Origin of the sequence: Vibrio sp. 10N.222.51.C5 (genome assembly GCF_041474575.1) — a bacterium.
GTDB lineage: Bacteria > Pseudomonadota > Gammaproteobacteria > Enterobacterales > Vibrionaceae > Vibrio > Vibrio crassostreae_C.
In genome coordinates this window covers 1-57,671 of sequence record NZ_JBFRUJ010000045.1, presented here as the reverse complement: position 1 = coordinate 57,671, position 57,671 = coordinate 1, and the positions used below count along the sequence as shown (strand labels likewise).

Genomic DNA, 57,671 nt, shown 5'->3' with positions numbered 1-57,671 from the left:
CTTCCTAGACGAAGGCGTTGATGCGAAGAAATTCGATGCTGCGTATAACGGCTTTGCTGTAGATTCTATGGTTCGTCGCTTCGACAAAGCATTCAAAGACAGCGGCCTTTCAGGTGTACCCGCTGTTGTGGTTAACAACCGCTACCTAGTAGAAGCTCAAGGTATCAACTCTCTTGATGAGTACTTCGAGCTCGTGAACTTCTTATTAAAGAAGTAAGCCATTGATGAAAGGAAGCTTCGGCTTCCTTTTTTTTTGCTAGTTCAAAAATCATTATTGATAAATAATTAACCTGGAAGTTTAAAGCTTTACTGCTATTAATAACCCGTCCTAAGAACCGGTGGGCAAGGAGCCCTTGAATGAAAATAAAAATAACTCTCTTGGTATTGAGCGTTGCGGCTTCTCCCGCTTTTGCCAAGCTTGCAGACCAACAAGGTTTCAGTGGTGAAATCTCTCTCAATACCGGGGTTACCTCTTCCACCTCGAACTTTAATACCGATGCTGATAGCAATCTTTCATCCACAGATCAGAAGGCTTCTTCGGAAAGCTCTTTTCTGGTTGCTCCTTTAGGTAGTGTTGCTTATACCTTTGGTGAAAAGCTAAACCATCAGGTATACACAGGTACCGCGCGAGATGATGTAGCAACAGGTACTGTAGTTCTCGAAGTCGGTTACAAATACCAACTTGAGTCAGGCATGGTGATCGACGCTTCACTGCTGCCAACCATTATGTCTGGTGAAACTTGGGCTGATCCATACAACACCACATCAGCTCGCACCAAGACCGATGAAACTGGCAATGCGTTTCGTTTGAAGCTAAGCAACATTGCGGGCTCAGCTTTCTCGCTAGACATGGCCTATGCGACCAAAGATGTCGACAAGGATGATATTCAAGATCAAGAGCTCAAACGAGATGCCAATACTCTCTACTTGAAAGGTCAATATCGCCTGCCACTTAGTCGTACCATGATGCTTATTCCATCCGTCATCTATCAAACACGTGATGCTGATGGTAAAGCTGAATCTTACGACCAATTCGGTGGTGAGGTAAGCTTGTTTGGTGGCATGGGGCGTCACAAGTACGCACTAACAGCGGGTTACAACCAACGCTCTTACGATGCGAGCAACCCGATCTACGACAAGAAACGCAGCGACGACAATATCAACCTATTCGCCGCCTATGAGTATGATCAATTCATGGATTGGGAAAACTGGTCGTTTATTTCACTGGCAGGCTACGGCACCAGCGACTCGAACATTACCTTCTACGACGAGTCTCAATATATAGTTTCAGTTGGCTTGAACTACAAGTTCTAACCTTAGCGAGTATGAACTGCAATCCAACGAAAGCCTGCATCTAAGCAGGCTTTTTCTGCTTGCTAGACAGCTTGAGCCGTGAGTTGTTTCAGCAAGCGATCCATCGCGCGATAGCCTAGCGCTTCTGATAGATGTTTCTTTTCGATCTGCTCGTTACCGTCAAGGTCGGCAATGGTTCGTGCCACCTTAATAATTCGATGATAAGCACGAATCGATAAACCCAAGCGATGTAGTGCTGTCTCAAGAAACTCTGCATCTTCGCGTCGCAGTGGGCAATACTTCTCAATTTCTCGGCTACCTAACAGTGCATTCGATTTATGGTTGCGAGATAGCATTAACTCTCGCGCCTGCCTAACCCTTTGCTTAACTACTTGAGTGGTTTCACCGCGATCACCGCCTTCGGCCAACATTCCTTTTGGCAACAGAGGTATCTCCAATGACATATCGAACCTATCCAGCAAGGGCCCAGATAAGCGATTGAGGTAACGCAGGATGATCTGTGGGTTGGCGCGCGCCTGGTTACCTTCGTAATAACCCGTTGGACTTGGGTTAAGTGCACCGACCAATTGAAAACGCGCAGGAAAACGAGTCTTGCCCGCAGCACGGGAGATAATGATCTCGCCCGACTCTAGTGGCTCTCGTAATGAATCAAGCACCTTGCGCTCAAACTCCGGCATCTCGTCTAAGAACAATAAGCCGTTATGCGCTAAAGAGATCTCTCCGGGGCGAGGCACCGAACCACCACCCACTAATGCCGCCATTGAACTGGAATGGTGAGGAGAGCGAAAAGGTCGTTGCTTCCAGTTGTATTGATTGATTTCTTGTTGCGTTAACGAGGCCACCGACGCGGTTTCCATCGCTTCGTCATCACTCATTTCAGGTAATAGGTCACGCAGTCGAGAAGCGAGCATAGTTTTTCCGGTTCCGGGTGGGCCAAGAAACAATAAGTTATGATTCCCAGCAGCGGCTATCTCTAGAGCTCGCTTGCCTTGTTGTTGGCCGATAATATCTTGTAGGTCGCGAAGCACTGAAACATCAGCCTGATGATGTTCCGTTCTATATAGCCCAAGCTGAGCCTGTCCACACATGTCAGCACAAACCTCCAACAAGGTTTGTGCAGATTTATGCGCTCCCTTGCCCACCAGCGCAGCCTGATCACCGTTATGATGTGGGACAACTAAGCATCGCTCTACACTGTCGGCGGCTAACGTCGCAGGCAAAACGCCCTTTACCGAGCGAAGTTCTCCTGACAATGCCAACTCACCTATAAATTCATGTTGAGCTATTTTTGATGTCGGAAGCTGATCTGACGCCACCAAAATCCCAAGCGCGATGGGCAGGTCAAAACGGCCACCTTCTTTGGGCAAATCGGCTGGGGCGAGATTAACCGTGATTCTTTTCGATGGAAACTCAAAGCGAGAATTGATGATCGCGCTTCTCACTCGATCTTTAGATTCCTTGACCGTTGTTTCAGGTAGACCCACCAGCGTGAAGCCAGGCATTCCGTTGCTTATATGCACCTCAACGGTCACTTCTGGCGCCTCTACACCCACACTAGCTCGGCTATGAATTATCGCGAGTCCCATAACTTTCCTTTGTCTTTGATTTAAAAGTATTCGCTCTGGATATTCGTTGCTCACCAAAGCGATAAGGTTGTTATATAGCTTGGTGGAATGGTATTTTAATGTGAAAAAAGAATGACATTTCCCTTGTCATGCGGCAGATTTGTGTGATAACACTAGAGATGTAGACATTTACTGAAGACAATAAACGAGAAAACTCGAATATTATGATTTTTAACGCTCGCATTTACGCACTGATTAACCTGATTATCGTAGTCATTATTAAGACTGCGCGGGGGCGAGTGGGAAGAAAGTAACCACGAATTAGAAAAAACCCCCGCACTGACAAGTCCGGGGGTTTTTTCTAATTTAAACATTCGATTTTTATATTTTTGAGCATTTTCGGCTTTGCCGATTTACAGGAAGAATGGGAGCACAAGATGTGCAGAGACAAAGGAAACAGTTACCAAAATAAAGGTAATACGGGAGAATTCCGATGAAAGGCGCAGAACTAGTCGTATCCGCACTCAAGCAACAAGGAATTGAGACCGTATTTGGTTACCCCGGTGGTGCCATCATGCCAATCTACGATGCACTCTATGACGGCGGGGTTGAACATATCCTATGTCGCCATGAGCAAGGCGCCGCTATGGCCGCGATCGGCATGGCTAGAGCAACACAAGATGTCGCTGTTTGTATGGCAACCTCGGGACCAGGTGCAACCAACCTAGTCACTGGCCTTGCTGATGCCTTTATGGATTCAATCCCATTGGTTGCTATCACAGGTCAGGTTGCAAGTTCCCACATTGGTACCGATGCATTCCAAGAAATGGATGTGATTGGTATGTCTCTGTCATGTACTAAACACAGCTACCTAGTAACTGATATTGAAGAGCTAGCTCCAACCCTCGCTGAAGCGTTTGTGGTAGCAAAGTCTGGCCGCCCTGGCCCGGTTATCGTCGATATCGCTAAAGACGTTCAACTAGCAGAAGCACCTGTTAACGCTCTTCCTGAATTTACTCCACCCGCAATTCCTGTTGCGACAACTGATGCCATTGAACAGGCACAGTACTTTTTGTCTCAAGCGACCCGTCCTGTTTTATACGTAGGTGGTGGTGTTCAACTTGCTAAAGCAACCGATGCGGTTCGTGAGTTTTTACGCCTAAACCCAATGCCAGCAGTAAGCACACTGAAAGGCTTGGGCACTATCGAACGTGACGACCCACACTACCTTGGCATGCTGGGTATGCACGGCACTAAAGCCGCTAACCTTGTGGTTCAAGAGAGTGACCTGTTGATTGTTGTCGGTGCTCGTTTTGATGACCGAGTAACTGGCAAACTCGATACCTTTGCGCCGCATGCTAAGGTTATCCATATCGATATCGATGCCGCTGAGTTCAGCAAACTGCGTCTTGCCAATGCGCCAATTCGCGGTGACATCAACAAGATCATGCCTCAACTAGAGCTAAGCCAAGACATCTCCTCTTGGGTTCATCACTCTGAAGGTCTTCGTAGCTCATTCAAATGGCGTTACGACCACCCTGGTGATCTGATTTTTGCTCCACTGCTGTTGAAGCAACTGTCAGACATGATGCCAGCAAGCTCTATCGTATCGACTGATGTGGGCCAACACCAAATGTGGGCAGCTCAGCACATTCAGCCTCGCGATCCACAGAACTTCATTACCTCTGCCGGTTTAGGCACCATGGGCTTTGGCTTGCCAGCTGCAATGGGTGCTTCGGTTGGGCGTCCTGATGACCAATCTATTCTAATCTCTGGTGATGGCTCGTTCATGATGAACGTGCAAGAGCTTGGCACACTGAAACGCCGCCAAATCCCAGTGAAGATGGTGCTTCTAAACAACTCTCGCTTGGGTATGGTTCGCCAATGGCAATCGTTGTTCTTCGATGGCCGCCACAGTGAAACCATCCTAGATGACAACCCAGACTTCGTGATGCTAGCGAAAGCCTTCGATATCCCGGGTAAAACCATCACGCGCAAAGAAGAAGTAGAGCCAGCACTGAAAGAGATGCTAGAAAGCAAAACCGCTTACCTACTTCATGTTCTTATTGATGAAGAAGAGAACGTATGGCCACTAGTACCGCCAGGTGCTTCAAACAGTGAGATGTTGGAGAACACATAACATGAAAAGATACCTATTAGACATCAAAGCCGATGATAAGCCTGTACTACTAGAGCGTGTTCTTCGTGTTATCCGCCACCGTGGCTTTATTGTTAAGCAAGTCGCGGGCACTCAAAACCACGAAAGTAAAGTGGCGAGTGTAGAGATCATTGTAGACAGTGACCGTCCAATCTCTTTTTTGGTCAATCAAATCGAAAAGCTGTGGGATGTGCGTACCGTTGACGTTATCTCGATCAGCCGTAATGAACTGCCAAACAACAACTTACAACAAAAGATAAACGCATAAGGAACCGCAAACATGACAGCTAAAACAGCAGACTATATTTGGTTTAACGGTGAGATGGTTCCTTGGGCAGAGGCGAACGTTCACGTCCTGACTCACGCAATGCACTACGGTACTTCTGTGTTTGAAGGTGTTCGTTGTTACAACACACCAAAAGGGCCGGTTATCTTCCGTCACCCTGAACATGCTAAGCGCCTAAAAGACTCAGCAAAAATCTATCGCTTCCCTATTCCTTACACTGAGGAAGAAATTATGGAAGCGACTCGCGAAACGCTACGCCAAAATAAGCTAGAGTCAGCGTACATCCGCCCTCTAGGTTTCGTAGGTAACGTTGGTTTGGGTGTCTGCCCGCCAGAAAATACTGAGATGGAACTGATCATCGCTGCTTTCCCTTGGGGGTCTTACCTAGGCGAAGAAGCACTAGAAAACGGCGTTGATGCAATGATTTCTAGCTGGAACCGTGCCGCTCCAAACACGATCCCAACCGCAGCAAAAGCCGGTGGTAACTACCTATCTTCACTATTAGTTGGTGGCGAAGCTCGCCGTCATGGTTACGATGAAGGCATCGCACTGAGTGTTGATGGTTACCTTTCTGAAGGTGCAGGTGAGAATATCTTTGTAGTACGCAATGGCGTGCTATCAACGCCACCAGCGACCAGCGCAATTCTGCCGGGTATCACTCGTGATTCGATCATGACACTAGCAAAAGACATGGGGTATGAGATCCGTGAAGAGAACATTGCTCGTGAAGCGCTATACCTTGCCGATGAAGTATTCATGACAGGCACAGCGGCGGAAATCGTTCCGGTTCGCAGCGTAGACAAAATTACAGTAGGTGAAGGCAAACGCGGTCCTATCACTGAAAAAGTTCAAGCGGCTTACTTTGGTCTATTCAATGGAACCACTGAAGATAAGTGGGGCTGGTTAGACTACGTTTACCCAGCAGACCAAACTTCAGAAAACCAAACGCAAACAACTAAGTAAGCAACAGCCAAATATTTTATAAGGATTTAAGCAATGCCAATCTATCGTTCAGCAACGACTACCCACGGACGCAACATGGCTGGTGCGCGCGCTTTATGGCGTGCAACTGGCGTTAAAGATGATGACTTCGGTAAGCCAATCATCGCAGTTGTAAACTCTTTCACTCAATTCGTACCAGGCCACGTTCACCTTAAAGATATGGGTCAATTGGTAGCAGGTGAAATCGAGAAAGCGGGCGGTATCGCTAAAGAATTCAACACCATCGCAGTTGATGATGGTATCGCAATGGGTCACGGTGGCATGCTGTACTCACTGCCATCACGTGAGCTTATCGCGGATTCAGTAGAATACATGGTCAATGCACACTGTGCGGATGCGATGGTGTGTATCTCTAACTGTGACAAAATCACTCCGGGAATGATGATGGCAGCAATGCGCCTTAACATCCCAGTGATCTTTGTATCAGGCGGCCCAATGGAAGCGGGTAAAACTAAGCTTTCAGATCAAATCATCAAGCTAGACCTTGTTGACGCAATGATCCAAGGTGCCGATCCAACCATTTCTGATGAGCAAAGTGAGCAAGTAGAGCGTTCTGCATGTCCGACATGTGGTTCATGTTCAGGTATGTTCACAGCGAACTCAATGAACTGTCTAACAGAAGCGCTTGGTCTATCTCAGCCAGGTAACGGTTCTATGCTAGCAACCCACGCAGACCGTGAAGAGCTATTCATCAATGCTGGTAAGCGCATCGTTGACCTAACCAAGCGTTACTACGAGCAAGATGACGAATCAGCACTGCCTCGTAACATCGCAAACCGCGCAGCATTTGAAAACGCGATGGCACTGGATATCGCAATGGGCGGTTCTAGTAACACCGTTCTTCACCTATTGGCAGCAGCTCAAGAAGGTGAAGTCGACTTTGATATGGGTGATATCGACGAGATGTCTCGCCGCGTTCCACACCTATGTAAGGTTGCGCCTTCAACACCTAAATACCACATGGAAGACGTTCACCGCGCTGGTGGTGTTATGGCTATCCTAGGTGAACTAGACCGCGCAGGCCTACTGAACAACCAAACTCGCACTGTACTTGGCCTAAGCATGCAAGAGCAGCTAGCTCAATACGACATCATGCAGACAGAAGACGAAGCGGTACTTAAGTTCTTCCGCGCGGGCCCAGCAGGTATTCGTACCACCAAAGCCTTCTCACAAGATTGCCGTTGGGATCGTCTTGATGACGACCGTAAAGAAGGTTGTATCCGTACTAAAGAGAATGCATTCAGCCAAGAAGGTGGCCTAGCCGTACTTTCAGGCAACATCGCCGTTGACGGTTGTATCGTTAAGACAGCAGGTGTTGATGAAGAGAACCTGAAATTCCAAGGTCCTGCTATCGTATTTGAAAGCCAAGACACAGCCGTAGACGGCATCTTAGCGGGTAAAGTAAAAGCAGGCGAAGTGGTTGTTATCCGTTACGAAGGTCCTAAAGGTGGTCCGGGCATGCAAGAAATGCTCTACCCAACTACCTACCTAAAATCTATGGGTCTAGGTAAGTCTTGTGCTCTTCTAACTGACGGACGTTTCTCTGGCGGTACATCCGGTTTGTCTATCGGTCACGCTTCTCCAGAAGCAGCAAGTGGCGGTGTGATTGGTCTAGTAAACACTGGCGATATCATCACTATCGACATCCCTAGCCGTTCAATCACACTTGATGTGCCTGAAGCCGAGCTAGAAGCGCGTCGTGTTAAGCAAGACGCACTAGGCTGGAAACCAGAAAACCGTCAGCGTGAAGTGTCTTTCGCACTGAAAGCTTACGCAAGCATGGCAACCAGTGCCGACAAAGGCGCCGTGCGTGATAAGTCTAAGCTAGAGGGCTAGTCTATGAGTGATGACACGGTCAGTCCCCAAAAACAAACTGGCGCAGATTATCTGCGTCAGATCCTGAGAGCGCCGGTTTACGAAGCGGCAATCGTAACACCTCTACAGGATATGCCGCGTCTAAGCGCGCGCATTGGTAATCAGGTTCAGCTTAAACGAGAAGACCGTCAGCCGGTGCACTCGTTCAAGCTACGTGGTGCCTACAACATGGTATCAAGCCTTTCTGAGCAGCAAAAAGCTGCAGGTGTGATTGCTGCATCGGCGGGTAATCATGCTCAAGGTATGGCTCTGTCTGGCTCTAAGCTGGGCATTCAGACTACGATTGTGATGCCAAAAACCACGCCAGACATCAAGGTTGATGCGGTACGTGGCTTTGGCGGTAACGTGGTTCTGCACGGCAGCAACTTTGATGAGGCCAAGGCAGAAGCCGAGCGTCTTTCTGCTGAACATGGCTTTACCTTTGTGCCGCCTTTCGATCACCCACTGGTGATTGCAGGACAAGGCACGATGGGTATGGAGATGCTGCAGCAGAATGGTCATATGGATTACATCTTTGTGCCGGTTGGTGGTGGTGGCTTAGCTGCGGGTGTTGCTGTATTAGTAAAACAGCTGATGCCAGAGATTAAAGTCATTGCAGTAGAACCAGAAGATTCGTCTTGCTTAAAAGCGGCCCTCGATGCCGGTGAACCTGTGGTACTGGATCAGGTCAGTATGTTTGCTGATGGTGTTGCGGTTAAACGCATTGGTGAAGAGACATTCCGTCTTTGCCAACAGTACATTGACGGTCACATTGCAGTCTCTAGCGATGAGATATGCTCTGCGGTGAAAGACATCTTTGAAGACACTCGTGCGATTGCTGAACCTTCAGGAGCGCTTGCTCTGGCTGGTTTGAAAAAGTTTGCTGAACAGAACCAACTGCAAGACAAGCAATTAGCAACGGTATTGTCTGGTGCTAACACCAACTTCCACGGTCTGCGTTATGTCTCTGAACGTTGTGAACTAGGTGAGAAGCGAGAAGGTCTACTTGCGGTTACGATTCCAGAGCGACAAGGAGCATTCCTAGAGTTCTGTAATATTATTGGTGGTCGAGCGGTAACTGAGTTTAACTACCGCCACAACGACGAAAGCCTAGCGAATATCTTCGTTGGTGTACGCCTACAAGGTGGTCAAGAAGAACTCGAACACATCATCAATGACTTACGTGAGGGCGGCTACCCGGTTGTCGATCTCTCTGATGATGAGATGGCAAAACTGCACATTCGCTACATGATTGGCGGTAAACCATCGAAGCCACTGAAAGAACGCCTATACAGCTTTGAGTTCCCAGAGTACCCAGGTGCATTGATTAAATTCCTTGATACCTTAGGGACACACTGGAATATCAGCCTATTCAATTACCGTAACCACGGTGCCGACTACGGCCGTGTATTGTGTGGCTTTGAACTTGATGACGATGATTTGGCTCAGTTCTCAACACATCTACGAGAGCTTGGCTATCAGTGTAAAGATGAAACCGATAACCCTTCCTACAAGTTCTTCTTGTCATAAGAGTTAACGACCGAATCAAAAAGAGCGAGTATTTACTCGCTCTTTTTATTGGTGCTGATTCAACTCAAACTTGAAAAGGATCTTCTCGCTAAGATCATTAGACCGCCTTGCGATGATCCAACCAATCTTGGTGAAGTTGTTCACTCGATCCTAGGTATTTCACCATCCACTCGATCAACTTATGGTTATCGTCTTTTCGCCACACCAAACAACAATGACTCTGCGGACTCGGTTCAGGCAGTATTTTTTCCACCAGCAAGCCTTGTTCGATAATTGGCGCGGCAATGTGCCTCGGCATATAACCCACCCCTACTCCATTTTTAAGGCATTCAATTGCGCTATACCAATTGGGTAACAACAGGCGTCTTTGACTTGAGTAGTGGCCTGTGTGTCGCTTAGGGAGCACACTGGAGGTATCATCCAAGCAGATGGCTGGATATTGGCTCACGAACTCTTCATTGAGGTTCTGTTCGCGCACACACGGGTGACTTGGCGACATTACAAATGCCCAATCTAATTGCCCCATGTCTTTGACTTCAAAATCGCCACCAACTGGCACAGCTGAGGTGGCGCCAATCACGATATCCGCCCTGCCCTGTGCAATCGCTTCCCATGAGCCGTTGAATACCTCCATGTTGATCTGAAGTTCGGCAAACTCAAAGGTTTGATAGAACTCTTCAATCATCGGCTTCATCTTGTCGAGCTTCACCACATTATCGAGCGTCAGACGCAAGGTTTTCTTCCAACCTCGAGCTGCTCGACGAGTCTGGGCACTGACCTCTTCCATTTGCCTCAGTAGTGCACGCGCCTCTTCAATGAACAGTTCACCTGCCGGAGTGAGCTCAACCTTTCTCGGTAAACGCCTGAAAAGCAGCACATCCAGTTCTTGTTCGACCTGTCTGACACCATAACTGATCGCCGAGGGCACTTTGTGCAACTGCTCAGCCGCCGCGGTAAAACTGCCCAAGCGCGCTACCGTATCGAGCATTTCTAAAGAGGATTTAGAGAACATAAGCCTTCAAATTTTTTGATTGATAACCACATATTTTAGCGTTTTATTTTATCAGGTCTGAAAAATAGAATGTCAGCATAAATAAACAGGGGCTTTCACTTCTGTATATCAAACAATTTTTTTGATGATAAAAACATCACTACCTTTAGCTTAATGGCATCTTATGAATATTTCTAAATTTCAATTGGTCTACCTTGCAGTTCTTTCAATGCTTGGCTTTATTGCGACCGATATGTACCTTCCTGCATTTAAGGCAATGGAAGTTGATTTCGCAACCGGCCCAGAGCAGATTGCCCTGTCTTTAACGGTATTCCTTGGCGGTATGGCAATGGGTCAGCTTCTTTGGGGTCTGGCGAGTGACAAGTATGGTCACCGTAATACGCTGGCGGTTGGTCTTGTTATCTTTACTGCAGCTTCATTCGGCTTAGCATTCAGCACCGAGGTATGGCATCTACTGACACTGCGCTTCATTCAAGCGATCGGCGTATGTGCTCCTGCGGTAATCTGGCAAGCAATGGTTATCAAGCGTTACTCACAAAGCAGTAGCCAACAAATTTTTGCAACCATCATGCCTTTGGTTGCGCTATCTCCTGCATTAGCACCTCAGCTAGGTGTGTTACTGGCGGATAGCTTTGGCTGGCACAGCATCTTCATCACATTAACCTTGATGGGTGCACTGCTAGTGGCGACAACAATGGCTCAACCAAAAGAAGCGCCTGAAGTAAAACAGACATCGATTAAGACAGACATCAAGATGTTGCTTAAATCAAAGCCTTACATGGGTAATGTCTTAATGTTTGCTTCAGCATCTGCAGCGTTCTTCGCTTACCTAACGGGTATGCCAGAGATCATGGCTCAACTAGGTTATGAAGCAAAAGACATCGGTTTGAGCTTTATCCCACAAACAATCGCGTTCATGGCGGGTGGTTACTTCGGTAAGCAAGCAGTGAAGAAATATGGCGATGGCGTTGTACTAAGAAACCTTATCGGTTTGTTCAGTGTAGCGGCGATGCTTATCTTTATCGCATCACAGTGGGAACTGACGTCAATCTGGCCTCTACTTGCGCCTTTCTGTTTGATTGCTGTCGCAAACGGCGCACTTTACCCAATCGTAGTAAACCGTGCTCTATCAAGCGCTAAACAAAGCCCAGCAACAGCTGCTGGTCTACAAAACAGCCTGCAAATCAGTATCAGTGGCCTATCAAGTGCATTGGTCGCGGCAATGGCTAGCCAAGCACTAAGCGCGACGGGTATTGCCGTTGTGATCTGTTTGGGTGCGTTGTGGGTTGGCTATATTGTTTCGAACAAAGAGCTTTCTGAACACTTCGCGACACCTGACAACTCTCGAGTAGTCGCTGACGAGAAACAAGACTAGTTTCTAAGTTAACGAAAACAAAAAAGAGCGAGATTACTCGCTCTTTTTTTATATCTAGATAAATAAGAAAAAGCCAGTAGCGGTACTACTGACTTTCATTTAAATCATCTTATTTATTAAGAGACTACTTTTTCTTAGTCGGACGCTGCCAGTCAGCAATCTTACGTTCTTTCGCACGGCTGATAACTAGCTCATTTTCAGAAACATCGCGTGTTACGGTAGAGCCAGCTCCAACGGTAGCACCATTACCAATCGTAACAGGCGCTATTAATTGACTATCTGAACCAACAAACACGTCATCACCAATAATGGTCTTAAACTTATTCGCCCCATCGTAGTTACAAGTAATTGCACCCGCACCCACGTTTACGCGCTGACCAATTTCAGCATCCCCAAGATAAGTCAGGTGGTTGGCTTTAGAGCCTTCGCCAAGGCGAGTGTTCTTCACTTCAACAAAGTTACCGACGTGCGAGTTATTACGCATATCGGCACCCGGACGTAGGCGAGTGAATGGACCAACGGTACAGTCTTCCCCCACCGTTGCCCCTTCAATAACGCTGTATGGACGAACGATGGTGTTGTCGTCAATCTCACAGTCTTTCAGTACACATCCCGTACCAATAACCACATTATCACCAATGCTGACACTGCCTTCAATGATAACGTTAGTATCGATCTCGACATCCATACCGCACTGCAGATCACCGCGTAGATCAAAGCGGCTAGGGTCGCGTAGCATCACGCCTTGCTTCAATAGCTTATCGGCTTGCGTAGCTTGGTAAGCGCGCTCTAGGCGAGCCAGTTGCGAACGATCGTTAACGCCTTCCACTTCAATTGGGCTTACTGGGTGTACCGCTTCAACTGCACGACCTTCGTCGTGAGCCGCAGCGATAACGTCAGTCAGGTAATATTCACCCTGTGCGTTGTCGTTGCTTAGACCTGACAACCAGCGCTTCAGATCGCCACCAGTCGCCACCATAACGCCGGTATTGATCTCTTTGATAAGCTTCTGCTCATCCGTTGCATCTTTCTGTTCAACGATAGCCACAACAGGGCCATTACGACGAATAATACGTCCGTAGCCCATCGGGTTGTCTAACACGACAGTAAGTAGCGCGATGCCACCGTTTGGTTGAGCGTCTAATAGGTTTTCAATGGTTTCAGGTGAGATTAGTGGAACATCACCGTAGAGCACCAATACTTTTTCATCATCAGCGAAATGTGCAGATGCTTGATCCACAGCGTGACCTGTGCCGAGCTGTTCAGCTTGCAGTGCCCAGTTTACAGATTCTTCAGCTAAGGTAGCCTTCATCTGATCACCACCGTGGCCGTAAACCAGGTTGATGTTTTGAGCGCCTAGACCATTACATGTATCGATAACATGCTTCACCATTGGCTTACCCGCAAGTGTGTGCAGAACCTTTGGTGTGTTTGAATACATGCGAGTGCCTTTGCCCGCCGCGAGAATTACCGCGCTAAACTTCATTGTAAACCTATCCAACGTTATTTTTATTAAGCCGATATTGTAACCGTTTTTGGGCAAAAAATTAAATCGCAATAACCATTTAACCAGTAGTGATACGTAAAAGAAGCATTTTTGAGAATCTAAAAATGCAAAAAGGCGACCCTTAGGTCGCCTTTATCTCAGAGTCTGTAATCTTAAAAAGATTAACGACGCTGTTTTGTCAGTTCGATAACTCGTAACTGAGCAATGGCTTTAGCCAGTTCACCGGCCGCTTGTGCGAAGTCTATGTCGCCATGCTGATTTTGGATATTCTCCACAGCCTTGCGTTTAGCTTCTTCCGCCTTTGCTGCGTCTAGCTCTTCACCACGGATAGCTGTATCAGCCAGTACAGTCGCTGTACCAGGCTGAACTTCTACCATACCACCAGAAACATAAATAATTTCTTCGTGGCCGTGCTGCTTAACAATACGCACCATACCAGGCTTGATAGCGGTCAGCAGTGGAGTATGACCATGGAAAATACCAAGCTCACCCTCACTACCGGTCACCTGAAACGTCTCAACAAGGCCTGAGAAAATTTGTTTCTCTGCGCTTACAACGTCTAGGTGAAAGGTTATTGCTGCCATATCGCCTCCTAGTTAGCCTTATAGCTTCTTAGCATTCTCGATAGCTTCGTCAATTGCACCACAGTACATGAACGCTTGCTCTGGAATGTCATCGTATTCACCAGATAGAAGACCTTGGAAGCCACGTAGAGTCTCTTTAAGAGGTACGTAAACGCCTGGGTCACCTGTAAATACTTCCGCTACGTGGTAAGGCTGAGTTAGGAACTTCTCAATCTTACGAGCACGAGATACAACTTGCTTATCTTCTTCAGATAGCTCGTCCATACCTAGGATAGCAATGATATCTTTCAGCTCTTTATAGCGCTGAAGAGTAGACTGAACGCCACGAGCGATGTCGTAGTGCTCTTGTCCAACTACCAATGGATCCAGTTGACGTGAAGTAGAATCTAGCGGGTCGATCGCTGGGTATAGACCCATAGATGCGATGTTACGGTTAAGTACAACCGTTGCATCCAAGTGAGCGAACGTTGTTGCTGGAGACGGGTCAGTCAAGTCATCCGCTGGTACGTATACCGCCTGTACAGACGTGATAGAACCAGATTTAGTTGACGTGATACGCTCTTGTAGAACACCCATTTCTTCAGCTAGTGTAGGTTGGTAACCTACCGCAGAAGGCATACGACCTAGAAGTGCTGATACTTCAGTACCTGCTAGTGTGTAACGGTAGATGTTATCAACGAACAGTAGAACGTCACGACCTTCGTCACGGAAGCGCTCTGCCATTGTTAGACCAGTCAGTGCAACACGTAGACGGTTACCTGGTGGCTCGTTCATCTGACCGTAAACCATCGCTACTTTTGATTCTTCAGGTTTTTCGATGTTTACAACACCTGCTTCCTGCATCTCAAAGTAGAAATCGTTACCTTCACGAGTACGCTCACCTACACCTGCAAATACAGATAGGCCTGAGTGTTGAAGTGCGATGTTGTTGATAAGTTCCATCATGTTAACGGTCTTACCTACACCAGCACCACCGAATAGACCGATTTTACCACCCTTAGCGAATGGACAAATCAAGTCGATTACTTTAACACCAGTTTCTAGAAGAGCTGTCTCGTTAGACTGCTCTTCGTAGCTTGGAGCTTCACGGTGAATTGCGTAATGCTCTTCAGCACCGATTTCACCACACTCATCAATCGCGTCACCTAGGACGTTCATGATACGACCCAATGTCTTAGTACCTACTGGTACTGAGATTGGAGCGCCAGTATTTTCAACTGTCAAACCACGACGTAAACCATCAGAGCTACCCATTACGATTGCGCGAACTACGCCACCGCCAAGTTGTTGCTGAACTTCAAGAACTAGACGTTCTTGTACTTCATTAACATTCAGAGCGTCGTATACACGAGGTACTTCACCCTGTGGGAACTCTACGTCGACTACCGCACCGATGATCTGTACGATCTTACCTGTAGCCATCGTTAATCCTCTAACTATTTAGTTTTACCTAAGCTTAAACCGCAGCTGCGCCTGAAACGATCTCAGAAAGTTCTTGTGTAATCGCCGCTTGACGCGCTTTGTTATACACAAGTTCTAAGTCATCAATAATGTCACCAGCGTTATCTGTTGCTGATTTCATTGCAATCATTCGAGCCGCTTGCTCACAAGCAAGGTTCTCAACCACACCTTGGTACACTTGAGATTCGACATAGCGAACCAATAGTGCATCTAGTAGTGGTTTTGGCTCGGGCTCATAAATGTAGTCCCAAGAATGACTGCGTTTCATTTCTTCGCTGTCTGATTTAGGCAAAGGAAGTAATTGATCGATCGTTGGTTCTTGAACCATAGTGTTTTCAAACTTGTTGAACACTACGAACAGGCGATCTAATTCGCCTTCATCATATTTCTTCAGCATAACGCTTACAGAGCCAATCAAGTCTTCAAGGCTTGGACGATCGCCCAGACCAGAAACTTGAGCTGCTACTTTCGCGCCGCTGTTATTGAAAAATGCTGTCGCTTTAGAACCTACAATTGCAAGTTCAACGTCAGCACCTTTCTCAGACCAATCTTTCATGTCGTTCATGGCTTTCTTGAACAAGTTAATGTTCAAACCACCACAAAGACCACGGTCTGTAGAAACGATGATGTAACCAACACGTTTGGCTTCACGTTCCTCAAGATAAGGATGCTTATACTCGAGGCTACCATTAGCCAAATGACCGATCACTTTACGCATTGTTTCTGCATATGGACGAGTAGCTTCCATTGCGTCTTGAGAACGACGCATTTTTGAAGCTGCTACCATTTCCATTGCTTTCGTAATCTTCTGTGTGCTTTTAACACTACCGATTTTATTACGTATCTCTTTTGCGCCGGCCATCGTTACTCTCCGTTAATGGTATGAGGTGGCCCTAAGACCACCTACCAATTACCAGGTCTGGGTTGCTTTGAAATCGTCAACAAGCTTCTTCAGCTCAGCTTCGATTTCTTTATTGAAAGCACCCGTCGTGTCGATCTGTGTTGCTAGATCGGCATATTGACCACGAGCAAACGACAGTAAAGCAGCTTCAAAGTCTAGAACTTTAGAAAGTTCAACGTCTTGAAGGTATCCACGCTCTGCAGCGAAGATTACTAGAGCTTGGTCAAATACAGACATAGGAGCGTATTGCTTCTGCTTCATCAGTTCTGTAACTTTTTGACCGTGGTCTAGCTGCTTCTTAGTCGCTTCATCAAGATCCGAAGAGAACTGAGCAAATGCTGCAAGTTCACGGTATTGAGCTAGAGCAGTACGGATACCGCCAGATAGCTTCTTGATGATTTTAGTCTGCGCCGAACCACCTACACGAGAAACTGAGATACCTGGGTCAACAGCTGGACGTACGCCCGCGTTGAATAGCTCAGTTTGTAGGAAGATCTGACCATCAGTAATCGAGATTACGTTCGTTGGTACGAATGCAGATACGTCACCAGCTTGCGTTTCGATGATAGGAAGAGCAGTTAAAGAACCCGTCTTGCCTTTCACTTCGCCTTTAGTGAATTCTTCTACGTAGTGTTCGCTTACACGAGCAGCACGCTCTAGTAGACGAGAGTGAAGGTAGAAAACATCACCAGGGAACGCTTCACGACCTGGTGGACGCTTAAGCAGTAGTGAGATCTGACGGTAAGCGACAGCTTGCTTAGATAGATCATCATAAACAATCAGTGCATCTTCACCGCGATCACGGAAGTATTCACCCATCGCACAACCAGCATACGGTGCAAGGTATTGCAGCGCTGCAGATTCAGAAGCCGATGCAACAACAACAACAGTGTTTGCTAGTGCGCCGTGCTCTTCTAGTTTGCGAACTACGTTAGCGATAGTCGACGCTTTTTGGCCGATTGCAACGTAGATAGAGAAAATACCAGAATTTTTTTGGTTAATAATCGCATCGATCGCCATCGCTGTTTTACCAGTCTGACGGTCACCGATAATAAGTTCACGCTGACCACGACCGATAGGGATCATTGAGTCAACTGACTTGTAACCAGTTTGAACAGGTTGATCTACCGATTTACGGTCGATTACACCTGGTGCGATAATTTCTACAGGCGAAGTCAATTTCGCATCAATAGGACCTTTACCATCAATTGGCTCACCTAGCGTGTTTACCACACGACCAAGCATTTCAGGACCTACTGGTACTTCGAGAATACGACCCGTACCTGTAACTTTCATGCCTTCCTGTAGGTCAGCATATGGGCCCATTACAACAGCACCAACCGAATCACGGTTCAAGTTAAGTGCTAGCGCGTAACGGCCACCCGGTAGTTCAATCATTTCACCTTGCATCACGTCCGCTAGGCCGTGAATGCTAAGGATGCCATCGCTTACCGAAACGATAGTACCTTCATTGCGAGCTTCACTAACAACGTCGAAAGATTCAATACGTTGTTTAATTAGATCGCTAATTTCAGTGGAATTAAGTTGCATGCTCCAATCCCCATTAAGACTGCAATGCATCGCTCAGGCGGTCTAAACGACTGCGCGCTGAGTTATCGATGACTAGGTCTCCGGCTCGAATAATAACTCCACTAAGTAGAGTCTCATCTATACTGCAATTCAGCTGAACTTTGCGCGCTAAGCGCTGTTCCAATTTGCTGCTGATCTCTGCGCGTTGTTCTTTAGAAAGTTCAACCGCTGAAGTGACTTCAACGTCGATCTCTTTCTCGTGCTCTTGTTTGAGCAATAAGAACTCTTTGCAAACATCAGGAAAAGCCATTAAGCGGCCATTCTCTGCCATTACTTTTATCAAGTTCTGGCCGAATTCATCAAATTGTTCGCCACAAATTACAATGAATACTTCAGCTAATTTTTCAGCAGTTTGAGAGCTGCTTAAGAAATTGTGAACATCATCATTTTGTGCCACTTCGGCAGCAAAAGTAAGCATCTGACCCCATTGGTCTAGCTCACCTTTCTCTACCGCAAAGTCAAACGCTGCTTTAGCATAGGGGCGTGCGATTGTAGTCAAATCAGACATATACAGCCCCTTGCTTTAAAGTTTTGCAGTAATGTTGTTAAGAAGATCATCGTGTACATCTTTATCGATTGTACGCTCAAGGATTTTCTCAGCACCAGCAATTGCCAGAGTTGCGACTTGTTTGCGCAGGTCATCACGGGCACGTGTGCGCTCAGCTTCAATTTCGGCTTCCGCTTGCGCTAAGATTTTCTGGCGTTCTGCCTGAGCCTCTTCGCGAGCTTCATCAATAATTTGAGCCTTGCGTTTATTTGCCTGTTCAATAACCTCAGTTGCGGTGCGCTTCGCTTCTTTCAATTGGTCAGAAGCGTTGGCTTGTGCTAGATCCAAGTTTTTAGCAGCGCGTTCAGCGGCTACTAGACCGTCAGCAATTTTTTTCTGACGCTCTTCAATTGCTTGCATGATTGGTGGCCATACATATTTCATGCAGAACCAAACAAACATAGAAAAAGCAATTGCTTGACCTAACAGAGTTGCGTTCATATTCACAACAGCTACCCCTCGTTAAGAATCAACTACAAAAATTTAATTAACTAATTAACAGTTAATTAGCCTGCTAGTTGACCAACAAATGGGTTAGCAAACGTGAATAGTAGTGCGATTACGATACCGATCATTGGAACAGCATCCAGTAGACCAGCGATGATGAACATCTTAACTTGTAGCATTGGAGCCATTTCAGGTTGACGCGCAGCGCCTTCTAGGAATTTACCACCAAGAATAGCAAAACCAATTGCAGTACCTACGGCACAAAGACCAACAATAATAGCAACAGCGATTGCTGAAAAACTTAGTACAGTTTCCATTTACGTTCTCCGATTAACATTAATAGTTAGAATAAAACTTAAAAATTTTTAGTGATCGCCATCTTCATGGGCCATTGATAAATAAACAATTGTTAACATCATGAAAACAAATGCTTGAATCAAAATAACCAAGATATGGAAGATAGCCCAAGGTAGAGAGCCTACCCATTGTAAATACCACGGTAGCATTGCCGCACAAAGAATGAATACAACCTCACCTGCGAACATGTTACCGAATAGACGCATACCAAGTGATAGAGGCTTCGCGAGTAGCGATACCACTTCAATCAGTAGGTTAAACGGGATCATGATTGGGTGATTAAATGGATGTAAAGCAAGTTCTTTGGCGAATCCACCTAAGCCTTTTACTTTGATGCTGTAGTAGATCATCAGAGCAAAAACACCTAAGGCCATTGACATGGTTATATTAACATCAGCTGAAGGAACCACTTTCAAATAAGGGATACCTAGCCAATGCTCCGCAGGATATGGTAAGAAATCGATAGGCACTAAGTCCATCAAGTTCATTAAAATAATCCAGCAGAATATAGTCAGTGCTAATGGAGCAATCAGAGGGTTGCGGCCATGGAAAGTGTCTTTAACGTTGCCATCAACGAATTCAACTACCATTTCAACAAAACACTGAAGCTTACCAGGTACACCTACTGTTGCTTTCTTAGCGACTGAGCGAAAAACCCAAAGGAATAACATCCCTGTCAACACCGAAAAAAACAGACTGTCTATATGTACGTTCCAGAAACTTGTCTCCTCTACAAGACCAAACTTAGCTAAAGAAAGGTTTTGTAAGTGGTGCTCAATGTATCCGGATGCTGTTGGCGCAGCCATAACTCATCCTATTTTTTATTGTTAATGAAAAGCACTGGCGCAAAGATATTAATACCTAGAACCAGTAAATAGGTCAGTTTGAGGGGAACTAATTCCACCTGCATATACATGTAGACAATAGAGAATAGTAGAACTGTGATAAGGATTTTTAGCGCTTCGCCTGCATAGAACGACGCCGCAACTAACTTAGTTGCGCGAGCTCCACTAAATAGGAAAGCACACACACAAAAAACTGCATTTGCGATGACAAAAATACCGCCACCGATTAATGCAGCAAAACCCCAATCAGGATTAACAGCTAAACCTAACCCTATCGCCACTAATATAACCGCGCTAAGCTCGATCAATAACATTTGCTTTGCAAGCACTCGTCCTGGTCTTGCTAACGCCGCTACCATGTATTCGTTCCTCTTTTAAGCCTTCTTTACTACTCGCTTAAAAGCGTGCTGAGAAATTGGCGAAAATTATACGTTCAGCCAAATTGATTGCAATAACAATGCAGCAATCATTTACATTTTTGCATACAAACCTACAACTTTTGTACGAAATTACTTGTTTATTACATAATTGACCTAAATCAATTATCTCATTTAGTACTCTAGTTTAGCAATAAGTTGCTCTAATTTGTGAGGCTCATCAAGAGTAATTGTCACTTTTGACTTACCGCTAACAGAACGAGTAACTGAAACGTTTGCTTGCAATTTTTCCGTGAGTCTTCGTGAAAGTTCGATAGCTTCTGTGTCTTCAGGCTTCGATTCACCTTCAACGTCTGGTTTTAAGCACTTTTTGACAAGCTGCTCAGTTTGACGCACGGTCATTTTTTTGGTTGCCGCAGTGTTGGCTGCTTCAATCTGGGTATCACCTTCAAGCGCAAGCAATGCTCGAGCATGACCCATTTCCAGTTGTTTATTGGAAACTAAACCTTTTACTTCATTTTCTAACTGATTTAGACGTAATAAGTTACTAACCGTTGCTCTCGATTTACCGATCACTTCGGCGACTTGTTGATGTGTCAGCTCGAATTCGTTCTGTAAGCGCTCTAGCGCTTGTGCTTCTTCGATAACATTCAAGTCTTCACGCTGAATGTTCTCAATCAATGCCATCGCAATCGCAGCTTTGTCTTCAACCTTCTTGACCAAGCACGGCACCTGTTTTAAGCCAGCTTGACGCGCAGCTCTCCAACGGCGCTCACCAGCAATAATCTCATATTGTCCATACGCTAAAGGACGCACGACGATCGGTTGAATAATACCTTGAGATTGAATAGATGCGGCCAGCTCTTCTAGCGCTTCTGGCGCCATATCCTTACGCGGTTGATATACGCCTGGCTTCAAGCTACCGATAGCAATCTCTGTGAACTCGCCTTCTGCAGACAAAGCCTGACTATGAGAAGCAACTTGTTGTTTTTCACGAGCCAATGAGCTAGTTGCAAGTAATGCATCTAACCCTTTTCCTAAACCACGCTTAGACATTGAGCGAATTCCTTTGGTTAGACCTATACTGGGACTTCTTCACGACGCAACATTTCGCCTGCAAGAGCAAGATATGCCTTCGCTCCTGCGGAATATTTGTCGTAGTACATTGCTGGCTTGCCATGACTAGGCGCTTCTGCCAGACGCACATTTCTAGGGATAACAGTTCGGTAGACTTTGCTACCAAAATGTTTTTTGAGTTGATCAGATACTTCGTTCGATAAGCGGTTACGAGGATCGTACATAGTACGTAGAAGACCTTCGATCTTAAGATTCTCGTTTACTACCGCAGCGAGTTTACTGATGGTATCCATCAACGCAGTCAAACCTTCCAAAGCAAAGTATTCACATTGCATAGGAACCAATACGGAGTCGGCCGCAGCCATCGCGTTGATTGTAAGAAGGTTTAATGAGGGCGGACAATCAATAAAGATGAAATCATAGTTATTGCGAATGGGTTCGAGTGCATTTTTTAAACGAACTTCACGAGCAAACACTTCCATCAGCTTGATTTCTGCCGCAGTAACATCACCGTTCGCGGCGATGAGGTCATAATTGCCAGATGTACTCCGGCAAACCACCTCATCAAATGGGGTGTCTTCAACCAACAAATCGTAAGCTGTTGCTTCAACTTGATACTTGTCGACACCGCTCGCCATAGTGGCATTACCTTGAGGATCGAGGTCAACAACCAATATCTTGCGTTTTGTTGCCGCCATTGATGCTGCTAAATTAATGCAAGTTGTTGTTTTTCCTACGCCACCCTTCTGGTTGGCAATTGCTACGATTCTACCCACTATGGCCTCGCTGATTATCCCTGACGCGATAAAGTAACTAGATGACGCTCTCCATCAAGCTCTGGCACTTGCAAAGCTTTAATGTCTGTCACTGAACACCATTCAGGTAACAGGTCGATTTCGTCTCTAGGATGTTGTCCCTTAAGAGCCAAAAATACACCGGATTGCTCTTTAGGTAAATGGTGACACCACTCTACCATGTCTGTCATTGACGCAAATGCACGACTGAGCACTGCATCAAACTTTTCTTCTGGTTGAAATTCTTCAACGCGACTTTGAACCGGTACCACGTTGTCGATACCCAGCTCATGAATCACCTGTTTGATAAAACGAATACGCTTACCTAGGCTGTCTAGCAAGTAAAACTCGCAGTCTGGATTCATGATTGAGAGCGGAATCCCCGGAAGACCAGGTCCCGTACCCACATCGATAAAGCGCTTACCTTGTAAGTGAGTGCTAACAATGATGCTATCTAAGATATGTTTCACCATCATTTCTTGCGGGTCACGAACTGACGTTAGGTTGTAAGCCTTGTTCCACTTGTTCAGTAACTCAACGTAGCCAACCAATTGGCCACGTTGCTTTTCAGATACTTCAAGTTCAGTCTGGCCAATCAGGTGATCCAGTTTTTCGCGTAATGCGCTCATTATGCTTCCTCACCTTTTTTCAGCAGGCCGTGTTTTTTCAAATAAACCAACAGAATTGAGATTGCTGCAGGCGTAATACCTGAAATTCGAGAAGCAATACCAATTGAGTCAGGCTTAGCAGTCGTTAGTTTAAGAACCACTTCGTTAGAAAGTCCTTTCACCTTGCTGTAATCGATATCAGCAGGCAATTTGGTATTTTCATGACGCAGTGATTTTTCAATTTCGTCTTGTTGACGCTGGATATAACCATCGTACTTCACTTGGATCTCAACTTGCTCAGATGCTTGTTGATCTTCCAATGCAGGGCCAAAACGATCCAATGCCGTTAGTTGTGAATAAGTCATTTCAGGGCGACGAAGAAGATCTTCACCGCTCGCTTCACGAGACATTGGTGTTTTCAGAATTTGGTTCAGTTGATCAATATCTTCAGATTTTGGATTAATCCAAGTCTCTTTCAGACGTTGACGCTCCTTCTCCATGTTTTCCATCTTCTCGTTGAAACGAGCCCAACGAGCGTCATCAACAAGGCCAAGTTCACGCGACTTTTCAGTCAAGCGGATATCGGCGTTGTCTTCACGAAGCAGCAGACGGTATTCCGCGCGAGACGTAAACATGCGGTAAGGTTCTTTGGTACCCATGGTAGATAGGTCGTCGATAAGCACGCCCATGTAAGCTTGGTCACGACGTGGACTCCAGCCTTCTTTGCCTTGAGTAAACAAACTTGCATTCAGACCGGCCATCAAGCCTTGTGCAGCCGCTTCTTCATAGCCAGTGGTACCGTTGATTTGACCCGCAAAGAATAGACCTTTGATAAACTTAGTTTCGTAAGTCAGCTTAAGGTCGCGAGGATCAAAGAAATCGTACTCAATCGCATAGCCAGGGCGAACGATATGAGCATTTTCAAAGCCCTTCATCGAACGAACAATTTGAACCTGTACATCAAACGGCAGACTGGTAGAGATACCATTCGGGTATAGCTCGTGAGTCGTTAGACCTTCTGGCTCAATAAAAATTTGGTGACTGTTCTTGTCAGCAAAACGCATTACTTTGTCTTCAATCGAAGGGCAGTAACGAGGGCCAATGCCTTCAATCACACCCGCGTACATAGGGCTGCGATCAAGGTTGGCACGAATTACGTCATGCGTATTTTCATTGGTATGCGTGATGTAACATGGAATTTGACGAGGTTGTTGAGCTCGGCTGCCCATGAACGAGAAAACAGGCGTCGGGTTATCACCGTGCTGAACCTCAAGCTCAGAAAAATCAACGCTACGCGCATCGATACGAGGAGGAGTACCTGTTTTCAGGCGATCAACTCGGAATGGAAGATCACGAAGACGGTCAGCCAGTGCGATCGATGGTGGATCACCAGCACGGCCACCTGAAGAACTTTCCATACCAATATGGATCTTGCCGCCTAGGAATGTGCCCACAGTCAGAACCACTGCGCTTGCGCGGAACTTAAGGCCCATCTGCGTTACCACACCTACCACTTGATCCTGTTCAACGATCAAGTCATCAACCGACTGTTGGAACAAAGTCAGGTTTGGCGTGTTTTCAAGAACGTTACGAACAAAGGCTTTGTACAGTGCGCGGTCAGCTTGTGCACGAGTAGCACGAACCGCAGGGCCTTTTGATGCGTTCAATGTTCTGAACTGAATACCTGCATGATCAATAGCTTGCGCCATTAATCCACCCATTGCATCGACCTCTTTTACCAAGTGGCCCTTACCGATCCCGCCAATGGCTGGGTTACAAGACATTTGTCCTAGTGTATCGATATTATGAGTAAGTAATAACGTACTTTGACCAGTACGTGCAGATGCGAGTGCGGCTTCCGTTCCTGCATGGCCACCACCAACAACGATGACGTCAAATTTTTCGTGATAAAGCATGAACCGACCTCAGGTATTCAAACGTTTTCTAGATTGATAAAAAGGAGCGATATTCTACCTGTTTTCATAGCCTGAGAAAACGTTTTTGGGATTTTTCGAAAAAGCTGTTTTTAATTAATATAGATAAGATCTTTAAGGAGATCTTTTATTAGATCTATTATTAGGATCGAGGGTATCTGTGGATAAGTCGGAAATGATCAACGAGATCATGGATCTTTTTTGGATCAAATGATGTGATCTAACTTTGATCAGGATGAGGATTAGCTGGGATCAAAATGGCTACTTATTCACAGGAGGAAATTAGCCTAAAACTTGTTATTTGGATAACTATAGGTTAATCACCGTATATGTATGATCTTATCCACAGCAGAAATTGAAAATAGATCGCTAATTTTCGATGTTTTTGAAAAAAGTTATTCACAATCACGATGTTCAGAGACAAAAAAAGCGGCATAAGCCGCTTTTTGAGAGAGGAGAGAGGTTAAAACTGGTCGCTATGATCGTTGAACCAAGCTTCTGCTGCGTCTTCTGGTACCGGAGTTTCCAATACATCGATGGTAAAACAGTCAGAAATAGGCTGAGCACCGAGCTCTTTCATCTGGCTGTGGACTGATTTTCCCGCCAAACAGAAGGTATCGTAACTCGAATCACCAAGCGCCACGACAGCAAAGCGAACCGGGCTTAAATCTGGAGATTGCTGGGTCAATGCGTCGATAAACGGCTTAATATTATCTGGAAATTCACCCGCACCATGAGTTGAAGTCACCAGCAACCAAAAGCCTTGTTGGGGAATATCATCGAATTCAGGCTGATTATGAAGGGTGATCTCGTGGCCTTGCTCTTCAAGAAGATCATTAAGGTGATCGCCAACGTACTCTGCACCACCTAAGGTGCTGCCTGTAATAATGTGGATCATTAAGCTGTCCTTACTAAAGAAAAAGGCCAGCATGAGCCGGCCTTTAAAGGTTATTTACCAATACAGAAAGAGGTGAAGATACGGCCGAGTAGGTCATCGGAACTGAATTCACCAGTAATCTCGTTAAGGTGTTGCTGCGTTATACGCAGTTCTTCTGCCAAGATTTCCCCTGCCATATAGCCTTCGAGCTGTTGCTGGCCAATATCTAGATGCTCAGATGCGCGTTCTAGGGCATCTAAGTGGCGACGACGTGCCATGAAGCCACCTTCATTGCCACCAGCAAAGCCCATGCAATCTTTTAAGTGATTACGTAGTGCATCAACGCCTTGTCCCGTCTTTGCTGATAGTCGAATCAGAGTTGGATCATTAACATGGCAAATCCCGAGATCTTCACCGGTTTGATCGGCTTTGTTACGAATCACGGTCATTCCGATGTTATTCGGCAGACGATCAACGAAATCTGGCCAGATATCTTTCGGGTCGGTTGCATCGGTAGTGGTGCCATCGACCATAAATAAAACGCGATCGGCTTGAGCAATTTCTTCCCAAGCGCGTTCAATACCGATTTTTTCGACTTCATCCGAGGCTTCACGCAGGCCTGCGGTATCAATAATGTGCAGTGGCATACCATCAATATGGATATGTTCACGAAGTACATCACGGGTTGTACCTGCAATATCAGTCACAATCGCGGAGTCTTTACCCGATAATGCATTCAGTAAGCTCGACTTACCGGCATTAGGACGACCTGCAATCACCACCTTCATACCTTCACGCATGATGGCACCTTGATTGGCTTCTTGGCGAACCGCTTCGAGGTTGTCGATGATAGCTTGTAAGTCAGCACTTACTTTACCGTCAGCAAGGAAATCAATCTCTTCTTCTGGGAAGTCGATAGCGGCTTCAACATAGATGCGTAAGTGAATCAGAGAGTCCACCAGCGTATTAATGCGTTTCGAGAACTCACCTTGCAACGATTGCAGAGCTGATTTCGCCGCTTCTTCTGAACTGGCATCAATGAGGTCAGCAATCGCTTCTGCTTGGGTTAAATCCATCTTGTCGTTCAAGAAGGCACGCTCCGAGAACTCACCTGGGCGTGCTGCGCGTAGCCCTGGAATAGCGAGGATGCGCTTGATGAGCATATCCATTACCACAGGACCACCGTGGCCTTGCAGCTCTAAAACGTCTTCACCGGTAAACGAGTGCGGGTTAGGAAAGTAAAGCGCGATGCCTTTGTCTAGCTCTAAACCATCGTGAGATTTAAAAGGGGTGTACTCAGCGTAACGTGGTTTCAGTACTTTGCCGGTAACTTCAAGCGCAACTTGGGCTGCTTGTGGGCCTGAAACGCGAATAATACCGACGCCGCCACGGCCGGGTGCAGTCGCTTGAGCAACAATCGTATCTGTAGTCATAGTTGTGCCTGCTAGCATGTGAAAGCCAAAAAGGGGCGCTCACGATTAATCAATTAGCTGAATTGTAATCAGCTAAAAACAAAAAGGCGACCTTTTGGTCGCCTTTCTTTGTCTCTTTCTATTATCGAACTTACTTAGAATGTAAGCCTTTCTTTTCCAGCGCGCGGTAGATAAGTGTTTGCTGAATCAGAGTTACGATGTTCGATACTAGCCAGTATAGAACCAGACCTGAAGGGAAGAACAGGAAGAAGAATGTGAACATAACCGGCATAAAGGTCATGATCTTCTGCTGCATTGGATCCGTTACAGTTGTCGGGCTCATCTTCTGGATTAGGAACATTGAAGCACCCATCAGAAGTGGCAAGATGTAGTATGGGTCTTGTGCTGAAAGGTCAGTAATCCAACCGAAGAACGGTGAGTGACGCAGTTCAACAGACTCCATTAGTGCCCAGTATAGCGAAATGAAGATAGGCATTTGCAGAAGGATAGGTAAACAGCCACCTAGTGGGTTTACTTTCTCTTTCTTGTAAAGCTCCATCATTTCTTGGCTCATGCGTTGACGGTCGTCGCCGATACGCTCACGCATTGCAGTCAGCTTAGGCTGAAGCATACGCATTTTCGCCATAGACGTGTACTGAGCTTTCGTTAGTGGGTACATAGCACCACGAACGATGAAAGTTAGACAGATGATTGCCAGACCCCAGTTCACAACGATGCCTTGAATGAACGAAAGCAGAGTATGAAGTGGTTTAGCAATGAACCATAACCAACCGTAGTCAACTACTAGGTCTAGGTTAGGTGCAACAGCAGCCATTTGGTCTTGAAGTTTAGGACCAACCCAAAGCGTTGCTTTGAAGTTTGCTTCGTCGCCAGTAGCGATGGTTTTGTTCGGCATGCGAACACCGATGTCGCCAAGGTTACCAATTACACGAGTGTAAAGGTTGCTGCCTACTTCGTCGCGTGGGATCCATGCACTTGCAAAGTAGTGCTGAATCATCGCTGCCCAACCTTGACCGTTTGCTAGGTTAAGAGACAGGTTGCGATCTTGCATGTCGTCGAAGCTGTATTTTTTGTAACGCGTATCTTCCGTAGAGTAAGCACCACCACGGTAAGTTGGCATTGTTAGGCTACCGCCGTCATCCATTACGTTCTGACGCAGGTGAGCGTACATGCCGAATGTCGCGTTGTTACCAGAGTTGTTGACTACATCGTATTCAACATCCATTGCGTAGCTGCCACGCTTAAGGATGAATGTTTTCGTGTAATCAAGGCCGTTCGCTTGGTAAGTCATCGGGATGCGTAGTTCATCCTGACCATCAGCAAGCGTGAAGCTGTCTGCTGAAACTGTGTAGCTTGGGCGGTTTGTGCTGCTTAAATCGATACCTTGAGGACCCACTAGACCGCTTTGTGCGATAAATTGGTGACCTGGTTCGTTTTTAAGAAGAACAAACGTATCTTCAGAATCGAACTCAGCAGAGTAATCGTTTAGGTTTGCTTTAACGACATCACCACCAACCGTATCAATTGACAGAGTCAGTACATCAGTTGTTACTGTGATAGTTTTAGCAGAAGAAGCAACTTGACCAGGAGCCGGGTCTAGATCATCTGCATAAGATGGCGCTGGTAGGGTGCTGCCAGATTGTGCCTGCTCAACCGCTTGTGGTGCTGGATTCTGAGCTACGTTCCATTGTTGGAACAGTAGGAAAGAAACCAAAGCCAATGCGATTAACAGGATATTACGTTGAGAATCCATCGTTATTTATCTCTGTCTTGTTTTTGGACTGGTGGAACGGGGTCAAAGCCCCCTTCGTTCAAAGGATGGCATTTTAATAGACGTTTGCCTGATAACCAACACCCTTTTACAAAACCGTGAGCTTTCAACGCTTCTATCGCATATAAAGAGCAGGTTGGAGTAAATCGGCAGCGTGGGCCGATGAGTGGACTAATAAACCATCTATAAAAATAGATGGGTATTAGCGCTATCCACGCGAAGGGCGAGACAGGCGAAGCCATAATTTGTCGAGTAGCTTGAACATTTCTTCATTGCTTAAATCTTGCGCGCTCTTCTTAGCGATTACAACAAAATCTTTGTTAGGAAGTTTGTGTTGAGTGTTACGAAAGCTTTCACGAGTAAGACGCTTGAATCGGTTACGACCCACGGCGGTTTTAATCTGCTTTTTCGGAACGGCTAATCCAAGACGAGGATTTGAAAGAGAGTTATTTCGGGCAATGATGGTGAAATGAGGGGAGCCAGCTCGATGAGCTTGCTTGAAGACATTTTGATAATGTTCGGGAGTTAACAAGCGTAACTCCCGACCGAAGGCTAGCTTATTCAAAATAATCAAAGATTACTTAGAAAGACGCTTACGGCCTTTTGCACGACGTGCATTGATTGTTGCGCGACCGTTCTTAGTAGCCATGCGAGCACGGAAACCGTGAGTACGCTTACGCTTTAGAACTGTAGGTTGAAAAGTGCGTTTCATTGTAATTACCTTACTGATCAGTAGTTTTAGGTTTTTGTTAAACCCGGCGTGGGCATTTTTTCTCTTCTTTATATAAGAAAGGAAAACCGACGCCTCTCAACAAAGAGGCGGAATTGTAATCACTGTCACAAAAAGTGTCAATGATTGGGTTAACTAAAATTCCGGTCGGGGGATTATACGTAGAATAACTAAAATCACAAGGATCCTTAGTCGATCCCAACCTTATTTAAGAATTTTTTTAATTTAGGATCCTGTGGATTACCAAAAATATCCTGTGGAGATCCCTGCTCGATAATATGACCGTCAGCCATGAAGATCACTCGGTCTGCGACCTCTCTCGCGAACTGCATTTCATGGGTAACCACCAGCATGGTTTGATGCTGATTTGCCAGTTTTTTCATTAGGTTAAGCACTTCGCCAACCCACTCAGGATCGAGCGCTGAAGTCGGCTCATCAAACAGTAAAAGCTCGGGTTGTAGTGCCATTGCACGGCCAATACCCACCCGTTGTTGCTGGCCACCAGAGAGCGCGGCTGGGTAGCTATCACCTTTGTCACCTAAGCCAATATCATCAAGTATTTGTTGTGCTTTTTCATGGGCTTGCTGTTTTTTCCAACCACGAACGGTAATTAAACCTTCAGCAATATTCTGTCTCGCGGTTTGGTGAGCGAACAGTGCATAGTTTTGGAACACAAAACCGGTCTTACGACGCAGTGCAAGCACCTCTGCCTTAGTGTGTTTCTGAGTATCAACCTTGATATCATCAATCGAAATCGTGCCTTGATCGGCTTGCTCTAGAAAATTCACACAACGCAGTAGGGTAGATTTACCCGTACCACTTGAACCTATGATGACAATTATCTCACCTTGTTTGATTTCTAGGTCGATCCCTTTCAAAACTTCGGTGTCACCAAACTGCTTGTGGATACTTTGTAATTTGATCATCGTACATACGCCTTATTCAGTTTCACTTCGGCCCAAATTTGAATACGAGTGAGGATAACCACCACGCCCCAGTAAATCAGTGCGACTGCTAAGAAAGCCTCGAAGAAGCGGAAACTTGAAGAAGCCTCCATCTGAGCTTTAGCCATGATTTCGGCGACACCTAGGGTGAAGGCAAGTGAAGTCGACTTGATCATATCGATGAAGTAGTTCATCAACGACGGCAGTGCCACGCGAGTTGCTTGCGGTAAGATCACTCGGCGCATCGCTTGGCTGGTTGTCATACCGACCGAAAGGCTGGCTTCCATCTGGCTGCGATCAATACCGATAATCGCGGCACGAATACTTTCTGCCATATACGCGGCAAAGTGCAGGGTTAAGCCAATCACAGCGGCGCTGAAGGCATCCAACCCAACCATCCACGGGAAGACTTGTGGTAAGCCGTAATAAAGGAGGAACAGCTGCACCAACAGTGGTGTGCCTCGGAAGAAGCTAATGTACAGCTGGCTCAGTTGGTCGAGCACTGGGATTTTGAATACACGAATATTCGCCAGTATCAGAGACAGGATCAGAGCAAAGAACAAGCCCCAGGTCGCCATCTCCATCGTGGTGCCTAAATACTTCAGTAGTATTGGCAACAGCTCTAGCATGTAATTAAAGTCAAATCCCATAATCTATCTCGTATTTTTATTGGCAGTGTTGTTCTATATGTAAGTACTGTTGTATCAGGTTTTTTAATCAGTGCACAAAAGCAAAAAGCCCACCGCTGTATAAAGCAGTGGGCATTGAATGGAGAAAGTGAGTAATTACTTCTGAGTAATGTCCGCACCAAACCATTTCTGAGAGATACTTTCTAGCGTACCATCTGCGCGCATTGCTGCTAATGCTTCATTTACTTCTGCTTGCAGTTTTTTGCCGTTATCGTTGTCGACGAAAGGCCAAGCGTTTTCAATTGTTTCGAATGGCTGACCTGCTAGTTGTAATGGTAGACCAGTCTTCTTGATAAGCTCTAGTGCTGATAGGCGATCCATTACGAATGCATCGGCACGACCCAGTGCCACGTCATGTTCAATACCTGTATCGTAGGTTTTTACATTGATCTTGCCATCTTTGTCGTAGCTGCGAAGCAGTTGTTCAAAGTTTGAGCCTAGGTTTACCGCAACCGTCTTGCCATCAAGGTCTTCGATGCCTTTAATGCTGTCATTACCTTTACGAACGGTAATTTGTGCGCCGTCTACTACGTATGGGTCTGCGAATAGGTATTTCGCTTTACGTGCATCCGTCATTGTAATTTGGTTTGAAATGGTATCGATGCGACCCGTTTCAAGAAGACCAAACAGACCAGAGAAGTTTGCCGTTACGTATTCAACCTTGTAATCGTTACGCTTACCGATCTCATCCCATAAATCCACTTCAAAACCCTGTAGCTGGTCTTGTTTAACGAACGTAAACGGGAAATAGCGACCAGACATGCCGACTTTAACTTCAGTCGCAGCTTGAACAGTAGCAGCAGAGAGTGCGATAGCCGCAATTGCAGCCTTAATCCAGTTATTCATTTGGTAACTCCTTATATTTATGGGTTTGGATGTTACTGGGAAAATGCTCACTAGAATAAATAACCAGATGTTATTAACCATAACCAGATTGAATTCCCGATTTGGGGATAACTAGCAAGGATCCGGGCATAAGTGGGTCATTGTGTGAGTAAATTAGGGGCAAGATGTGTGGATCCACCGATAAATTACAAATTTATTGTGAATAACTTGGATCTTATTCACTGGATCTGTGATCAATTGCTGGTGATCTGACTTATCAACAGGTAAAATTAGCGGTCATTTCATATTACTTTAAATAGAGTGAGGGCACCGTGTCATCTTCGCTTTGGTTGCAGTGTTTGCAACAGCTTCAAGAAGAGTTACCAGCTACAGAATTCAGTATGTGGGTTCGTCCGTTACAAGCGGAACTCAATGACAATACTCTAACTCTATTTGCACCGAACCGTTTCGTACTCGATTGGGTTCGTGATAAGTATCTAAATAGCATTAACCGTCTGCTGCAAGAATATTGCGGTAACGATATCCCACATCTTCATTTTGAAGTGGGAAGCAAGCGTGTGATTGCACCAAAGCCTGCGACACCGACACCAACTCAGACTCGCACTGCAGCTGATGTGGCCGCTGAGTCATCAGCACCTGCGCAATTACAAGCTCGCAAACCTGTCCATAATATCTGGCGTGATGAAGAGCCTGTCGCGGTTGACTTGAATCACCGCTCAAACGTGAACCCAAAACATAAGTTCAATAACTTTGTTGAAGGTAAGTCGAACCAACTCGGTTTGGCTGCGGCACGTCAGGTTTCTGATAACCCAGGTACAGCCTACAACCCGTTGTTCCTATACGGCGGCACTGGTTTAGGTAAAACGCACTTGTTGCATGCGGTGGGTAACGCCATTGTTGATAATAAGCCGAATGCGAAAGTGGTTTACATGCACTCAGAGCGTTTTGTTCAGGATATGGTAAAGGCTCTGCAAAACAACGCGATCGAAGAATTTAAGCGCTACTACCGTAGTGTTGATGCATTGCTTATCGATGACATCCAATTCTTTGCTAATAAAGAGCGTTCTCAAGAAGAGTTCTTCCATACCTTTAACGCGCTGCTTGAAGGCAATCAACAGATCATCCTAACGTCTGACCGTTATCCAAAAGAGATCAACGGGGTAGAAGATCGTCTTAAATCTCGTTTCGGCTGGGGTTTGACGGTAGCGATTGAGCCACCAGAGCTTGAGACACGTGTTGCGATCTTGATGAAGAAAGCCGAAGACCACCAAATTCACCTTGCGGATGAAGTGGCGTTCTTTATTGCTAAGCGTCTACGCTCTAACGTTCGTGAACTGGAAGGCGCATTGAACCGTGTTATTGCGAATGCAAACTTCACTGGCCGCCCGATCACGATCGACTTCGTGCGTGAAGCACTGCGTGACCTACTTGCACTGCAAGAAAAACTGGTCACTATTGATAACATTCAAAAGACAGTAGCCGAGTACTACAAAATCAAAGTCGCTGATCTATTGTCTAAGCGTCGTTCTCGTTCTGTTGCTCGTCCACGTCAATTGGCGATGGCACTGGCGAAAGAGCTAACAAACCACAGCTTGCCTGAGATTGGCGATGCATTCGGTGGTCGTGACCACACGACGGTACTGCATGCTTGTCGTAAGATTGCTCAGCTGCGTGAAGAGAGCCACGACATTAAAGAAGATTATTCGAACTTGATTCGTACCCTTTCTTCTTAATACACAGTATTCTTAACCTTAATAAGCAGAATCTTGGCCACGTACTATTACGCAGTGCCATTTAGACCGTAAGAGCAAGATATGAAATTTACCATTGAACGTAGTCACCTGATTAAGCCATTACAACAAGTATCTGGCGCACTCGGTGGTAGGCCAACGCTTCCAATTCTAGGAAACCTACTGATTAAAGTAGAAGATAACGTGTTGTCGATGACAGCGACGGATCTAGAAGTTGAACTGATCAGCCGTGTAACGCTTGAAGGTGATTTCGAAGCGGGTAGCATTACCGTACCTTCACGTAAATTCCTAGATATCTGCCGTGGATTGCCAGATAACTCAGTGATCACGGTGGTATTGGATGGTGACCGTATTCAGGTTCGCTCTGGTCGTAGCCGCTTCTCTTTAGCAACATTACCTGCGGCAGATTTTCCAAATATTGAAGACTGGAGCAGTGAAGTTGAAGTGTCAGTGACACAAGCTGAACTTCGCGGTCTTATCGAGAAAACACAATTCTCAATGGCGAACCAAGATGTTCGTTACTACCTCAACGGTATGTTGTTTGAGATTGAAGGCTCTATCCTGCGCAGCGTAGCGACCGATGGTCACCGTATGGCAGTATCTCAAGCACAACTGGGTGCGGATTTTGCTCAGAAGCAGATCATTGTTCCTCGTAAAGGTGTTCAAGAGTTAGTGAAGCTATTGGATGCACCTGAACAGCCAGTAACACTGCAAATTGGTAACTCTAACGTGCGAGCTGAAGTGAACAACTATGTCTTCACTTCTAAGCTGGTTGATGGTCGTTTCCCTGATTATCGCCGCGTAATGCCGCAAAATACCACCAAGACACTTGAAGCTGGCTGTGATGAATTACGTTCAGCATTTTCTCGTGCTGCGATTCTATCGAATGAAAAATTCCGTGGTGTTCGCGTTAACCTTGCGGATAGCGAGATGCGCATTACCGCGAACAACCCAGAGCAAGAAGAAGCAGAAGAAGTACTCGATGTTAACTTCGACGGTGACGCGCTAGAGATTGGCTTCAACGTAAGCTACGTATTGGATGTTCTGAACACACTGCGTTGTGAACAGGTTCGCATCTCAATGTCAGACGCCAATGCGAGTGCTCTTATCGAGAACGCACAAGATGACAGCGCGATGTACGTTGTTATGCCAATTCGCTTATAAGCAGCCCTATGTTGACCTACCGAGTCGTGATTGAAGATTAATATGAAGACGTTATGCCTTTATCGCGCTTAATCGTTAAGCAGTTTAGAAATATTGAAGCCTGTGACATTCAACCGTCATCAGGCTTTAACTTTCTTATAGGGCCTAACGGAAGCGGCAAAACCAGTGTCCTTGAAGCTGTGTATCTGCTCGGACATGGTCGCTCATTCAAGAGTTCACTTACCGGTCGTATCATACAAAACGAGTGTAGTGAGCTGTTTGTACATGGCCGTTTTATGACCTCGGATCAATTTGAGCTGCCAATTGGCATTAATAAGCAGCGCGATGGCACGACAGAGGTTAAAATAAGCGGTCAAACTGGGCAAAAGTTGGCTCAGTTAGCTCAAGTCTTACCTTTGCAGTTGATTCACCCTGAAGGGTTTGATTTACTAACCGATGGACCTAAGCATCGCCGAGCATTCATTGATTGGGGAGTCTTCCACAGTGAGTCGGGCTTTTATGATGCGTGGGGCAGGGTAAAGCGCCTAAATAAGCAGCGAAACGCCTTATTGAAAACGGCAACGCACTATCGAGAGCTGAGCTATTGGGACCAAGAATTGGCCCGTTTAGCAGAAAGCATCAGTCAGTGGCGTGCCACCTACGTTGATCAGCTCAAAGAAGTCGCCGAAGAAATCTGTGCGACCTTCCTTCCTGAGTTTGAGATAAAGATTAACTACTATCGTGGCTGGGACAAAGACACCCCGTACGCCGATATATTAGAAAAGAATTTTGAAAGGGATCAGCAGCTTGGTTACACCTTTAGTGGGCCAAACAAAGCGGATCTGAAGATAAAAGTGAACGGCACTCCAGTGGAAGATGTCTTGTCACGAGGTCAATTGAAGTTGATGGTGTGCGCGCTACGAGTAGCACAAGGGCAACACCTCACTCAAATGACAGGTAAGCAGTGCATCTATTTGATAGATGACTTCGCTTCCGAATTAGATAGCCAACGCCGAGCACGTCTTGCTGAGTGTTTAAAGGCGACCCAGGCTCAAGTTTTTGTAAGCTCTATTACCGCTGATCAGATTGCAGATATGCATGACGAAAATAGCAGGATGTTTCATGTGGAACATGGCAAAATAGAGCAAGGATAATTAGTCAGAGAGTAACTATGTCAGATAATTACGATTCATCGAGTATTAAAGTACTGAAGGGTCTGGATGCGGTACGTAAGCGTCCTGGAATGTACATTGGCGACACGGATGATGGTACCGGTCTGCACCACATGGTTTTTGAGGTGGTAGATAACTCTATTGATGAAGCGCTAGCTGGTCACTGTAATGACATCATTGTAACTATCCATGAAGATAGTTCTGTGTCTGTGAGCGATGACGGCCGTGGTATTCCAACAGAATTGCACCCAGAAGAAAACGTATCTGCAGCCGAAGTAATCATGACGGTTCTTCACGCTGGTGGTAAGTTCGATGATAACTCGTACAAGGTATCTGGTGGTCTGCACGGTGTTGGTGTTTCAGTAGTTAACGCACTTTCTAAGCAAGTTACTCTTACTATCCACCGCGGTGGCAAAATCCACACTCAAACCTACAGCCACGGTGAGCCTCAAGCGCCACTAGCGGTTATCGGTGACACGGATAAAACAGGTACAGAGATTCGTTTCTGGCCGAGTGAAGAAACCTTCACTAACATCGAGTTCCATTACGACATTTTAGCTAAGCGTCTACGTGAGCTATCATTCTTGAACTCAGGTGTATCAATTAAGCTAATTGACGAGCGCGAAGAAGACAAAATGGATCACTTCGAATACGAAGGCGGTATCCAAGCGTTTGTTGAACACCTTAATACTAACAAAACGCCAATCATCCAAAAAATCTTCCACTTTAACTCTGAGCGCGAAGACGGTATTACCGTTGAAGTTGCGATGCAGTGGAATGACGGCTACCAAGAAAACATCTACTGTTTCACCAACAACATCCCTCAACGCGATGGTGGTGCTCACTTAGCTGGTTTCCGTGCGGCGCTAACGCGTACTCTGAACAGCTTCATGGACAAGGAAGGCTTCTCTAAGAAAGCGAAGACTGCGACCTCTGGTGATGATGCTCGTGAAGGTCTGACGGCGATTGTTTCTGTTAAAGTGCCTGATCCTAAGTTCTCAAGCCAAACTAAAGATAAGCTGGTTTCTTCAGAAGTGAAGTCTGCCGTTGAATCTACAATGGGTGAGAAGTTGTCTGAGTTCCTTATTGAGAACCCAGGTGAAGCGAAAACAGTTTGTTCTAAAATTATTGATGCAGCACGTGCTCGTGATGCAGCGCGTAAAGCTCGTGAAATGACACGTCGTAAAGGCGCATTAGATTTAGCGGGTCTTCCTGGTAAGCTTGCTGACTGTCAGGAAAAAGATCCTGCACTGTCTGAACTATATATTGTGGAAGGAGACTCTGCTGGCGGTTCAGCTAAGCAGGGGCGTAACCGTAAGAACCAAGCAATCCTACCGCTGAAAGGTAAAATCCTTAACGTAGAGAAAGCACGTTTCGATAAAATGCTGTCTTCTCAAGAAGTAGCAACGCTAATCACCGCTCTTGGTTGTGGTATTGGTCGTGACGAATACAACCCAGATAAACTGCGTTACCACAACATCATCATCATGACCGATGCCGATGTCGATGGTTCTCACATCCGTACCCTGCTACTGACGTTCTTCTACCGTCAAATGCCAGAGCTGATTGAACGTGGCTACATCTACATTGCTCAACCGCCACTTTACAAAGTGAAGAAAGGTAAGCAAGAGCAGTACATTAAAGATGAAGATGCGATGAACCAGTATCAAGTATCTTTGGCTTTAGACAACGCAGAACTGCACGTAAACCCTGAAGCGCCAGCATTTGCAGGTGAAGGTTTAGAGAAGCTTGTTCAGCAATACAATGCAGGCATCAAGCTTGTTGATCGTATGAGCCGCCGTTACCCACGCGCATTGGTTCACGAACTGATTTACGTTCCTCGTCTAACGGCCGAGCAGTGTCATGATGACGCGGCAGTTGAAGCTTGGGGTAAGCAGCTTGTTGAACAGCTAAACGCGAAAGAAGTAGGTGCAAGCCAATACAGCCTTGAAGTTGAAAAACACGAAGAGCTAGGCTTAAGCGTTCCTAAGATTGTGGTTCGTACTCATGGTGTGACTCATGAACACCTACTAAGCATCGATCTTATTAACTCTAAAGAGTTTGGTAAGCTAGCGGATCTTTCTGAAGCTCTTGATGGCTTGATTGAAGAAGGCGCTTACATTAAGCGTGGTGAGCGTACTCAAGAAGTTTCTAGCTTCGTTGATGCTCTGAACTGGTTAGTGAAAGAGTCTCGTCGTGGTCTAAGCCTACAGCGATACAAAGGTCTAGGTGAGATGAACCCTGATCAACTTTGGGAAACCACGATGGATCCTGAAACTCGCCGTATGATGCAAGTAACAATTGAAGACGCTGTTGGTGCTGATTTGTTGTTTACGACGCTAATGGGTGACCAAGTTGAACCTCGTCGTAACTTCATCGAAGAGAATGCACTGAAAGTAGCAAACCTAGACGTTTAGTCTCTTTGATACTTCGCTCTTTGGCTTAATTTCTGTGTCAGAGGTGCTCACATACATTCGTATGCTCCGCGCCTCTTCCTTGAACTAAAGCCAAATAGCTTCGTCTCAAAAAACTAAAATCATTTTAAAGCACTATCCTTTGGATGGTGCTTTTTTATGTTTGTAAGATATTGAAAAATATTGAGTTGCAAAAATAATTGAAAATAACCCCTTGAAACTATTTTGCTCAATCCATATATCTATTTGTGAAGAGGATGACTGTCTTGCTCTACAAGAGAAGAAACAGAACCTTCATTACCGCTAACGAAGTATCGCTCAATAGAGGATAACTTTGGCAGCACACAACTTAAAAATTGATTCATTGCCATGTCCCAGCGTTGTCGCCAATAGAGGTGAAACCCGAGGAATGCGAATTGAATCTCTTAGCTGTTTACTGGGTCACACACAGGTTAGATCCAAGTAAAATTCGCAGCTAAGACTATTGCTTACTAAAAGGATAGCATTATGAGAACTGTAGATTTCACTCCACTTTACCGCAACGCAATCGGCTTCGATCGTCTATTCAACATGATGGAAGCGAATACATCGAAGAACTCTTCTGGCGGTTACCCTCCATACAACATCGAGCAAAAAGACGAGAACAACTACCGTATTACTATGGCAGTCGCTGGTTTTGCTGATGACCAATTAGATCTGACTCAGAAAGAGAACATGCTAATTGTGAAAGGTGAGCGTAAAGCAGAAGCAGAGAAAACCTTCGTATACCAAGGTATCGCAGAGCGCGATTTCGAGCGTAAATTCCAACTGGCTGACTACGTAAAAGTGGTAGGTGCAAGCATGGAAAATGGTCTTCTTCACATCGACCTCGAACGCGAAATCCCAGAAGCGATGCAACCACGTAAGATTGCTATCAATGGTAATAGCCTACTAGAAGGTTAATTACTGTTAGCTCCTTAGAGCTAAAAAATATCGGGAAGTAAAAGTGAAAGAGCACCTCATGAGGTGCTCTTTTTGTATTTGGCCTACAGTAAGCTAAAAGCTCTTATTACTGCTCTGAGTAAGCCTTTTTCACTTCATCAGCAATGATCGCAATACCCTTCTGCATTGCTTCATCATCTTGTATGTAGTTCATACGTAGGCACTGATGAGCATGATCCCACTCGTCTTCTTGGCCGATAAAGAAGTATTCACCCGGAACAATCAATACGCCGCGAGCTTTAAGGCGGTCGTACAGTTCCATTGTGGTGATTGGTAGCTCATCAAACCATAACCATAAGAAGATAGCGCCTTCAGGTTTATGGATACGGAAGCGTGGGTCATCGATAGCGTCTTGTAACAGTTCAACTGCACGTAGTGACTTATCTTTATAGAAAGGTTTGATTACCTCGCTACTTAAGCGCAGTAAATCGCCTTTTTCAATCATGTGATTGGCAATTGCAGGGCCAACACTGTTTGGCGCTAAGCTAATGATGCCATTCATGTTGGTCAATGCTTGTGTTACTTCTTCACTCGCAATCACGATACCGCAACGCACACCCGGCAAACCAAGCTTAGATAAACTCATGCACAGAATCGTATTTTCATTCCAGAACGGTTCGACATTTTCAAAGATGATGTTTGGAAACGGCAGGCCGTAAGCATTGTCGATCAGTAGCGGGATGTTGTTTTCACGCGCGAGCTTGTCCAGTTTACGTACTTCATCGTCGGTCAGTACGTTGCCTGTTGGATTGGTTGGACGAGATGCACAGATAGCCGCGACTGAGTCATCAACCTTTAGTTGTTCAAAATCGACGTGGTATTTGAACTGGCGGTTTTCTAGCAGCTCGATCTCTGGGTGGTAAGAGATAAAGATATCGTCATCAATACCCGCGTCGCCATAGCCGATGTATTCCGGTGCGATAGGCAGTAGGATTTTCTTATGTGAGCCGTCAGGCTGTTGACCTGCTAAAAGGTTGAACAGGTAAAAGAAGCCACTTTGACTGCCGTTAGTCAGGCTGATGTTCTTTTCGCTGATGTCCCAACCATAGGTCTCTTTCAGCATTGCCGCTAACGACTTGATGAAGCTGTCTTTACCCTGCGGACCATCGTAGTTGGCGAGGGCGGCGATGAGTTCTCCACTGGCGAGCATGTCGGCACTGGCTTGGTTAAAGTAATCGAGCATGGCAGGGATAGCGGCTGGGTTACCACCACCGAGCATGATTGCGCCTGGAGTGCGCAGGCCATCATTTAAATCATCCATTAAACGAGTGATTCCAGAGTATCGATTAAACTTTTCACCAAACTTAGAGAACTGCATTACTTATTTTACCTAATTCATTGTGATTGCTTGTTATGTGTCAGTAAGGCAGACCTTATGCCTGCCATCAGTGTATTCCTTGAACATACCGCAATGTTTTTGCGACGCATAGCGCCAAATGCTCTAACACGAAAAAAACTTCTATAAAGTTTGGCTAATGAGTGACAGCTTGCTTATTGAACGCGCTTTTGGTGATCAAAAAAGGGAAGCCGAAGCTTCCCTTTTAATTTATGTCGTTTGATAACCGTGCGTGTTTACTTCGAACCTGTATACACAACCAACACCTTGTCATCTTGGTATTGGCGTTCGAAGGCGTAATAACCCTTGCTGTTACGGATGATGTGCTTACCTTGCGCGACAGCTGGGTGGCGTTGGCGGAATTGGCCAAGCGCTTGCCAATGTTCTAGCAACTCTGCACGTTCGCCGGAGATTTGATCCCAAGGCATGTCTGAACGGGTGCCTTGCATTGGATCGGAACCTGTTGGGCCAAAGTCACGGGCTATTTCATCACCGTAATAGATCTGTACCGCGCCCGGAGCAAGCATTAATGCATTCGCGGCTTTGGTCTGCTTGGCAAAGTCGCTGCCGTGCTGTGTCCAGAATAGTGAGGTGTCGTGAGACGAGAGATAACTCAACACATTGAACTCGCTGTCACTGTTGATCTTGTCTGCGTAGCGAAGGTAATCAGCATCAAGATCGGATAGACACTTCAGCGCCTTAGGGGCGATGTCGCTCTGGAATTCAAAGTTGATGATCGAATCAAAGCCGTTAGCAAAGTAATCTGATTTGACTACGCTGTGTGCCCACACTTCGCCAGTCATCCAGAAAGGTAAATCATCTAAGGCTTTGTCTGGGTTGCTCTGTTTCCACTCAGCTAGTGCTTGGTTAGTGCTCTCTTTAAGCTCTGCCCAGGCGTCCAGTTCAACGTGCTTGGCAGTATCGACCCTAAATCCATCAACACCATATTCGCGCACCCAGTCAGACAACCAAGTGATCAGATGTTCACGAGGTGTTTTGAGTTCATCAGTCGCGCTGGTGGATTTGTTGCGATAGAAGTTAGGAAGCCCGGTTGTCTCTGTCGATTCTGTTTTGAAATCGGGCAAGTGCGCCAAAGACATGGTGAGGTTGTTGTATCCAGGAGAGTCATAGGCGCCGATATCGCTGCGTAGCCAAGCTTTGCCCCACCACTTTTCCCACGCTTCTTTGTCGCTGTAAGAGATGTAGTTGTTGAAGTAGTGCCAGTTCTGGCCTTTAGCGGGTTGCCAGTCTGTCCAGTTTTCGCCAAGTGTTTGTTTGGCTTCTTCATCAGTTAGGTTGAGCTTACCAAAGTCGAACTCTTGCATGTCGGCAAGCGTCGCGTATCCCGTGTGGTTCATTACCACATCCCAAACAACACGAATGCCTTTGCTATGCGCGGTATCGATGAAGGTTTTTAGCTCGTCTTCGGTGCCCATGTTGTCATCGAGCTTGGTCCAATCTTGATGGTAGTAGCCGTGGTAGCCGTAGTGTTTGAAGTCACCTCGATCACCGCCGCCAACCCAGCCGTGGATTTGCTCTAACGGAGACGTTATCCAGATAGCATTAGCACCGAGTGATTCTATGTAATCGAGTTTTTCGGTTAAGCCTGCCAAGTCACCACCGTGGAAGGTGCCGATTTCGTCTTGTCCATCTTGGCTGCGACCGTAACTGTTGTCGTTATCAGGATTACCATTGTGGAAACGGTCAGTCATTACGAAGTAAACCGTGGCGTTATCCCAACTAAAGTCAGCTTTGGTTTCTGGTTCTACTTTCTCAAGCAGCAGAACACCTTGGCTATTTTCTGCTGGCTGCATGGTGACGCTGCCATTCGTTACTGTGACTTGTTTGCCTGAAAGAGCGTCTCTAACCACGGTGCCATCATCAAAGGTTTGAGCAACGTCGATGATAGTTGGTTCGTCACTAGGAACCGGACAAGCAAAGCTTTGTACTTGTTGTTGCTTCGGCTTTATCTGAACGGTCAGTTCATTGGTTTGTGGGTTGAGCATAAACTGATAGGTGTTAGCGCGAAAGATCTTGATATCTAATTCAGACTTCTCGGCGCAGTCGTCTAGGCGAAGGGGTTTATTGAATTTGATGCGGTTTTCTTCAGCCAGCGCATAGTTGGTGCCACAGGTATTTTGAGTATCGCTGATAGAGAAGGTATAGCTACCTTTCGCGAGTTCCTGTTCTGCAATCACGGTGCCTTTACCGGATGATTCGAATACGACAGTGTCGTTATCAATTGTCAGTAATAGGTTGTTGTCACTAGTTTGGCTGCATGCGCTGAGTGCGAGTATTGAAAGCGCGAGTACTGTTTTTTTCATTGTTCCCTTCCCCTGAATAAACAGGTCAGTTATAGCAAACAATGCCCTCTACAGTCTGAGTGCTGTTTCATTCAGTTAATCAATAAGACCTCTACAAACAAATGCTTGGTTCACAAAAACAAAAAGGGAAGCTTTCGCTTCCCTTTGGGTGTTTACCGTTAATTACTCAGAGTATGACTTAGAGTAATTGTCTCACTTGTGCTTATTTTTGCAGTAGAGAGATGTCAGCAATCTGTAGGAACAGGTTACGTAGGTTGTTCAGTAGCGTTAGACGGTTCTTCTTAAGCGCTTCGTCATCAGCCATAACCATTACGTTATCGAAGAATGCATCAACTGGTTCACGTAGATCAGCAAGCTTGCTTAGGGCTTCTTGGTAGTTACCTGTTGCGAATGCTGGTTCTAGTGCTTCCGTCATTACTTCAACGTTTTCAGCCAGTGCTTTCTCTGCGTCTTCTTGAAGAAGCGTTAGGTCGATTTCAGCTGGTAGCTCGCCATCGAATTTCGCAAGGATATTACCTACACGCTTGTTCGCTGCTGCTAGTGCTTCTGCTGCTTCCAGTTCACGGAAGTGAGAAACCGCTTTAACACGTTGGTCAAAGTCAGCAGGCTTAGTTGGACGACGTGCTAGTACCGCTTGGATGATATCAACGCTGAAACCAGCATCTTGGTACCATGCGCGGAAACGACCTAGCATGAAGTCGATAACGTCAGCTTCTACGTTTTTGTTAGTCAGCTTGTCGCCTAGTAGCTCTTTCGCTTTGCCGATCAGATCGGTTAGGTCTAGGTTGTAGCCGTTTTCAACGATGATACGTAGCACACCTAGAGACGCACGACGAAGTGCAAATGGGTCAGAACCTTTTGGTGCTTGGCCAATACCGAAGATACCTACGATAGTGTCTAGCTTGTCTGCCATTGCTACTGCTGAAGAGATACCCGTGCTTGGTAGATCGTCACCCGCGAAACGAGGCATGTATTGCTCGTAAAGTGCCAGTGCAACTTGCTCGTCTTCACCGTCGTGAGTCGCGTAGTGCATGCCCATCACACCTTGAGTATCCGTAAATTCGAATACCATAGAGGTCATTAGGTCACACTTAGCCAGTAGGCCTGCGCGCTTAGACTTCTCAACGTCAGCATCGATTTGCTCAGCAATGTAGCCTGCAAGCTCTGTGATGCGGTCTGTTTTGTCTTTGATAGTACCCAATTGCTTCTGGAAGATAGCCTGGTCTAGTTCAGCAAGACGGTCGATAAGCGGGCGCTTACGGTCTGTGTTGAAGAAGAATTCAGCATCAGCAAGACGTGGGCGTACCACTTTCTCGTTACCTTCGATAACGTGACGAGGCTCTTTAGACTCGATGTTCGATACGAAGATGAAGTTCGGTAGTAGCTTCTTGTTGTCATCGTAAACAGGGAAGTACTTTTGGTCACCCTTCATGGTGTAAACCAAAGCTTCAGAAGGGACTTTTAGGAACTCTTCTTCAAACTTCGCTGTCAGTACTACTGGCCATTCAACCAGAGACGTTACTTCTTCAACAAGGTCATCTTCTAGGTCAGCTGTACCGCCAACCGCAGCTGCCGCTTTTTGCGAATCAGCAAGGATGATCGCTTTACGCGCTTCGTAATCTGCCATTACTTTACCGCGCTCTTCTAGGATCGCAGGGTATTGGTCAGCAGAGTCGATTGTGAACTCTTGTTCGCCCATGAAACGGTGGCCACGGATAGTACGAGCAGATGCTACGCCTAGGATTTCGCCTTCAACAAGCTCATCACCTAGTAGTACTGTCAGTGTTTTTACTGGACGGATAAATTGAATGTCTGAGTTACCCCAGCGCATTGCTTTAGGGATTGGTAGGCCAGCTAGTGCTTTCGCAGCGATGTCCATCACCAATTCTTGAACAGGTTTGCCAGCCACTTCTTGTTTGAAAAGAAGCCACTCGCCTTTGTCTGTTTTCAGACGGTCAGCTTGCTCAACAGTAATACCGTTACCACGAGCCCAACCTTGTGCCGCTTTAGTCGCGTTGCCTTCAGCATCGAATGCCACAGAAACAGCAGGGCCACGTTTCTCAACCACTTTGTCTGCTTGGCCTTCAGCCAGTGCAGTTACTTTAAGTGCTAGACGACGAGGTGCTGCGTACCACTTGATGCCTTCGTGAGAAAGCTCAGCCGTTTTAAGACCTGCTTCAAAGTTAGAAGCAAACGCTTCTGCTAGAGAACGAAGTGCTGTTGGTGGAAGCTCTTCCGTACCCAGTTCAATTAGAAAATTCTTCGCCATGATTATTTACCTTCCTTCTTACACATTGGGAAGCCAAGCGCTTCACGTGACGCGTAGTACGCTTCAGCAACTGATTTAGTCAGGTTGCGGATACGAAGGATGTAACGTTGACGCTCTGTTACAGAGATAGCTTTGCGCGCATCAAGGATGTTGAATGCGTGACCTGCTTTTAGAATGCGCTCGTAAGCTGGAAGCGGCAGTGGCTTCTCAAGCTCAAGTAGCTCTTTACACTCTTTCTCGCACTGGTCGAAGAAAGTGAATAGGAAATCTACGTCTGCGTGCTCGAAGTTGTACGTCGATTGCTCAACTTCGTTTTGGTGGAAGATGTCACCGTAAGTCACGTTAGAACCGTCTGGTGCTACGTTCCATACTAGGTCGTAAACAGAATCTACTTCCTGGATGTACATTGCTAGACGCTCGATACCGTAAGTGATCTCGCCAGTTACTGGCTTACACTCAAGGCCGCCAACCTGTTGGAAGTAAGTAAACTGAGTTACTTCCATGCCGTTTAGCCATACTTCCCAACCAAGGCCCCATGCGCCTAGTGTTGGGTTTTCCCAGTTATCCTCAACGAAGCGAATGTCGTGAACAAGTGGGTCAACACCAAGAACCTCTAGGGAGCCTAGGTACAACTCTTGGATATTGTCTGGCGATGGTTTTAGCGCTACTTGGAATTGGTAGTAGTGCTGCAGACGGTTCGGGTTTTCACCGTAACGGCCATCGGTCGGACGACGAGAAGGTTGAACGTAAGCTGTAGACATTGGCTCTGGGCCAAGTGCTCGTAGACATGTCATTGGGTGAGAGGTGCCTGCACCTACTTCCATATCTAGAGGTTGAACAATGGTACAACCGTTTTGAGCCCAGTAATCCTGCAGCGCGAGGATCATTCCCTGGAAGGTTTTGATATCGTATTTTTGCATAGTCAGGTTCGCGCGATTCTTTTAAATGAATGAGAAAAATAACCTCTGAGTATACCGAGATATTCGTAAAGCGAGTAGGGGTAATCTTGTTTAATTAGTGGTCTAAAATGTCGTTTAGTGGATTTTTGTGCCTTTAATGTTTGTTTTTCGGCACAAGTGGATATTTTGATAACTTTGACACTTGTGTTTGAAAGCATGGGCTATTAAAATCTCGCGGTCTTTGGGGAGTAGCTTACTTATTCATATCCTATTGAATGAGTTCGTTCGTCAACATAATTGATGCAAAATCATCATGGCGTTCGAGGCAACCACCACCTTGGTGGTGCTTAGCAAGACCATAGACAAGCATCGTGAACCGGGATGGGGCGCGAGGTTTGTCTTTGGTTAAATATAATAATCCCCATCCCAAATGAGCATGTCGTGAGCGTTTTAGCAATTTCAATTACAACTGTCGCCTTAGCCGAGATCGGTGATAAGACTCAGTTGCTATCTCTTTTATTAGCCAGTCGATATCGCAAGCCGATACCTATCATCGCAGCTATCTTCTTTGCCACCATTGCCAATCATGCCCTTGCAGCATGGCTCGGGGTCGTGGTTGCTGATTATCTTTCACCTGAAGTATTAAAGTGGGTGCTGGTGGTCAGTTTCATTGCGATGGCTGGCTGGATTTTGATTCCCGATAAGTTAGATGACGATGAACAGATCTCAAACCGAGGACCGTTTGTCGCCAGTTTTATCGCTTTCTTTATTGCTGAGATCGGCGATAAAACCCAAATTGCGACCTCTATCCTAGGGGCTCAATATGCGGATGCATTAGCGTGGGTGATTCTGGGTACAACCATTGGTATGTTGCTGGCAAATGTGCCTGTGGTGATCATCGGTAAGCTGTCTGCTGATAAGATGCCTCTTGATCTGATTCGTAAGATCACAGCCTTGCTATTCGTGGGTTTAGCTATCGCTGCTGCTTTCTATTAACAGGTGGTATTGAGTCTTATTATACTCAATCAGTAGAGTAATGTGTTGTAGGTCATACTCTTACAGTATTGTGGGGTTTATCGAGCGAATGGACATATAACTGTCATACTTGTCATGATATTTTAATCTTGTGAGTTAAGAACACGAGGGCATGATTATGTTGACGCGTTATATGGGTATTACTCCACAAAGCCAAAGTTATCTATTTACTTTTGGTCTTGCACTTACACTGTTAGGCATGGTGTTGACGGACATGTGGCTGCCAATGGTCGCGGGTGCCATCATCATGACTGCACTTGCGGTAGAGGCTTGGATTCGGGTCGCGCATATTATTCCGATGCGCAAAGATATCCGAGAAATTCAGCATCAGCTGGAGCATCTGCAAAACAAATCTAGAAGCGAATAAACAAAAAGCCGCTCGTACTCTGAGTTCTGTTTAAGAACATAAGGTACGAGCGGCTTTTTTGATACTTGATAGTCGTTGGGGCGTTACGCCTCCAATCCCTTTCTGATCAAATACTGGTAAGGCAACGTTTCTGTTGCTTGGCCTACCAACTGGTGATCCATGAATCGACAAAAGCTCGGAATATCTCGAGTTGTCGAAGGATCGTCAGCTTTTACCAGTAACACATCGCCATCCTGCATGTTTCTAATTGTCTTCCTGACCATCATTACTGGTTCCGGGCAACGCAGGCCTTCAGCTTCTAAAGTATGGGTTGCCAGTTCAGGTTTGAATGTCATGGTTTGTATCTCTATATCTATCTAACGAGTGAATAATACGTCTGCAGAAAAAATATGCAATAAGTGCTTGGCAAACAGAATCATTTCCTATAACTTAGTTAACAAGTTGATAACAACTTGAAGCAAAGGCAACTAGCTAAGGAGTGGCGATGTTGACAGGATTAGATAGATTAACAATTTATTCGGTTCTCTGTTTTATTTCTTTTTGTGCGTTAGTACTACGCTCATCGACAGAGACCTCACTGATGCCTATTTTTGGCATAGTAGCAACGATTATTGGTATTTGGGTAGAGATGCGCCGTTGGCAAGGCATAGCCGAAGAGCAAGAGCACTAACCCGAATACAGCAAGCGAATTCCGATACGACAACATTCCGACACTATCCCCAAATTTTCTTGGGCTTCCCCGCGTAATTGCGGGATTTTTTTTATCTAAAGCATGCTATAAACAACTTAGTGACTAATGGCAATCGTATACAGCTAGGTAAGTGGCGTGGAATTAGAAGACATCTATCGTAGAGACCTTAATTTATTGGTCGCTTTAAAGGTATTGATTGAAGAGGGCAGCGTAAGCCAGGCCGCGCTTCGTCTTAACTTAAGCCAATCCGCAACCAGTCGAGTATTAGGGCGTTTAAGAGAATTACTAAACGATCCGTTGTTTACACGTCAAGGTCAGCACCTTATTCCTACCAAGAAAGCACTCGAGATCAGTCAGCGTATTGATCAGCCTTTGGAGTCTTTTCGCCAATTGCTGAGTCCGAGTGACTTTGACCCTTACTATTGCAGCGAACGTTTTCTGATCGCTACCACCGATTATGCGATGCAAACCATCTTGCCTTATGCGTTGCCTAAGATTTATGAACAAGCACCCAATATCTCTTTGGAGTTTGCTCCGTTGCAGCATGAGCATTTGTTTAAACAGCTCAGCACCGAACGCGTTGATATGGCGATCTGTCGTCCGAGTGGCAGCATTGCACCACTTCATCAAGAAGTCTTGGGGCCGGTTGGTGTGTCGTGTCTGTTATCTAAAAACCATCCATTAGCCGATCAACCTTTAAGCCTTGCAGACTATGTTTCACTCCCACATGCGATGATTGCGATCAGTGATGGTGTTAAGGCTTTATTGGACAACGCTTTAGCTAATCAACAACCCAGAAAAATGGTACTGCGTGCTTATCACCTTGAAGCGGCATTGGCGATTGTCGATAGAATGCCGTTGGTGATTACTGTGCCTGCTGATTTGGCTTATTTGGTAGCAGAGCGTTATGACTTGGTTGTTAAGCCATTACCATTTGAATTTATGCCGTTTGATTACTCACTGATCTGGCACTCGCGTTGCGATTCTTCTGCTTCACAACAATGGTTAAGAAGAGTGGTAAAAGAAGAGTGTGGTGAGTTGATTCAAAAACGGATTGCGGATGTCGGTTTGGGTTAACCGGATCTGAGTCTGAGTTCACTTGACCCGAATGACAAAAACGCAAAAGGGCTGATAAAAATCAGCCCTTTGTTGTTTTGGGTTATCCAAGCCTAAAGCTGTTGCTTAAGGTTTGATAACTTTATGTTTGAGAGCCTATAGTTTAATGACTACGCGACCAGTGATTTGACCGTTAGTGATGTCTTCTGCTGCTTGAATTGCACCGTCTAAAGACACTTCTTTGGTTGCTTGAGCGTAGAAAGATTCTGGTAGTAGCTCAGCCAGTTGTTCCCACGCTTTAATACGTTTTTCACGAGGGCACATTACAGAATCAACACCTTGTAGGCGAACGTTACGCAGAATGAATGGCATTACCGTGGTTGGTAAGTCAAAACCGCCTGCTAGACCACACATCGCAACCGCACCGTTGTAATCAATTTGCGCCAATACTTTCGCAAGCACTTTGCTGCCTACCGTATCGATAGCGCCAGCCCACAGTTGTTTTTCTAGTGGCTTAGCTGGTTCTTCTAGTTCAGCACGCTCTACAATACGTGTCGCGCCTAGTGATTTAAGTAGTTCACCGTTTACAGAAGCACGGCCAGTCACTGCTGCCACTTTGTAGCCCAGTTGGTTTAGTAGAGTGATAGATACGCTACCTACACCGCCACTTGCGCCGGTAACTAGGATTTCACCGTCTTCAGGCTTGATGCCAGCATCGACAATAGCTTGAACACAAAGCATTGCTGTGAAGCCTGCTGTACCAATCGCCATTACTTTCTTAGCGTCTAGACCTTTAGGCATCGGCACTAACCAGTCACCGTTTAGGCTTGCTTTCTCAGCCATGCCGCCCCAGTGACCTTCACCAACACCCCAACCAGTTAGAACCACTTCGTCGCCTGCTTTGTAGCGAGGGTCATCAGATTGTGAAACCACACCAGAAAGGTCGATACCAGGAACCATAGGGAAGTTGCGAACAATGCGCCCTTTACCTGTAATCGCCAAACCATCTTTGTAGTTCAAAGAAGAGTAGCTAACATCAATCTTCACGTTACCTTCTGGTAATTGAGATTCTTCAATTTGAGAAACTGACGCGATAGTTTTTTTGTCTTCTTGGTTTAGTACAAGTGCTTTAAACATGATCTGCTCCGTGGAGGAATATTAGGAAACTGAAGTAACTTTAGTTGAATCATCCGAGAAAAAATAATGAAACATCAACATTGAATATATGCGTTTTGTGCATAGATGTCAGGGTTGGTTTTTCTCTCGTTGAGTTAGCTGAACACAATCGATGCATTGTTGGATGCCAAGCAATAAAAAGTGCAGCTATATAAATATAGCTGCACAAAAGATTACCCTTCAAATATTACAGTCAGTAAACGCTATGGGCGTTCAAATACCGTTGCAATACCTTGGCCTAAACCAATACACATAGTCGCCAAGCCGTATTTCACGTCTTGTGCTTCCATCAGGTTGATTAGCGTCGTCGAGATACGAGAACCAGAACAGCCTAGTGGGTGACCCAGAGCAATCGCACCGCCGTTAAGGTTTACTTTCTCGTCAACAACATCCAGTAGACCTAAGTCTTTAGCACAAGGTAGAGATTGAGCAGCAAACGCTTCGTTTAACTCAATCACACCCATGTCTTCAATGGTTAGTCCTGCACGTTTAAGTGCTTTTTGGGTTGCTGGTACTGGGCCGTAACCCATGATTGAAGGATCGCAGCCAGCGATAGCCATAGACTTCACGCGAGCGCGAATCTTAAGGCCAAGTGCGTTAGCTTTCTCTTCGCTCATGATAAGCATTGCAGAAGCACCATCAGACAGAGCTGATGAAGTACCTGCTGTTACTGTGCCGTTTGCTGGGTCAAATACCGGACGCAGCTGGGATAAGCCTTCAACTGTTGTCTCTGGGCGAATGACTTCGTCGTAATCCAGAGTGAACAGAGAACCGTCTGCAGCGTGAGCTTCGGTTGGCAGGATTTCATTTTTGAAACGACCTTCAACCGTAGCTGCTTGAGCGCGAGCATGTGAGCGTGCTGCGAATGCATCTTGGTCTTCACGGCTAATACCGTGCATTTTGCCTAACATCTCAGCGGTTAGCCCCATCATGCCGGCCGCTTTTGCTACGTGTTTTGACATGCCTGGGTGAAAATCAACACCATGGTTCATTGGTACGTGGCCCATGTGCTCCACACCACCAATCAGGCAGATTTCAGCATCACCAACCATGATAGAGCGAGTTGCATCATGCAAAGCTTGCATAGATGAACCACATAAACGGTTGACTGTTACAGCGCCAATCTCAATCGGTAGACCAGCAAGCAAGGCAGCGTTACGTGCAACGTTGAAGCCTTGCTCTAGTGTTTGTTGTACACAACCCCAGTAAATATCTTCAATTTCGACAGGGTTTACTTCTGGGTTGCGCTCTAAAATGCCTTTCATCAAATGTGCAGACAGATCTTCAGCACGAGTGTGACGGAAAGCTCCACCTTTGGAACGTCCCATTGGGGTGCGAAGGCAATCAACAACAACTACATTTTTCATTTTGCTATTCCTTTTCCAAATGTGGGTTACAGAGAACTGGCTTGTTGGCTGTCGTAAAAGCTTTCGCCCTTCGCTGCCATATCAAGCAATAGCTGAGGAACTTGGTACATTGCACCTAAGTCTTGGTAGCCTTTCGCCATTTCAACGAAGTTACCAATGCCCACACTGTCTAAGTAGCGGAATACGCCGCCTCTAAATGGAGGGAAGCCTAAACCGTAAACCAGTGCCATATCCGCTTCTTGCGGTGTCGCGATAATGCCTTCTTCTAGACAAAGCACCACTTCGTTGATCATTGGAATCATCACGCGCTGGATAATTGTTTGGTCATCAAAATCTTGTGGTGCTTGACATACGTCAGCCAAGATAGGAAGAATGTCTTCAGAGAAGGTTTTCTTAGGGCGACCGCGTTTGTCTACGCTGTATGTGTAGAAACCGCTGCCGTTCTTCTGGCCGTATTTTTCAGCGACATAAAGCGCGTCGATCGCATCACGACCTTCTTTGCCCATACGCTCTGGGAAACCTTGCGCCATTACTGCTTGTGCGTGGTGTGCTGTATCTAGGCCCACAACGTCTAGTAAGTATGCTGGGCCCATTGGCCAACCGAACTTACGCTCCATCACTTTATCGATCTTGGTGAAGTCAGCGCCGTCACGTAGCAACATGCTGAAACCGCCAAAGTAAGGGAAAAGTACACGGTTAACGAAGAAGCCTGGGCAGTCGTTAACAACGATAGGGGATTTGCCCATCTTCGCTGCGTAAGCGACTACGCGATTAATGGTTTCTTCTGAAGTATGCTCGCCACGGATGATCTCAACCAAAGGCATGCGGTGTACTGGGTTAAAGAAGTGCATGCCACAGAAGTTTTCTGGGCGTTTTAGAGATTTTGCTAGCAGGTTGATCGGAATCGTTGAGGTGTTTGATGTAAGAACGGTGTCTTCACCCACGAGACCTTCAACTTCACTCAGCACTGCTGCTTTTACTTTAGGGTTTTCTACAACGGCTTCCACAATCACATCTGATTGCTCAACACCTGCATAATGCAGACTTGGAGTAATAGAAGACAGAATGCCTGCCATCTTGAATCCATCTAGGCGACCGCGTGATAAGCGTTTATTCAACAACTTAGAAGCTTCGTTCATACCAAGATCAAGAGACGCCTGTGCGATGTCTTTCATCATCACTGGCACGCCTTTCAATGCTGACTGGTAAGCAATACCGCCGCCCATGATGCCAGCACCAAGTACTGCAGCACGTTCAGTCGCTTTATTTGCAGATTTACCAGCCTGTTTTGCTAAGCCTTTAATATATTGGTCATTTAAGAACAGACCAACCAGTGCTTTCGCTTCTTCAGATTTTGCTAGCTTAACGAAGTGTTTACGTTCGATGTCGAGTGCTGCATCGCGATCGCTACGTGCTGCTTCTTCAATCGCAATCACAGAAGTAATCGGAGCTGGGTAGTGAGGCCCTGCTTTTTGAGCCACTAAGCCTTTAGCCATAGTAAAGCTCATCATCGCTTCGAGTTTGCTTAGTGAAAGCGCTGATGTTTTTTGTTTACGGCGTAATTGCCAGTCTAATTTTTCATTAGCAGCCAGAGAAACGGTGTTGATTGCCGACTCTAGTAACTGGTCTGTTTCAACAATCGCATCTAACAAGCCAACTTTAAGCGCTTCATCTGCACGGCATGCTTTGCCTTGCGTGATAATTTCCATTGCGCTGTCAGCACCGATAACACGAGGTAGGCGCACACAACCACCAAAACCAGGCATGATGCCGAGTTTGGTTTCGGGTAGGCCAATGCTGGTGGACTTGTCACCGATACGGAAATCAGTAGCGAGTACACATTCACAACCGCCGCCAAGGGCATGGCCACGCATCATTGAAAGAGTTGGGACAGGGAGGTCTTCGAGCTTGCTGAAGATTGAATTAGCGAATCTTAACCATTCATCAAGTTCTGCTTCTGGCTTAGCAAATAGGCCAAGAAATTCAGTGATGTCTGCGCCTACAATGAACGCGTCTTTGTTTGAAGTTAAGATTAAACCACGTAATCCTGCGTGAGCATTAAGAGCATCTAACGCTTTGTCTAGTGATTCTAAAGTAGCAAGGTCGAGTTTGTTTACAGAGGCTGGTGCACAGAAGCTTAATTCCGCAATACCATCTTGTAATTCCTTTACCTGTAGGGTGTTAGCTTGGTAAATCATTGTCTATCTCCATGACATACAATCCACGATTGTTTGAGAGAATCTTGTTATCTTTCTATTATTGTAGAATACCTGGTAAGACCAGTTATCTTAGTCTGTACCTCTGCTTGATTAATTTCAATACATTTTTTAAACAATTGTTTAACATTGTGCGATGGCACAGATCCTCTAACCCTTATTATTCACGCGTGATACACTTCGTCGCTCTTATTAACTAAGTTAACGATATGAATGAACAGCCTTATTTAATACCTTCTGCGTCGGCTCTGTTTGAAGAAGAGATAAAAAAGAGCGTCTTTATTACGCATCTTGCTCATACTCCAAGTGTAGAAGCTGCAAAACAGTTCGTAGAACAGGTGAAAAAAGAGCATTCTTCAGCACGACATAACTGTTGGGGTTTTGTTGCTGGTCGACCTGAAGACTCAATGCTTTGGGGTTTCAGTGATGATGGTGAACCCTCAGGTACAGCGGGTAAGCCGATTTTGGCGCAACTGTCTGGTTCTGGAGTCGGTGAATTAACGGCTGTGGTCACTCGTTATTCTGGCGGAATCAAGCTTGGTACCGGTGGTTTGGTTAAGGCTTATGGTGGTGGCGTACAACAAGCTCTCAAGCTGCTTCAAACTATCGAGAAAAAAATAACCACAAAATTACGGCTAGAGTTAGACTATGGCTTTGTGCCGATCGCACAATCCATCATGGCTCAGCATCAGGCTGTTGAGGTCCAAGCGGATTATGGTGTTCAAGTTGAGCTTATTATTGAAATAGAGCTCCTTCAGGTAGATTCGTTTACCCAAACCATGATCAATAAAAGCGGTGCTAAGGCACTGGTAACGAAAGTCAAAGACAACTAGGAAGTGTGAAGCATTTCGCTTCGTTCAATAGCTCATGCAATTTCGCTCAATTATTCGAATCGTCGGATTATTATTAGCACTTTTTAGTGTATCAATGCTTGCTCCTGCGCTCGTCGCACTGATCTATCGAGATGGTGCGGGTGTGCCATTTGTGACGACCTTCTTCGTCCTCTTATTCTGTGGAGCAACTTGCTGGTTTCCAAACCGACGCTATAAGCATGAATTGAAAGCTCGTGATGGCTTTTTGATTGTAGTTCTGTTTTGGACGGTAATCGGTAGTGCGGGTGCGCTGCCGTTTTTGATCGCCGATAACCCCAATGTGTCGGTAACCGATGCTTTCTTCGAATCCTTCTCTGCATTAACTACGACAGGTGCGACCGTAATTGTCGGCCTCGATGATCTGCCTAAGGCGATTCTGTTTTACCGTCAGTTCCTACAATGGTTCGGTGGTATGGGTATCATCGTATTAGCGGTAGCCATCCTCCCTGTTCTGGGTATTGGTGGTATGCAGCTATATCGTGCTGAAATCCCGGGTCCAGTAAAAGATAGCAAGATGACTCCGCGTATTGCTGAAACGGCAAAAGCGCTTTGGTACATCTACCTGAGCTTAACCATTGCTTGTGCAGTAGCTTTTTGGCTTGCTGGGATGAGCTTCTTTGATGCCATCAGTCATAGCTTCTCTACTATTGCGATTGGTGGCTTCTCGACTCACGATGCGAGCATGGGGTATTTCAATAGCCCTGCGATCAACATGATTACAGTTGTGTTCCTTCTTATATCCGCATGTAACTATTCGCTTCACTTTGCTGCATTTGCTTCAGGTGGTGTGCATCCTAAGTATTATTGGAAAGATCCTGAATTCCGCGCCTTTATCTTTATTCAAGCGGTTTTGTTCTTAGTTTGTTTCTTATTACTGCTTAATCACCACTCTTATGACTCGTATTACGATGCCTTTGATCAAGCCTTGTTCCAAACGGTATCTATATCGACGACCGCAGGCTTCACTACCACTGGTTTTTCTGAGTGGCCGTTATTCTTACCTGTGCTGCTTCTGTTCTCTTCTTTTATAGGTGGCTGTGCAGGTTCAACGGGCGGTGGTATGAAAGTCATTCGAATCTTATTGCTTACTTTGCAAGGTGCTCGTGAAATGAAGCGCCTTGTCCACCCGCGTGCTGTCTATACCATTAAGGTTGGCGGTTCTGCGTTACCACAACGTGTTGTTGATGCGGTTTGGGGCTTCTTCTCTGCATACGCATTGGTTTTTGTGGTTTGTATGTTGGCTCTTATTGCTACTGGGATGGATGAGCTGAGTGCTTTCTCTGCCGTAGCGGCAACATTGAATAACCTTGGCCCGGGCTTAGGTGAAGTGGCAATGCACTTCGGCGATGTGAATGATAAGGCCAAATGGGTGTTGATCGTATCTATGCTGTTTGGCCGATTAGAAATCTTCACCTTATTAATCTTATTGACCCCTACGTTTTGGCGTAGCTAAGGACAACATTGTGGCAAAAGCTCTATTTTTGTATTCAAGCCGTGAAGGGCAGACCAAGAAAATCTTGAACTATATAAAAGAAGAAATGAGTGAGTTCGAATGTGAGCTTCAAGATCTGCACACTATTGGCAAGGTGGACTTTGCTCAGTACGACAGAGTGTTGATTGGCGCATCGATTCGTTATGGCCACCTTAATAAGAAGCTATATCAATTTATTGATGCCAACCTTACTCAGTTGCAATCAAGCAAGGTTGCGTTCTTCTGTGTTAACTTAACGGCGCGTAAAGAAGACCAAGGCAAAGATACACCAGAAGGCAGTGCGTATATTAAGAAGTTCCTTACCAAGTCTCCATGGCAGCCGACTTTAATCGGTGTATTTGCAGGTGCCCTCTATTACCCACGTTATAACTGGTTCGATAGAACCATGATCCGCTTTATTATGAATATGACAGGTGGTGAAACGGATACAACGAAGGAAGTTGAGTACACAAACTGGGAAAAAGTCTCTTTGTTCACTAAAAAACTGAAGAATATGTAAGATAAAAGCCTACTTTTGAGGCGTTTTGAGTTCTTTTTAATCGAACGAATAAAAAAACGAAAAAAACTTAAAAAAGGGCTTGCCAGTGTGATCGAAATCTCTATAATGCCACCTCGCTGACACGGGATGGCTTCTTAGGAAACCAGAACGAATCAGCAAGCCAAATTAGCCAAGCCAAGCGCTTGAAAAAAGTTTT

53 protein-coding genes and 1 riboswitch (1 of these 54 running past the window's edge) are annotated in these 57,671 nt (G+C 45.8%); of the genes, 20 read left to right on the top strand and 33 right to left on the bottom strand.

What is annotated here, in order from left to right:
- Both AB4558_RS14250 and AB4558_RS14245 read left to right on the top strand, forming a co-directional pair.
- On the top strand, positions 1-217 hold the end of the coding sequence (locus AB4558_RS14250) for a thiol:disulfide interchange protein DsbA/DsbL (protein WP_017063015.1). It extends 383 nt beyond the left edge of the window; the window shows 217 of its 600 coding nt (coding positions 384-600); the start codon falls outside the window, past its left edge; the stop codon is at positions 215-217.
- 140 nt (positions 218-357) lie between these two features.
- Positions 358-1,314: a DUF2860 domain-containing protein gene (locus AB4558_RS14245; protein ID WP_372073269.1), complete on the top strand. Its 957-nt coding sequence runs from the start codon at positions 358-360 to the stop codon at positions 1,312-1,314.
- Positions 1,315-1,376: 62 nt separating this feature from the next.
- On the opposite strand, the gene AB4558_RS14240 is transcribed toward AB4558_RS14245, so the two are convergent.
- Positions 1,377-2,900, bottom strand: coding sequence for a YifB family Mg chelatase-like AAA ATPase (locus AB4558_RS14240; RefSeq protein WP_017058783.1), 1,524 nt, complete (start codon positions 2,898-2,900; stop codon positions 1,377-1,379).
- Between the two features lie 472 nt (positions 2,901-3,372).
- Here AB4558_RS14240 and ilvG point away from each other — a divergent pair, with 472 nt between their 5' ends.
- From ilvG to ilvA, 5 genes are read left to right on the top strand one after another with little or no spacing between them, the layout of a single operon-like run.
- On the top strand, positions 3,373-5,019 hold the full coding sequence (gene ilvG / locus AB4558_RS14235) for an acetolactate synthase 2 catalytic subunit (RefSeq protein ID WP_017058784.1): 1,647 nt from the start codon (positions 3,373-3,375) through the stop codon (positions 5,017-5,019).
- Between the two features lies 1 nt (position 5,020).
- Positions 5,021-5,305 (top strand): acetolactate synthase 2 small subunit, encoded by a 285-nt coding sequence (gene ilvM, locus AB4558_RS14230; protein WP_017055442.1) that lies wholly within the window; start codon positions 5,021-5,023, stop codon positions 5,303-5,305.
- 12 nt (positions 5,306-5,317) lie between these two features.
- Positions 5,318-6,286, top strand: a complete 969-nt coding sequence (locus tag AB4558_RS14225) for a branched-chain amino acid transaminase (RefSeq protein ID WP_017063017.1) — start codon at positions 5,318-5,320, stop codon at positions 6,284-6,286.
- A gap of 33 nt (positions 6,287-6,319) precedes the next feature.
- Complete coding sequence (gene ilvD, locus AB4558_RS14220) at positions 6,320-8,161, top strand: dihydroxy-acid dehydratase (protein ID WP_017058786.1); 1,842 nt, start codon at positions 6,320-6,322, stop codon at positions 8,159-8,161.
- A gap of 3 nt (positions 8,162-8,164) precedes the next feature.
- A complete protein-coding gene (ilvA, locus tag AB4558_RS14215; protein WP_372073271.1) occupies positions 8,165-9,709 on the top strand; it encodes a threonine ammonia-lyase, biosynthetic in 1,545 nt (514 codons plus the stop codon).
- Between the two features lie 97 nt (positions 9,710-9,806).
- On the opposite strand, the gene punR is transcribed toward ilvA, so the two are convergent.
- A complete protein-coding gene (punR, locus tag AB4558_RS14210) occupies positions 9,807-10,721 on the bottom strand; it encodes a DNA-binding transcriptional activator PunR (protein WP_136974240.1) in 915 nt (304 codons plus the stop codon).
- 163 nt (positions 10,722-10,884) lie between these two features.
- Between punR and punC the strand changes: the two genes are divergently transcribed.
- Complete coding sequence (gene punC / locus AB4558_RS14205; protein WP_017063021.1) at positions 10,885-12,096, top strand: purine nucleoside transporter PunC; 1,212 nt, start codon at positions 10,885-10,887, stop codon at positions 12,094-12,096.
- 124 nt (positions 12,097-12,220) lie between these two features.
- On the opposite strand, the gene glmU is transcribed toward punC, so the two are convergent.
- From glmU to AB4558_RS14090, 23 genes are all read right to left on the bottom strand, one after another.
- On the bottom strand, positions 12,221-13,582 hold the full coding sequence (gene glmU, locus AB4558_RS14200) for a bifunctional UDP-N-acetylglucosamine diphosphorylase/glucosamine-1-phosphate N-acetyltransferase GlmU (protein ID WP_017058790.1): 1,362 nt from the start codon (positions 13,580-13,582) through the stop codon (positions 12,221-12,223).
- 182 nt (positions 13,583-13,764) lie between these two features.
- Positions 13,765-14,187: a F0F1 ATP synthase subunit epsilon gene (locus AB4558_RS14195; RefSeq protein ID WP_004735742.1), complete on the bottom strand. Its 423-nt coding sequence runs from the start codon at positions 14,185-14,187 to the stop codon at positions 13,765-13,767.
- Between the two features lie 18 nt (positions 14,188-14,205).
- Positions 14,206-15,609 (bottom strand): F0F1 ATP synthase subunit beta, encoded by a 1,404-nt coding sequence (atpD, locus tag AB4558_RS14190; protein WP_048610850.1) that lies wholly within the window; start codon positions 15,607-15,609, stop codon positions 14,206-14,208.
- A gap of 34 nt (positions 15,610-15,643) precedes the next feature.
- Positions 15,644-16,510 (bottom strand): F0F1 ATP synthase subunit gamma, encoded by an 867-nt coding sequence (gene atpG / locus AB4558_RS14185; RefSeq protein WP_016794171.1) that lies wholly within the window; start codon positions 16,508-16,510, stop codon positions 15,644-15,646.
- A 48-nt stretch (positions 16,511-16,558) separates the two neighbouring features.
- Positions 16,559-18,100 (bottom strand): F0F1 ATP synthase subunit alpha, encoded by a 1,542-nt coding sequence (gene atpA, locus AB4558_RS14180; protein WP_102321083.1) that lies wholly within the window; start codon positions 18,098-18,100, stop codon positions 16,559-16,561.
- A gap of 13 nt (positions 18,101-18,113) precedes the next feature.
- Positions 18,114-18,647, bottom strand: coding sequence for a F0F1 ATP synthase subunit delta (atpH, locus tag AB4558_RS14175; protein ID WP_017058795.1), 534 nt, complete (start codon positions 18,645-18,647; stop codon positions 18,114-18,116).
- Between the two features lie 15 nt (positions 18,648-18,662).
- The gene (atpF, locus tag AB4558_RS14170; RefSeq protein WP_032545592.1) at positions 18,663-19,133 is read right to left on the bottom strand and encodes a F0F1 ATP synthase subunit B; all 471 of its coding nucleotides are present in this window, start codon (positions 19,131-19,133) and stop codon (positions 18,663-18,665) included.
- Positions 19,134-19,192: 59 nt separating this feature from the next.
- Positions 19,193-19,450, bottom strand: a complete 258-nt coding sequence (gene atpE / locus AB4558_RS14165) for a F0F1 ATP synthase subunit C (RefSeq protein ID WP_004411110.1) — start codon at positions 19,448-19,450, stop codon at positions 19,193-19,195.
- 48 nt (positions 19,451-19,498) lie between these two features.
- Positions 19,499-20,296 (bottom strand): F0F1 ATP synthase subunit A, encoded by a 798-nt coding sequence (gene atpB / locus AB4558_RS14160; protein WP_017058797.1) that lies wholly within the window; start codon positions 20,294-20,296, stop codon positions 19,499-19,501.
- Between the two features lie 8 nt (positions 20,297-20,304).
- Entirely contained in the window at positions 20,305-20,694 is a 390-nt protein-coding gene (locus AB4558_RS14155) for a F0F1 ATP synthase subunit I (RefSeq protein WP_017058798.1), read from the bottom strand.
- A 192-nt stretch (positions 20,695-20,886) separates the two neighbouring features.
- Complete coding sequence (locus AB4558_RS14150; RefSeq protein WP_372073275.1) at positions 20,887-21,768, bottom strand: ParB/RepB/Spo0J family partition protein; 882 nt, start codon at positions 21,766-21,768, stop codon at positions 20,887-20,889.
- A gap of 23 nt (positions 21,769-21,791) precedes the next feature.
- Entirely contained in the window at positions 21,792-22,565 is a 774-nt protein-coding gene (locus AB4558_RS14145) for a ParA family protein (protein WP_029235097.1), read from the bottom strand.
- 14 nt (positions 22,566-22,579) lie between these two features.
- The gene (gene rsmG, locus AB4558_RS14140; RefSeq protein WP_017058801.1) at positions 22,580-23,212 is read right to left on the bottom strand and encodes a 16S rRNA (guanine(527)-N(7))-methyltransferase RsmG; all 633 of its coding nucleotides are present in this window, start codon (positions 23,210-23,212) and stop codon (positions 22,580-22,582) included.
- Complete coding sequence (mnmG, locus tag AB4558_RS14135) at positions 23,212-25,107, bottom strand: tRNA uridine-5-carboxymethylaminomethyl(34) synthesis enzyme MnmG (RefSeq protein WP_017058802.1); 1,896 nt, start codon at positions 25,105-25,107, stop codon at positions 23,212-23,214. The genes rsmG and mnmG overlap by 1 nt, the downstream gene beginning before the upstream one ends.
- Positions 25,108-25,588: 481 nt before the next feature.
- On the bottom strand, positions 25,589-26,023 hold the full coding sequence (mioC, locus tag AB4558_RS14130; protein ID WP_017058804.1) for an FMN-binding protein MioC: 435 nt from the start codon (positions 26,021-26,023) through the stop codon (positions 25,589-25,591).
- A gap of 50 nt (positions 26,024-26,073) precedes the next feature.
- Positions 26,074-27,435: a tRNA uridine-5-carboxymethylaminomethyl(34) synthesis GTPase MnmE gene (mnmE, locus tag AB4558_RS14125; RefSeq protein ID WP_372073277.1), complete on the bottom strand. Its 1,362-nt coding sequence runs from the start codon at positions 27,433-27,435 to the stop codon at positions 26,074-26,076.
- A 130-nt stretch (positions 27,436-27,565) separates the two neighbouring features.
- On the bottom strand, positions 27,566-29,188 hold the full coding sequence (gene yidC / locus AB4558_RS14120) for a membrane protein insertase YidC (RefSeq protein ID WP_372073278.1): 1,623 nt from the start codon (positions 29,186-29,188) through the stop codon (positions 27,566-27,568).
- Positions 29,189-29,190: 2 nt separating this feature from the next.
- Positions 29,191-29,448 (bottom strand): membrane protein insertion efficiency factor YidD, encoded by a 258-nt coding sequence (gene yidD, locus AB4558_RS14115; protein ID WP_004735802.1) that lies wholly within the window; start codon positions 29,446-29,448, stop codon positions 29,191-29,193.
- Positions 29,415-29,738, bottom strand: coding sequence for a ribonuclease P protein component (gene rnpA / locus AB4558_RS14110; protein ID WP_017055478.1), 324 nt, complete (start codon positions 29,736-29,738; stop codon positions 29,415-29,417). The genes yidD and rnpA overlap by 34 nt, the downstream gene beginning before the upstream one ends.
- Before the next feature lie 45 nt (positions 29,739-29,783).
- Positions 29,784-29,918, bottom strand: a complete 135-nt coding sequence (rpmH, locus tag AB4558_RS14105; RefSeq protein ID WP_004735800.1) for a 50S ribosomal protein L34 — start codon at positions 29,916-29,918, stop codon at positions 29,784-29,786.
- Positions 29,919-30,124: 206 nt separating this feature from the next.
- Positions 30,125-30,862 carry an amino acid ABC transporter ATP-binding protein gene (locus tag AB4558_RS14100; protein ID WP_017063027.1) on the bottom strand — a complete coding sequence of 246 codons (738 nt, stop codon included), beginning with the start codon at positions 30,860-30,862 and terminating at the stop codon, positions 30,125-30,127.
- Positions 30,859-31,530 carry an amino acid ABC transporter permease gene (locus AB4558_RS14095; protein WP_009848134.1) on the bottom strand — a complete coding sequence of 224 codons (672 nt, stop codon included), beginning with the start codon at positions 31,528-31,530 and terminating at the stop codon, positions 30,859-30,861. Before AB4558_RS14095 ends, AB4558_RS14100 begins: the two co-directional genes overlap by 4 nt.
- A 135-nt stretch (positions 31,531-31,665) precedes the next feature.
- A complete protein-coding gene (locus AB4558_RS14090; RefSeq protein WP_009848135.1) occupies positions 31,666-32,415 on the bottom strand; it encodes an amino acid ABC transporter substrate-binding protein in 750 nt (249 codons plus the stop codon).
- Positions 32,416-32,726: 311 nt separating this feature from the next.
- On the opposite strand from AB4558_RS14090, the gene dnaA reads away from it, so the two are divergent.
- From dnaA to AB4558_RS14065, 5 genes are all read left to right on the top strand, one after another.
- Entirely contained in the window at positions 32,727-34,148 is a 1,422-nt protein-coding gene (gene dnaA / locus AB4558_RS14085) for a chromosomal replication initiator protein DnaA (protein ID WP_017058808.1), read from the top strand.
- An 81-nt stretch (positions 34,149-34,229) separates the two neighbouring features.
- Positions 34,230-35,330: a DNA polymerase III subunit beta gene (gene dnaN / locus AB4558_RS14080; protein WP_017058809.1), complete on the top strand. Its 1,101-nt coding sequence runs from the start codon at positions 34,230-34,232 to the stop codon at positions 35,328-35,330.
- 53 nt (positions 35,331-35,383) lie between these two features.
- Entirely contained in the window at positions 35,384-36,463 is a 1,080-nt protein-coding gene (gene recF / locus AB4558_RS14075; RefSeq protein ID WP_372073280.1) for a DNA replication/repair protein RecF, read from the top strand.
- A 17-nt stretch (positions 36,464-36,480) separates the two neighbouring features.
- Positions 36,481-38,898, top strand: coding sequence for a DNA topoisomerase (ATP-hydrolyzing) subunit B (gyrB, locus tag AB4558_RS14070; protein ID WP_017058811.1), 2,418 nt, complete (start codon positions 36,481-36,483; stop codon positions 38,896-38,898).
- Positions 38,899-39,402: 504 nt separating this feature from the next.
- The gene (locus AB4558_RS14065; protein ID WP_009848140.1) at positions 39,403-39,837 is read left to right on the top strand and encodes an Hsp20 family protein; all 435 of its coding nucleotides are present in this window, start codon (positions 39,403-39,405) and stop codon (positions 39,835-39,837) included.
- A 106-nt stretch (positions 39,838-39,943) separates the two neighbouring features.
- Here the strand turns inward: AB4558_RS14065 and AB4558_RS14060 are convergent, their stop codons facing one another.
- The 4 genes from AB4558_RS14060 to glyQ all read right to left on the bottom strand — a co-directional run bounded on the left by AB4558_RS14060 (position 39,944) and on the right by glyQ (position 46,725).
- Positions 39,944-41,194, bottom strand: a complete 1,251-nt coding sequence (locus AB4558_RS14060; RefSeq protein WP_372073282.1) for a valine--pyruvate transaminase — start codon at positions 41,192-41,194, stop codon at positions 39,944-39,946.
- Between the two features lie 254 nt (positions 41,195-41,448).
- Positions 41,449-43,536 carry an alpha-amylase gene (locus AB4558_RS14055; protein WP_017069554.1) on the bottom strand — a complete coding sequence of 696 codons (2,088 nt, stop codon included), beginning with the start codon at positions 43,534-43,536 and terminating at the stop codon, positions 41,449-41,451.
- Between the two features lie 202 nt (positions 43,537-43,738).
- Positions 43,739-45,805 carry a glycine--tRNA ligase subunit beta gene (gene glyS / locus AB4558_RS14050; RefSeq protein WP_017058814.1) on the bottom strand — a complete coding sequence of 689 codons (2,067 nt, stop codon included), beginning with the start codon at positions 45,803-45,805 and terminating at the stop codon, positions 43,739-43,741.
- Positions 45,806-45,807: 2 nt separating this feature from the next.
- Positions 45,808-46,725 (bottom strand): glycine--tRNA ligase subunit alpha, encoded by a 918-nt coding sequence (gene glyQ, locus AB4558_RS14045; protein WP_017058815.1) that lies wholly within the window; start codon positions 46,723-46,725, stop codon positions 45,808-45,810.
- A gap of 210 nt (positions 46,726-46,935) precedes the next feature.
- Positions 46,936-47,052, top strand: a riboswitch (yybP-ykoY riboswitch).
- Between the two features lie 93 nt (positions 47,053-47,145).
- Here glyQ and AB4558_RS14040 point away from each other — a divergent pair.
- Together AB4558_RS14040 and AB4558_RS14035 are read left to right on the top strand one after the other, a co-directional pair.
- Positions 47,146-47,700, top strand: a complete 555-nt coding sequence (locus AB4558_RS14040) for a TMEM165/GDT1 family protein (protein WP_017058817.1) — start codon at positions 47,146-47,148, stop codon at positions 47,698-47,700.
- A 151-nt stretch (positions 47,701-47,851) separates the two neighbouring features.
- Entirely contained in the window at positions 47,852-48,106 is a 255-nt protein-coding gene (locus tag AB4558_RS14035) for a hypothetical protein (RefSeq protein ID WP_017058818.1), read from the top strand.
- A gap of 83 nt (positions 48,107-48,189) precedes the next feature.
- Here AB4558_RS14035 and tusA read toward each other — a convergent pair whose 3' ends face one another.
- A complete protein-coding gene (gene tusA / locus AB4558_RS14030) occupies positions 48,190-48,441 on the bottom strand; it encodes a sulfurtransferase TusA (protein ID WP_004736675.1) in 252 nt (83 codons plus the stop codon).
- Between the two features lie 149 nt (positions 48,442-48,590).
- Here tusA and AB4558_RS14025 point away from each other — a divergent pair, with 149 nt between their 5' ends.
- On the top strand, positions 48,591-48,776 hold the full coding sequence (locus AB4558_RS14025; protein WP_004736674.1) for a hypothetical protein: 186 nt from the start codon (positions 48,591-48,593) through the stop codon (positions 48,774-48,776).
- 156 nt (positions 48,777-48,932) lie between these two features.
- Positions 48,933-49,874 carry a LysR family transcriptional regulator gene (locus AB4558_RS14020; RefSeq protein WP_017058819.1) on the top strand — a complete coding sequence of 314 codons (942 nt, stop codon included), beginning with the start codon at positions 48,933-48,935 and terminating at the stop codon, positions 49,872-49,874.
- Between the two features lie 135 nt (positions 49,875-50,009).
- Here the strand turns inward: AB4558_RS14020 and AB4558_RS14015 are convergent, their stop codons facing one another.
- The 3 genes from AB4558_RS14015 to fadB form a co-directional block, all read right to left on the bottom strand.
- Complete coding sequence (locus tag AB4558_RS14015) at positions 50,010-50,990, bottom strand: MDR family oxidoreductase (protein WP_017058820.1); 981 nt, start codon at positions 50,988-50,990, stop codon at positions 50,010-50,012.
- A 242-nt stretch (positions 50,991-51,232) separates the two neighbouring features.
- Positions 51,233-52,396 carry an acetyl-CoA C-acyltransferase FadA gene (fadA, locus tag AB4558_RS14010; RefSeq protein ID WP_017058821.1) on the bottom strand — a complete coding sequence of 388 codons (1,164 nt, stop codon included), beginning with the start codon at positions 52,394-52,396 and terminating at the stop codon, positions 51,233-51,235.
- A gap of 26 nt (positions 52,397-52,422) precedes the next feature.
- Positions 52,423-54,594 (bottom strand): fatty acid oxidation complex subunit alpha FadB, encoded by a 2,172-nt coding sequence (gene fadB, locus AB4558_RS14005; protein ID WP_372073285.1) that lies wholly within the window; start codon positions 54,592-54,594, stop codon positions 52,423-52,425.
- A 227-nt stretch (positions 54,595-54,821) separates the two neighbouring features.
- On the opposite strand from fadB, the gene AB4558_RS14000 reads away from it, so the two are divergent.
- The 3 genes from AB4558_RS14000 to hemG are packed head-to-tail and all read left to right on the top strand — an operon-like array spanning position 54,822 to position 57,475.
- Positions 54,822-55,445, top strand: coding sequence for a YigZ family protein (locus tag AB4558_RS14000; protein ID WP_017058823.1), 624 nt, complete (start codon positions 54,822-54,824; stop codon positions 55,443-55,445).
- A gap of 34 nt (positions 55,446-55,479) precedes the next feature.
- Positions 55,480-56,937 (top strand): TrkH family potassium uptake protein, encoded by a 1,458-nt coding sequence (locus AB4558_RS13995; protein WP_017077285.1) that lies wholly within the window; start codon positions 55,480-55,482, stop codon positions 56,935-56,937.
- A 10-nt stretch (positions 56,938-56,947) separates the two neighbouring features.
- Positions 56,948-57,475, top strand: a complete 528-nt coding sequence (gene hemG / locus AB4558_RS13990) for a menaquinone-dependent protoporphyrinogen IX dehydrogenase (RefSeq protein WP_137001711.1) — start codon at positions 56,948-56,950, stop codon at positions 57,473-57,475.
- Positions 57,476-57,671 lie beyond the last annotated feature (196 nt).

What these genes read in the sequence shown, in the direction of transcription:
- AB4558_RS14245 (WP_372073269.1), top strand. Translation starts at nt 358, where the DNA reads ATGAAAATAAAAATAACTCTCTTGGTATTGAGCGTTGCGGCTTCTCCC.
- AB4558_RS14240 (WP_017058783.1), bottom strand. Translation starts at nt 2,900, where the DNA reads ATGGGACTCGCGATAATTCATAGCCGAGCTAGTGTGGGTGTAGAGGCG.
- ilvG (WP_017058784.1), top strand. Translation starts at nt 3,373, where the DNA reads ATGAAAGGCGCAGAACTAGTCGTATCCGCACTCAAGCAACAAGGAATT.
- ilvM (WP_017055442.1), top strand. Translation starts at nt 5,021, where the DNA reads ATGAAAAGATACCTATTAGACATCAAAGCCGATGATAAGCCTGTACTA.
- AB4558_RS14225 (WP_017063017.1), top strand. Translation starts at nt 5,318, where the DNA reads ATGACAGCTAAAACAGCAGACTATATTTGGTTTAACGGTGAGATGGTT.
- ilvD (WP_017058786.1), top strand. Translation starts at nt 6,320, where the DNA reads ATGCCAATCTATCGTTCAGCAACGACTACCCACGGACGCAACATGGCT.
- ilvA (WP_372073271.1), top strand. Translation starts at nt 8,165, where the DNA reads ATGAGTGATGACACGGTCAGTCCCCAAAAACAAACTGGCGCAGATTAT.
- punR (WP_136974240.1), bottom strand. Translation starts at nt 10,721, where the DNA reads ATGTTCTCTAAATCCTCTTTAGAAATGCTCGATACGGTAGCGCGCTTG.
- punC (WP_017063021.1), top strand. Translation starts at nt 10,885, where the DNA reads ATGAATATTTCTAAATTTCAATTGGTCTACCTTGCAGTTCTTTCAATG.
- glmU (WP_017058790.1), bottom strand. Translation starts at nt 13,582, where the DNA reads ATGAAGTTTAGCGCGGTAATTCTCGCGGCGGGCAAAGGCACTCGCATG.
- AB4558_RS14195 (WP_004735742.1), bottom strand. Translation starts at nt 14,187, where the DNA reads ATGGCAGCAATAACCTTTCACCTAGACGTTGTAAGCGCAGAGAAACAA.
- atpD (WP_048610850.1), bottom strand. Translation starts at nt 15,609, where the DNA reads ATGGCTACAGGTAAGATCGTACAGATCATCGGTGCGGTAGTCGACGTA.
- atpG (WP_016794171.1), bottom strand. Translation starts at nt 16,510, where the DNA reads ATGGCCGGCGCAAAAGAGATACGTAATAAAATCGGTAGTGTTAAAAGC.
- atpA (WP_102321083.1), bottom strand. Translation starts at nt 18,100, where the DNA reads ATGCAACTTAATTCCACTGAAATTAGCGATCTAATTAAACAACGTATT.
- atpH (WP_017058795.1), bottom strand. Translation starts at nt 18,647, where the DNA reads ATGTCTGATTTGACTACAATCGCACGCCCCTATGCTAAAGCAGCGTTT.
- atpE (WP_004411110.1), bottom strand. Translation starts at nt 19,450, where the DNA reads ATGGAAACTGTACTAAGTTTTTCAGCAATCGCTGTTGCTATTATTGTT.
- atpB (WP_017058797.1), bottom strand. Translation starts at nt 20,296, where the DNA reads ATGGCTGCGCCAACAGCATCCGGATACATTGAGCACCACTTACAAAAC.
- AB4558_RS14155 (WP_017058798.1), bottom strand. Translation starts at nt 20,694, where the DNA reads ATGGTAGCGGCGTTAGCAAGACCAGGACGAGTGCTTGCAAAGCAAATG.
- AB4558_RS14150 (WP_372073275.1), bottom strand. Translation starts at nt 21,768, where the DNA reads ATGTCTAAGCGTGGTTTAGGAAAAGGGTTAGATGCATTACTTGCAACT.
- rsmG (WP_017058801.1), bottom strand. Translation starts at nt 23,212, where the DNA reads ATGAGCGCATTACGCGAAAAACTGGATCACCTGATTGGCCAGACTGAA.
- mnmG (WP_017058802.1), bottom strand. Translation starts at nt 25,107, where the DNA reads ATGCTTTATCACGAAAAATTTGACGTCATCGTTGTTGGTGGTGGCCAT.
- mioC (WP_017058804.1), bottom strand. Translation starts at nt 26,023, where the DNA reads ATGATCCACATTATTACAGGCAGCACCTTAGGTGGTGCAGAGTACGTT.
- mnmE (WP_372073277.1), bottom strand. Translation starts at nt 27,435, where the DNA reads ATGACTACAGATACGATTGTTGCTCAAGCGACTGCACCCGGCCGTGGC.
- yidC (WP_372073278.1), bottom strand. Translation starts at nt 29,188, where the DNA reads ATGGATTCTCAACGTAATATCCTGTTAATCGCATTGGCTTTGGTTTCT.
- yidD (WP_004735802.1), bottom strand. Translation starts at nt 29,448, where the DNA reads ATGGCTTCGCCTGTCTCGCCCTTCGCGTGGATAGCGCTAATACCCATC.
- rpmH (WP_004735800.1), bottom strand. Translation starts at nt 29,918, where the DNA reads ATGAAACGCACTTTTCAACCTACAGTTCTAAAGCGTAAGCGTACTCAC.
- AB4558_RS14100 (WP_017063027.1), bottom strand. Translation starts at nt 30,862, where the DNA reads ATGATCAAATTACAAAGTATCCACAAGCAGTTTGGTGACACCGAAGTT.
- AB4558_RS14095 (WP_009848134.1), bottom strand. Translation starts at nt 31,530, where the DNA reads ATGGGATTTGACTTTAATTACATGCTAGAGCTGTTGCCAATACTACTG.
- AB4558_RS14090 (WP_009848135.1), bottom strand. Translation starts at nt 32,415, where the DNA reads ATGAATAACTGGATTAAGGCTGCAATTGCGGCTATCGCACTCTCTGCT.
- dnaN (WP_017058809.1), top strand. Translation starts at nt 34,230, where the DNA reads ATGAAATTTACCATTGAACGTAGTCACCTGATTAAGCCATTACAACAA.
- recF (WP_372073280.1), top strand. Translation starts at nt 35,384, where the DNA reads ATGCCTTTATCGCGCTTAATCGTTAAGCAGTTTAGAAATATTGAAGCC.
- gyrB (WP_017058811.1), top strand. Translation starts at nt 36,481, where the DNA reads ATGTCAGATAATTACGATTCATCGAGTATTAAAGTACTGAAGGGTCTG.
- AB4558_RS14065 (WP_009848140.1), top strand. Translation starts at nt 39,403, where the DNA reads ATGAGAACTGTAGATTTCACTCCACTTTACCGCAACGCAATCGGCTTC.
- AB4558_RS14060 (WP_372073282.1), bottom strand. Translation starts at nt 41,194, where the DNA reads ATGCAGTTCTCTAAGTTTGGTGAAAAGTTTAATCGATACTCTGGAATC.
- AB4558_RS14055 (WP_017069554.1), bottom strand. Translation starts at nt 43,536, where the DNA reads ATGAAAAAAACAGTACTCGCGCTTTCAATACTCGCACTCAGCGCATGC.
- glyS (WP_017058814.1), bottom strand. Translation starts at nt 45,805, where the DNA reads ATGGCGAAGAATTTTCTAATTGAACTGGGTACGGAAGAGCTTCCACCA.
- glyQ (WP_017058815.1), bottom strand. Translation starts at nt 46,725, where the DNA reads ATGCAAAAATACGATATCAAAACCTTCCAGGGAATGATCCTCGCGCTG.
- AB4558_RS14035 (WP_017058818.1), top strand. Translation starts at nt 47,852, where the DNA reads ATGATTATGTTGACGCGTTATATGGGTATTACTCCACAAAGCCAAAGT.
- tusA (WP_004736675.1), bottom strand. Translation starts at nt 48,441, where the DNA reads ATGACATTCAAACCTGAACTGGCAACCCATACTTTAGAAGCTGAAGGC.
- AB4558_RS14025 (WP_004736674.1), top strand. Translation starts at nt 48,591, where the DNA reads ATGTTGACAGGATTAGATAGATTAACAATTTATTCGGTTCTCTGTTTT.
- AB4558_RS14015 (WP_017058820.1), bottom strand. Translation starts at nt 50,990, where the DNA reads ATGTTTAAAGCACTTGTACTAAACCAAGAAGACAAAAAAACTATCGCG.
- fadA (WP_017058821.1), bottom strand. Translation starts at nt 52,396, where the DNA reads ATGAAAAATGTAGTTGTTGTTGATTGCCTTCGCACCCCAATGGGACGT.
- fadB (WP_372073285.1), bottom strand. Translation starts at nt 54,594, where the DNA reads ATGATTTACCAAGCTAACACCCTACAGGTAAAGGAATTACAAGATGGT.
- AB4558_RS14000 (WP_017058823.1), top strand. Translation starts at nt 54,822, where the DNA reads ATGAATGAACAGCCTTATTTAATACCTTCTGCGTCGGCTCTGTTTGAA.
- AB4558_RS13995 (WP_017077285.1), top strand. Translation starts at nt 55,480, where the DNA reads ATGCAATTTCGCTCAATTATTCGAATCGTCGGATTATTATTAGCACTT.